The sequence below is a fragment of the Ammonicoccus luteus genome (assembly GCF_050880385.1).
In the GTDB taxonomy this organism is placed as follows: Bacteria; Actinomycetota; Actinomycetes; order Propionibacteriales; family Propionibacteriaceae; genus Enemella.
Window position 1 is genome coordinate 977,294 of the sequence record NZ_JBNZCI010000001.1, and the last position, 57,482, is coordinate 1,034,775.

Genomic DNA, 57,482 nt, shown 5'->3' on the forward strand with positions numbered 1-57,482 from the left:
GGCGCGCAGCAACTCGATCGTGGCCTCCGTGAGCACTTCCACGCCTTCAACCGGATCCTCGACCGTGCGGGCATTGATCACGTTCGTTGCGCGGGTCATGGCCCGGGCCAAGCGCACGGCGCCGCGGTCTGCATCCTCGGCCTCCGCGCGCGCAGCCGAACGTGCCGACACCCAACTGGCAGCGAACAGCACCACGCTCCAGAGAAAGAGCGTGCCGGCGCTCGCGACGGCGGCGGGGAGCAGGTGGCGCTCAGCCAGTTGACCACCCATAGCCGTGGTCCAGAACTGGAGCAGTCCCCGACCCTGCGCAGCCCCTGCTTCGAGCACTTGGCGGTAGCCCTCCAGAGCCGCCCCGAACGACCACCAGATCCGTGCGACCGGGAGCACCAGGAAGGCGACCGCCAGCACACCGAGGATTCGACTCAGCTGCCGGCGCCGCCGCGGTCGCAGGCGCATCGTCGTGTCCGCCGCGAAGGCCGCGACCAAGTCGACTTCCCGCCAGCCCGCGTGCTGGGCACCGCCGAGCCGAACAGCGGTGGCGAGGTCGGACAATTCCTGGCGCCGCAGGGCGAAGCGCGGATCGTTGGCGACGTCAAGGAGAAGCGCGACCGTTCGACGGCGCTCGTCATCGATCACGCCCCGCTCGCCTGTGGTCCAACTCCGATCGATCGCAGCGCTCGATGTCAAGACACTCCTCGGGTGAAGGGTGGGCACAAGGGGGAAGGGCCGGACTCGCGGCACCGGGGCCGCAGCCTAGGCCGTGTTGGATGTCCACCGGCTCGTGTCTTGCGGCCCAAGGCCACTGGCTCGCTTCTTGCGGCCCAAGGCCGCCGTGATCGGGTCGCGCCATCCTGCACCGCTCACGTTCTCTCGACGAGGAACGCAGGAATTGAACAATCGATCGCAAATCGACGCCACTTGAGCCCCGATTTCGGGATCGACTGTTCGATTTCCTCGCTTTGGCCCTTCATGCCGCGGCTGGCTCCGCAGATGGAGGCACGCCGTCCACATGGGCGCTGAGGTCAAGCATCGTGGTTCTGCTCACAGCAGGCCGCGTTCATAGGCGACGCGCACCGCCGCCGCCCGGTCGCTGACGCCGAGCTTCTCGAAAGCGCGGGCCAAGTGGGTCTTGACGGTCGCCTCACTGACGTTCATCCGATTCGCCACGCTGCGATTGGTGAGGCCATGGGCGATCAGGCGCAGCCCCTCAAGCTCACGGTCGCTGAGCTGCTCCTCGGCATGACGACCCGCGAGGATGGCGAGTGCCTCGGCGGTCAACACGGGTTTGCCCGAGGCGACGTCGTTGACGGCACGCACGAGCTCGGCCCGTCGGGAGTCCTTGAGCAGATAGCCGTCGGCGCCCGCCTCGAGGGCGGTGCGGATGTCGCGCTCGGAGTGATAGGTGGTGAGCACGAGGATCCGGGGTCGCGTGCGGCCGTCGGCGCGCAACGCGACGATGGCGGCGAGCCCGTCTCCACCCGCCATGCGCAAATCCATCAGCGCGACGTCAGGGTCCTGCCGCTCGATCACGACCAGCGCCTCGGGCCCGCTGGCCGCCTCGCCGACAACCGCGATGGTCGGCTCGCTGCCGAACATCCCGACGAGTCCGTCGCGCACGACAGGATGATCGTCGACGACGACAACCCGGATCGGCAGTGAAGGTGTTGTCATAGTGGGAAGGCTGCGCGGATCGTGCAGGATGATGCCGGCGACGAGCCCGCGCAGGCGCGGCGGCACGGCGTGGCGCACGACGACCGGCCCGCTCCGGTTCATCTGCGGTCTCCTTTCGGTGCCGATTTGTCCAAGACGTACCCTCCGACCTGCTCCTAGCGTCGCAAGCAGCGAAAGGAGCTCACCATGGGCAACCTGGTCATGATCGAATTCTCGACGGTCGACGGCGTGATGCAAGGCCTCGGGTCGCCGCAGGAGGACACGGAAGGCGGGTTCACCCACGGCGGCTGGGGCGCGCCGTTCGCCGCCAGCATTCACCAGGTGGTCGCACCTTCCGGCTTGGCCAACACCGCGGCCTATCTGTTCGGACGCAGGACGTTCGAGAAGATGGCCGCGTTCTGGCCCCACCAACCGGACCACGACCCAGTAGCCGCACACCTGAACGCCAGTCCCAAGCATGTTGCCTCGCGGACGATGACCGAGACCTCATGGCCCGGAAGCCACATCATTTCCGGCGATCTCACCGACGCCGTCCAGGACCTCAAGCACCAACACGAGGGGGACATCGCCGTGCTCGGCAGCGGCGTACTCGTCCGGCAACTCCTAGCCGACGGGCTCGTCGACGAAATCCGGCTCTTCCTCCACCCGCTCCTCCTCGGGACCGGCAAACGCCTGTTCGGTGACCTGCCGAGCCCCACGCGGCTCACGTTGACGTCGGTGGCCCAGACCGATCTCGGGACAGTGGCGCTCTCCTACGCAGTCGTGGACACCTGAATCCGTCCGCTGGCACATCGTCACGGCTTCTCACTCCCCCAGTGCGAATCGACCAGCTCAATCGAGGCGAACACGGCGCCCCCCGGTCGCTGCTGGATCGACGCGTTCGCGCGTTGCAGCAGCCGCAGAGCGGCTGCGTTCCCGGCCGTGGTCCACGCCACGAGTCGACTCGCGCCAGCAGCCTTCGCGCGTTCTGCGGCCAGCCGGAGCCCTGCCTGAACGCAGCGACGTGCGCGCATCCACCGACGGGCCACCGCAGTGCGCCGATCAGCGGTAGCAGTCCAGCGGATCGGTCGATTCGATCGCGCGGCAACCGGCAGATCGTGAAGGGAGCAGCAGTGAAACCCACGGAAGGGACGCTCTCACATGACCACGAAGAACCTCGGACTCGATCACGAGCCAGCCGGACCCACCCACGACCAGCGCGGCCACCGTGCCGCCATCGGCTGGTGGCCCAGCGCCCTCGGCCTGGTGGCCGGCCTGCTCGGTGGTGGAGGCAATGTCAGTGCCACGATCGCCAGCGTGATCGCGGTCCTGGCGCTCATCTATGTCGCCACCGCGGTCATCGGACGTCAGGTCGCCGCTTGGTGGGGCTTCCTGCTGTCCGTCCCGGTCGTGCTCTCGGGTCGCCTGACCGGCATCTCGGCGGCCCCGTTCGTGTTGATCGGCATCCTGGCCATGGCGCTCCTCCTCATCGGCTGGCCGCGCGGAACCTGGGCTCAGGCGTGCAACCGCGCACAGCTGTACGGCCTGATCGCCTTCGGCGCCATCTCCGTCGCGGGCGCACTCACCGACGGTGTCCTTGCCGCCGCCCTCGTCGCCGGCGGACTCATCGCGCATGCTTTCTGGGACGTCATCCATCTGATCGGCAACGCGGTCGTCGGTCGGCGGTACGCCGAGTTCTGCGCCATCTTCGATGCCGTCCTCGGTGTGGCCATTCTCTGGGGGCTTTTCTGAGCAGGGATTTCGGGTGGAGAACCTGAATCCCCAACCCACCTCGCAGCACGACCGCGACTCTCCGACGCGCATGCGTGTCGGAGAGTGGATCTCAGGATGCAGAGTGGGGCGCCGGCGCCTCGAGTCCCAGAACCCCTGCACGCCGGAGATCGTGGCGCTGACCGGGTCCGGTGTGGTCGTTGAGCCATCCGGCCGGCTGTCCATGCGGCTGCTGCGAGTTGACCAGTCGGCGGATGTACGCGGGCCGTCGACGACGCAGGCTCGACAGGAACACCTCGATTTAGGAGAGCAAGATGTTTCAGCACCCCTGGGAGCCCCTGCCCGACCACCGCGCCATCAGTGAACGAGCCGCACACGAGCATGCTTTGACTGTCGCCGTCCGCGACGAACGCCTCAATCGTCGCCGGGACGCGATCTCTCATCTGCGGGAATGGGTGCGCAGCGGGCTTCCCGGTTGCTTGTCAGCCGGTGCGCGAAGCGTTGCTCCGGGATGAGTTGACGACAGCGTCCCACGCCGCGCGGATCCCCACGCACCGCTGGACACGGCTCGACAGCCGCACATCCTGCGCGCCTCCCCTGGCCAAACTGCGCCGCTGCAAGCCACCGCACAAGACACCGAGAGGAACACCTATGACACCCAGCCATCGCCCCAACCCGACCTCCACACAGAGATACAGAGCGTCCTGGACGCCTGGGCGGCCGCCATCGTGGCCGACGATCCAGCTCGGATCGCCACCTTCGCGGACCCGAGCTGGGTGCTCGTCACCCCGGAGTCAGGCGCCGTTCCCCTGACGAGTTTCCAGGAGGCGGTCGCCTCCGGCGACCTCAGCCACGACACGATGGCATTCACCGTGCTCGACGCACGCCTGCACGGCGACGTTGTCACTGTCCGCGCGCACGGTACCAACAGCGGCACGTTCCGCGGCCAGCCGTTCCAAGCGGACGAATGGGTCACCGAGGTGTTCGTCCGGCACGAGGACAGGTGGCTATGCACTGTCTCGGCACTCACTCCTCGATCCAACGGCAGTGGGCAGCCGGTCTCGCCAGAGCTGTCCACCGAAGGGCCCGACCAAGGCCTCACGCCACACCTCTGCGTAAGCGACACCCGTGAAGCCATCGAATGGTACGCAACCGCCCTGGGCGCGCGGCTCACCCACGAGCCGATCATCATGCCGGACGGAAGGATCGGCCACGCCGAAATCACCTTCAACCTGAACAGCATCGTGATGCTCAGCGACGCCTTCCCCGAACTCAACGTGGACGCCCCCGCACCCGGGCGCGGCACCGCGGTCACACTCCACCTCCATGTCACCGACGTGGACGCCGCGACCGCCGCCGCAGCAGCAGCTGGTGCCGTCATCGACCGCGGCCCGGAAACGACCGACAGTGGCCGCATCACCGTCCTGCGCGACCCATTCGGACACGGATGGATGCTCCATGCCAGGCCGTCCCCGGTGTAGACCAGGCACTCCGACTGGCTCGGGCCGTTCTGTCGTCAGCGAGCGCGGTCGAAAATGCGTTGACGCCCGGCTGCTGCAGCTGCCTATTCTGGGGCCATGTTGGTTCTCGGCACTGCCTCGCTGCGCCTGCGCCGCCGCTGACGGCGGCGAGCAGCATCTTTGCCTGACGCGCCCGCCGCGTGGCCCCCCCCGGGCGGTGATTTTGTCGCGCCCGGCTCCGAACCGACAACGGAGCGACACCAGTGCCTACCTACGCGCACGGCCGACATGAGCTCGGTCAGAACTACCTCACCGATCGCACGATCATCGACACCATTCTGGGTTTGGTGCGAACTACCAATGGGCCCATCATCGAGATCGGCCCGGGCGCCGGAGCCCTGACTTCGGGCCTTGTCAAAATCAATCGGCCGCTGACGTTGGTCGAGATTGACTCAGGACTCGTCGGCCGACTACGGGACCACCTGCCCCGAGAGGTCGTGGTCGAACATGCCGATTTCCTCCGGTACCGGCTCCCAAACCGGCCGCACGTTCTCGTGGGCAACCTCCCGTTCCACCAGACGACCGCGATCCTTCGACGCATTCTCCACGCCCCGCACTGGACCGACGCTGTGCTTCTGGTGCAGTGGGAAGTCGCCCGACGCCGCGCCGGCGTTGGCGGTTCGTCCATGATGACCGCGCAGTGGTCACCGTGGGTCACGTTCGAGCTTCACGACCGAGTACCAGCCAGGGCCTTTACACCGCGGCCAGGGGTCGATGGAGGCATCCTCGCCATCCGGCGCAATCAAGCGCCCCGCCTGCCGGTGAACCAGCGCCGAAAGTTCCAGGGACTGGTCCACCGCGTCTATACAGGCCCTGGCCGAGGGCTGGCGCAGATTCTCCCCCGCACGACCAACATCGGCAGTCCGGCACAAGCCCGACGGTGGCTCGGCAGGTTCGGCCTCCAGCCGCACGACCTCCCTCGATCTCTCAGCAGCGATGCGTGGATCGACCTCTTTCGGACCACGGGCACGTCACCACCTCGGAAATAGCCAGGCTCGTCAACTGCCCCCATTTCTGGAGCTCGTTCAGCGAACCCACGACGGCGTCACCGTCGAGCGCAACGGCGTTGACAAGGATCATCATTCCCTCGGGCGTTATCAGCGAGCCCAAGTGCCTGAGCGGGTAATCACCGCCGCAGGAACCGGTGTCATCCCCCGAAGGTCAAGATCGGTTCTGCATGGCTGCGAGCTCTTCGGTCAACGTGTGGAAAGTGGAGACATCCACGGTGGCTCCTCGAGTTCGTTATCGACGGCCCCGGCATGCCGCCGAGGTCCTCATCTCAGCAGTGATAGGTGTTGAGGAGAACGCCGCCCGGGAGTTCTCGGGAGGAGACAAACTCAAGATCGTGCGGAAGCGCACCTCGCAGGAGAGGAATTCCGCTGCCGAGAAGGATCGGATTCACCTTGAGGTGGATTTCATCAATCTCGGCGACCAGTTGGGCCGCCAGGTCGGCGCCACCGCACAACCAGATATCCCGACCTGGTTGCTGCTTCAACGCGGTCACGAGTCCCACTGGATCGTCATGCACGATTGTCACGGCGGGGTCCTCCGGCAGATCCCTGCGATGGGTGACAACGTACTGATCCAGATGTGGATAGGCACTCGTCAGGCCCGCATCCAGCGCCGGCTGGTGCGTACGCATGCCCATAATCACCGCATCAAAACGCCGAGACGGGCCGTCGATGCCGAAGTGCGCACGAACATGCGACGGGCACGTCTCAGGGTATTCAGCGAAGAGGGCCCGGAGCGTCGCGAGGTCCTGGGGGAACGCCGATGTGTCTCCCGACGGGTCCGCGATGAATCCGTCGGCCGACACCGCGATGTAGTAGACGAGCGAACGCATGACGCCTCCTCAACCAAGACGATCGTAGTGGTTAACCACTCTACTCGTAGTGGTTCAGCTAGGCTAGAGGCCATGGCGTCGAATCCGGCCCGTCGGGCCTTGCTGCTGGACGCGGCCATTGAGTGCTTGGGGCGCAGCGGGGCGCGCGCTCTGACCTACCGCGGCGTTGACGATCAAGCCGGGCTGCCGCGCGGCACGGCCTCCAACTACTTCGCGACACGGGCGGATCTGGCGGTCGAAGCAGCCGGGCGCGTGTTCGAGCGCCTGACTCCCGATCCTGTCCGGTTGGAACGAATCGCGGCTGAGCATTCCGGCGCCGATGCCGTCGAGGAGTACGCGGCGTACGTGGTCGAACGGCTGCTTGCCGAGCCGGCCTGCGCTCTCGCCTTGATCGAGCTCCGACTCGAGGCCGCACGTGACCCCGCTGTGGCGGGCGTCGTAGGACCCTTCCTGCGCGCCGGCCTGGCCTCCGACCAAGCGTTCCACCGCACACAGGGTCTGCCCGGCGGAGATGTCATCGTCGTGCTCGAACACCAAGCCCTCCTCGGGCTGGTGCTGGACGCCCTCACCGTGCCGCTCGCCCCTGAGCAGGACCCCATCAGAGCCGCACGCATCCTCGCGCGCCATCTGCTCGGCACGGGCATGACCGCTCAGGCCACGTCAGACGCTCCTCGAGCGAACTGAGCGACCAGAGTCGCGAACCGTTCCGGCTGGTCCTCCCCGCGGACCCGACGGCAGCTCTACCACCGGCATGTTGACCTACAGCTCCGGCAGCCGCTCCCGAAGCAGACAGAACTCGTTGCCCTCCGGGTCTGCGAGGACGTGCCATGACTCCTCACCGGTCTGGCCCACGGACGCGGGCCGCGCGCCCAACCCCAGCAACCGCTCCAATTCCTCGTCCTGATCCCGATCCACCGGGTTGAGATCGAGATGCAGACGAAGCGGACCGGACCGGGAACCTCGATGCGCCGCCCCTCGCCAGCGGTCGCCGACGTCGAACTGGGGAAGCGATTCGCGCCGCGCCATCCTGCACCGGTCACGTTTCTCTCGATGAGAAGCACAAGACTTGAACAGTCGATCCCGAATCGGCGCCCCTTAAGCACCGATTTCGGGATCGACTGTTCGATTTCCTCGCTTTGGTTCCCTTCACTAGGGCTGGTGGGCGTGATCGACGATGGCCCATTCGGTGGCGGAGAAGGCGCTGTAGGCGAACGGGAATACCCCTCGGTTCTCCTTCTCGACGTGCTCGTCGAGGTCCGCCAGCAGCGCAACCAGCTCGTCCACCGGAGGAACTCCGTCGAACGCTGCCAGGCGCGCATGGAGATCGACGTGCTCAGCGGCCAACTCATCGGTGAGCTCGACGAATTCACCGAGCGCCGCCATCGCTGCGAAGATGCCGCGCTCCTCCACGTCGTTGTGGGCCTTCAGCAGCGTGGTGAACTCGGCCAGGTCGGCCTGCGCCCGCGCCAGGTCCCCCGAGCGCGTGGCCCGTGCCGCGCCATCGCCCAACTCGGCCAGCCGATCATGTTGGTCCATCAGTTCGCGGATATAGACGTTCTGGTCACACCCGCAGTACTCGCACACCCATCTGTTGTAACACCGCCGCGGTCTGCCTCCGGACCGGACCCCTACCCCGCGCCGCCGAGTTCGTCGCGGCGCCGCTCGAGATGGGCACGCTCGGGGTAGTTGCGGCAGAGCACGATCGCCTCGTCCAGCGCCGTCAGGCCCTCCTGCCGCCGGCCGGCCCGCACCAACAGCTCGGCTCGGACGGCCGACAGGCGGTGATTGCCCGGCAGCTCGATCCCGTCGAGGGCGGCGAGGCCGGATCGGGGCCCGTACGCCTCGGCGACCGCCACCGCCCGAGCCATCCGGGCCGCCGGACTGCCGTCGAGCGCGACAACCCCGTCATAGAGCGCGACGATCCGGTCCCACCTTGTCGCCTCGCCGCTGGCGGCGGTCGCGTGCTCCGCCGCGATGCGGGCCTGCAACAGATACGACGCCGCCTGCACCGGCAGGGGGCCGGAGAGGTGACGCAGCTCCAGCAGGGCGACCGCCTCGGCGATCTCGGCATTGTGCCATCGGGTCCGGTCCTGATCAGCGAGCAGCACGAGCCGCCCGGTCTCATCCAGGCGGGCGTCCCGGCGGGAGTGCTGCAGCAGTTCCAGCGCCAGGAGCGCCGTCAGGGTCGGGTCGTCCGGCCGGAGCCCGCGGACCGTGCGGGTCAGCCGCACGGCTTCACCGGCCAGCTCCACCCGCACCAGGTCCGGGCCACTGCCGGGGGCGTACCCGGCAGTGAACGCCAGATAGGCGATCTGCGCGACGGTGGCCAGCCGGTCCGGCAACACGTCCGCACTCGGCACGGCGAACGGAATGCCCGCGGTGACGATCTTCCTCTTCGCGCGCGTGATCCGGGCGGCCATCGTGGGCTCGGAGACCAGGAAGAGCCGGGCGATGTCCGGCGTACTCACGCCCAGCACCAGACGCAGAGCCAACGCGCTGGCGGCCTCGGGCGCGAGCGCCGGGTGGGTGCACATGAGGACCAGGCGCAGCAGATCGTCCTCGACCAGGTCACCGGGATCGGCCCGCTCCCCCGGCCCCGGCCCGCGACGCTCGAGATCGGTGGCGATCAGCGCATGCCGGCGATGCGCCATGGCCTCGGCCCGCAGTCGGTCCAGCACCCGCCGCCGCGCGGTGGTGAGCAGCCAGGCGGAGGGATTGTCGGGTACGCCGTCCTGCGGCCATCGGCGGGCCGCCGCCTCCACCGCATCACCGAGCGCGTCCTCGACGAGGTCCAGCCTGCGAAAGCGCGCGAGGAGGAGGGCGATCAGTCGGCCCCATTCCTCGCGCACCACCAGGGCGAGCGCCTGCCGCGCCATCACATCGGGTCGACCACCGGACTGACCTGGATGTCATAGCGGGGCAGGAACTCCAAGAGCTCCAGCACCACGTCCAGGTTGGGGGCCTCGAGGAGATAGAAGCCGCCGAGGCCCTCGACCGCCTCGGCATACGGGCCGTCGGTGACCGTGCGGGTCCCGCCGGCGTGACGAACGGTCGTCGAGGCATCCCCGTCCCCGAGCGCCTCCCCTGCCAGGATCTCCACACCGGCACGGGCTTGACAGGCCTCGTCGAACGCGCCGAACTTGGTCATGAGTTCGGCCTGTTCCTCCGGGGTCTGGTCGGCCCAGGGCTTCTCCGCGCCATCGGCCATCAACAGGATCACGTATTTCATGGGTTGTTCCTTCCTAGGGTGGGCCGCGAGCGCGACCTCATCCCCATGACGAGCGGTAGTGGGCGGAATCGACAAGCCCGTGAGAATTCTTTCCGTTCCCTCGGCGGCACCTGGTCCTCGGCTAGTTTGCGCGCTCCCCGAAGCCGCCCTCGCGGACGACGTCCTCGGCGTGCCGGTCCGGTCGCCAGCCGCGCCACACGGGGTGGCGCAGTCGGCCGGAGTCGGTCCATTCGCTGTATTCCACCTCCCCCACCAGCAGCGGCTCCACCCAGCGCGCGCCCTTCGAGTCCACGCGGGGTACGCCCGTCAGCGGCGGCTCGTTGCGTTCGATCGATTCGAGGACCTTGCGCGCATCGGTGAGCGCCTGTTCGGTGAAGCCGCTGCCGACCTTGCCGGCGTACGCCAGACCCTCGGCGTCGTTGACCGCCACGATCAGCGACCCGATCCCACGGGCCCGGCTCGTCTCGCTGGGGCTCCACCCGACGATGACGACGTCCTGCGTGTGGCGGTGCTTCACCTTGAGCCAGGTCTTCGCCCGTCGGCCGGGCTGATAGACACTGGTCGGGCGCTTCGCGATGACACCCTCGAGCCCGAGCTCACGGCTCGTGTCGAGGGCCAGATCGGCGTCGTCACCGAATGTGGTCGGCACATGAATATGCCGGCCGTCCTCGCTGAGAAGTTCTTCCAGCGCGGCGCGGCGTTCGACATACGGCTCCCGCACCAACGAACGCCCGTCCAGATGCAGCAGGTCGAACACCATGTAGTGCGCGGCCGAACTCCCGGACCCATGCGTCTGCAGGAGCTCGAAACTGGAGCGCCCTTGGGCGTCGGTGGCGACGATCTCCCCGTCGAGCACCACCGCATGGTCGCCCACCAACGGTCCCAGTTCGGCCAACTCGGGATAGGTCGCGGTCAGGTCGATGCCGCGGCGGCTGCGGAACGACGCCACGCCGTCGGCGACGGATGCGATCGCCCGATACCCGTCCCATTTCACCTCGAACCGCCACTCCCCATCCCGCAAGTCCTTCACTTCTGCCGGGGTCGCGAGCATGGGCTCGATCACGGGCACCTCGGTCACGGCCTCGGGTGCGGCGGGAGGCTGCGCTGCGTCGGTAGTGCGCGGAGTCTCCGGTTCGCCGGCCGGCGGCGTCTCTTCCACCTCTGTAACCGGGTGTGTCTCCATCAGGTGCATCAGCCAGTTCTTCTCCTCGCCCCCCATCCGGGTGTGGATCAGCGCGAACTTGCGCGGCACGCCCCCGAGTCCCCCGCCGGGCTGCCCGGTCAGGGTCGCGATCACTTCCTTGTCGTCGCGCCACTTCTCCAACTCATAGGTGCCGGAGTCCCAGATCCGAACCTTGCCGCCGCCGTATTCCCCCTTGGGAATCTCACCCTCGAAAGTTCCGTATTCCAGCGGGTGATCCTCGGTCTGCACCGCCAGGTGGTTCTTCGTCGGGTCGGTTGGCGGCCCCTTCGGGACGGCCCAGGAGACGAGCACGCCGTCGCGCTCGAGGCGGAAGTCATAGTGCAGCCGCCGCGCATGGTGCTCCTGGATCACGAACGAGTTGCCCTTCCCCACCACCGGCGCTGCAGCGGGCACGGGTTCGGGCGTACGCGCGGCATCGCGCATCGAGCGATAGGTCGCCAACCGGTCGGGCCGCGAACCGAGCAGCACGGCCAGCGGGTCCCCGACGTCCGCGAGCCGCTCGACGACCTGGTCGAGCTCCAGGTTCGGCAGATCGGGCCGCAACTCGTCCCAGGTGCGCGGCACGGCGACGGTCGGATGCAGCCGCCCCCGCAACGAATAGGGCGCGATCGTCGTCTTGCTCCCACTGTTCTGGCTCCAGTCGAGCAGCACTTTGCCCTCGCGCAGGTCCTTCTTCATGTTGCTCACGACCAGTTCCGGGTGCAGCGCCTCCAGTTGCACCGCCAGTTCCCGCGCCACCCCGGAGACCTCGTGCGAGGAGAGAGTGCCGTCGAGGCCGGCGTACAGATGCAAGCCCTTGCTCCCGCTCGTCACCGGGACCGAGGTGAGCCCCATGCCGTCGAGAACTTCGCGGATGAGGTGCGCCAATTCAACGCACTCCGCCATCCCGGCACCCGGCCCCGGATCGAGATCGAGCACGAGCCGGTCCGGATGCTGAGGGGCGTCGTCGGCATCGACCTTCCATTGGGGCACGTGGATCTCCAGCGAGGCCAGCTGGGCGAGCCACACCAACGTCGCGGGTTCGTCGATGAGCGGATAGGTGTTGGCGTCGGACTTGTGTTCGATCGTGAAGGTGCGCACCCACGGCGGCGTCGACCGCGAATCGAGGTTCTTGTTGAAGAAGGAGTGACCGGGTTCGTCCTCGGTGCCGACTCCGTTCACCCAGCGCTTGCGGGTGGCGGGACGGCCCTGCGCATGCGGGACGAACCATGGCGCGACCGCCGCGTAATAGGCGATGACATCGCCTTTGGTGGTGCCGGTCGCCGGATACATAACCTTGTCCAGGTTCGTCACCTTGATCGTCCGGTCCCCGATCTGGACCGCGGTACCCGTCGCCGGCATGGCTCCAGTGTGGCAGCAGGGACCCTGCGGACGAATGAGCACCACTGTCCCTATTTTTCTCGGAATAAGACTATTAATATGGCGGAATGATGCAGATCCGGCCCGTTCACTTCGCGGACCTCCCCGCGCTCGTCGAGCTCGAGCGGGCGGCGACCGTCGCTGCCGCTCCCCAGACGTACGCCTCAGCGGCCAGCTTTCCCACCGCCAAACATCTCAAGGCCACCGAATCCGAGTTCCGCGACCCATGGATCACGTTCACGCTGGCGGAGGACGACGAGGGCCTGTGCGGCTGGATCAAGTACACGGAAGACCAACTCCGCCACCTGGTCATCGCCGACCGGATGCGGGACACGGGCCTGCTCGACGAGCTCTACGGGGAAGGGCTGCGGCACTGGAAGACAGGCGCAGTCCCACGCGTGTGGCTTTGGCTGCTCGCTGAGGACTGGCAGCGGCGGGCGTACTTCGAGGGACTCGGCTGGCTCCCCACCCAACGCACGCGACGCTCGGCGCTCGAGCCGCATCCGCTGCTGGCCGAATATCTGCTCACACCGGCTTGACGTGTGGCCAGCGTCACCTGTGAAACTCACAGAACCAACCCACACAGGTGTTCGAATCGATAGAATGGAGGATCGAGCAAGGGAGCCTCCGATGACTACCGCAGGCAAGCGAATGGCCCACGACCACCACTTCATCGACGACAAGTTCAACGCGTTCGCGGTCGCCGCCCGAGGCGGGCGACTGAGCCGGTTCCAGCTGGAGGACGCGATCCGGCGACTGCGCCACCACTTCTGGGTGGAGGAGGAGTTCGTCTTCCCGCCGCTGGCCCACAGCAGCCCCGGACCAGTGGTGGCGATGCTCCGCGAACACGGCGTCATCTGGGATCACGTCGACGAGCTCGAAGCCATCCTCGAGATGGACGAACCTGACCTCGACATGGCACTCGCTGTGTTCGCCGCTCTCCGGCAGGAGTTGGACACGCACAACGAGACCGAGGACAGCGTCCTCTATCCGGTGGCCGACGACATGCTCGGCGACGACCTGTCCAAGCCGGTGCTCAATGCCCTGGCCACCGAGATGCCCGAGGGCTGGCGTTGCCAGATGGCGCAGGCCAAGGTCTGAGCCCGGATCACCAGGTCGGGCGCAGCGGGAAGCCGCCGCTGTCGCCTGCTTCGGTGCGCACCGCCAGCACGTGGTGGAGTTCGGTCTCATTGCGCTCGAACCCGACGCGCGAGCCGGCGAGATAGAGCCCCCACACGCGGGCGGTTCCTTCGCCGACCTCGGCCACGCACTCATCCCAGTGCTCGACGAGGTTGCGGCACCAGGCAGTGAGCGTCATCGCATAATGGGGACGCAGATTCTCGGCGTGCATGACCTCGAGCCCCACGTCCTGGGCCGCGGCAATGATGCGGCCGGAGCCGGTGAGTTCCCCGTCCGGAAAGACATAGCGATCGAGGAACGCCCCCACCGGGTGGTGTCGGTTGTGTGATCGAGTGATGCAGTGATTCAACAGTCGTCCGCCGGGGCGGAGTCGGTCGCGGAGATGAGTGAAGTACGCCGGATAATTCGCCACTCCGATGTGCTCGGTGAGCCCGATCGAGCTGACCGCGTCGAACCCCGTCTCGGTCGCCTCCCGATAGTCCCCGTGCCGCACCTCGGCCAGGTCGCCGAGCCCCTCGCGCTCGATCGCGGCCCGGGCCCACTCGGCCTGCTGCTTCGAGAGGGTGACGCCGAGCGCCTTGACCCCGTATTCCCGCGCCGCATGTCGCACCATCCCACCCCAGCCGCAGCCGACGTCCAGCAATCGCTGTCCCGGTTGGAGGTCGAGCTTGCGGGCGATCAGATCGTGCTTTTCGTGCTGGGCTTCCTCCAGTGAAGCGTCGGGAGTGGGATAGACCGCGCAGGTATAGGCCATCGACGGCCCCAGCACCAACTCATAGAAGCGGTTGGACACGTCGTAGTGATGGGAGATCGCCCCGGCGTCCCGCACCATCGAGTGGCGCAGGCCCTCGACCACCCGGCGCCAACGCGGCAGTCGTTCCTGCGGGGGCGGCGCCGGTGGTCGGAGGTTGAGCAGGTCGAGAGACCGGGTGAGGGTCAGCGCCTCGGCTGCGGTCGGCGTCCGGAACTGCAGCCGCCCCTGCAGACCGGTGAGCAACGCGTACGGATCACCCGGGTGCACTCCGTGCAGCGCCAGGTCGCCGGCGATATAGGCGCGGGCCATGCCGAGGTCGCCGGGAGCGGTCAGAATGTACGCCAACCCCCGGCGGTTGAGCAGTTCCAAGCCCAACTCCGAGTCGGCCGGCCCGACCGAGCTGCCGTCGTAGGCCGTGAACCGCACGGGCATGCCGTCCCGCAACAGCGAGGCGAGCGCCTCGGCGATCGTGAGCGTGCCGGGTTGGGAACTGCTGGGCGTCATCGTCGTCGCACCGCCTTGTCGTAGAGCGTGGTGAGCCGGTTGTCGGGGTCGTGTTTGGCCTTCACCGCGGCGAGGTGGGCGCCGTTGTAGAGGCGGTCGAAGGTGGCGCGGTCGAAGAAGGCCTCCGAATAGAGCGATTTGTGTCCGCCCAGCTCGAGCACCTTGGCCTCGATCGCCCGGTTCATCGGCGCGTCAGGCGCGTCGGGGCCCACCTGAACTGTTCCCCAGAAACCGAGATTCACCCAGATCCGGCCGGGCTCCATCGGATAGAGCGGCCAGCGCCCGCCGCTCGACGTGCCCTTGGCGACCACCGGGCAGATCCAGACCGGCCGCATGCCCGCGTGGCGGTCGAACCAGGTGAGGAATTCGGCGAGTCGCTCGAGTGGCACCTCGACGTCCTGGATCACTCTTTCGCGCGCTGGGCGTCCAGCCCTGCGGTCGAGGCGGTCCAGCACGCCGAATCTGCGGTCCAGACCGACCAAGCGATGATAGACGTCCGACCGCCGCCAGCGCTTCGGCCAGAGCCGGCGCACGACCGGATGCTGGGCGCCGAATGCGCGGGAACACCAGAACCAGTCCGTGTCCCAGCGCCACAGATAGTCGTGCAGCGTGAGCCAGTCGGTCGTGCGTTGTTGGAGCGATCGATAGAAGATTGCCTGCCCCGTGTAATCGCTCACCGGCCCGGGCTCTCCCGTCCAGGTCGCCAGCGTCAGATAGATCTCGTCGGGCGCGAACGCGACCCCGTCGATGGCATCGACTGCCGCTCCCCCGTGCGTGCCCGACCCGACCACGCTCCCCAGCACCTCGGTCAGCTCGTCATGGTCGGCCAGGCGGATATGCCGAAGCCGTGCGTACGCAGGCACCCGCTCCAAACCGATCTGCACACGGGTTGCGTAGCCGAGCGATCCGTAGGAGTTCGGAAAGGCGTCGAAGAGCTCGTCGCCGGGCCGGACGGTGAGCAGGTTCCCGGCGCCCGTGAGGACGTCCAGCTCCAGCACCGACTCGTGCGGGAAACCGTTGCGGAAGCTGGTGGATTCGATCCCGAGGCCGGTGACCGCCCCACCGAGAGTGATCGTGCGAAGTTGCGGGACGACCAAGGGGATCAGACCGTGGGGCAACGTCTCGGCGACGAGATCCTCATAGGTGCACATGCCCTGCACGTCCGCGGTGGCCGCGGCGGGATCGATCGCGATGACACCGTTGAGCCCGCTGACGTCGAGGCCCGCGACTGCGGTCCGCGCGCGGGGTCGGAACAGGTTCGATGTGGTCTTGGCGAGACGGACCTTGGCCCCGGACGGCACCGCGGCATAGGACGCAACCAGCCGGTCAACCGCTGCCCGGTGCTGTTCCCATCCGCGTGGAGCCATGGTTCACCGTAGCGGCCGAACCCGACAATGAAGGCACCCGGTCGACCGCTTCAGACGATCGGGAGGCGGCAGGACCTGCGTGATGGGACCCTGATCACATGAGAATGCCAGGGGTCGCGTTGCTGGCCGCGGCCGCGTTGTGTGCAGCGTGCACGAACACCAACCAGACGGCGCCACAGCCGGCTCCCGTCCCGGCCGCGAGCGCGTCCGCTGCGCCCTCCGTGTCTGCCACGCCACAAGCGACGATCGCTTTGCCGCCGCTCGAGCCCCCATCTGACGCCCCGGAACCGGCCGGCACGGAGGCGCCGGCGCCGGGCGGCACACAGGCACCGGACCCGCCTACCCAACCGCAACCGGCTCCGCCGCCCGGACAGCGGCTCGAGCTCGGACCCGGCCAGACGGCTCGTCTTACTTACTTCGACGTGACGTTCCAACGCTTCGCTCACGGCCAGGACGGAGTCAGTGCAGGTTGGCGCGTAGAAGTGTGCTATCGGCGCCCGCACCCGCAACAGAACGCGGACAACACCACGAGGGTGAGCTCGGACCCGTGGTCAGTGCTGGTGTATGACGCCGAGGGTGGCGGTGGCCGACCCACTTGGGTGGGGATCAACGAGTTCGAACGTGACAACGAGTGGAGCCCGCCCTATCCGACGAACCAGCTCCGTCTCGGGGCGTGCCAGACCGGCTGGCTCGGCGTACGACATGGGAACCCGGATTTCCAGTTCCAGGCGCTTCGTTACGCTCCCGCCGACTTCGGCGATGTCGTGACGTGGAGCCTGTGAAATTCCGGAATCGACTGACCCACCACGCTGCGGTGGCGCCGGGCCTTACGAGGAGACGACCGCGTAGCCGTAATGCGCATCGAACGGCGCCAACGACCTGGCGGCCTCTTCGCGGCGCTCGGGGTTGGACATCCATTCCGCTTCGATGATGCGATCGAGTTTGACTCGGAAATCGCGATATTTGGTCTGCAGCTCAGGAGTGGCGCGCGGGTAGAAGACGCGCTCATTCTCATTCGTCAGGCCGCGCATGAGTCCATCGAATTCCGGCAGTTCGCGGTAGATCTCCCTGTCCTCGGCGAACAGATCGATGAAGAGACGAATGAGAAGCATTCGGAATTGGTCGTCAAGATAGGGGCCGCTGCTCTTCTGGAACTCGCGGTAGGCGCCGATGACGAAGTTGAAATGGACGATGTTCTCGTGCGGGAAGACACGAATCTTCGCCGGGTCCGACAGCGCTTGGGCATGCAATGTGATGTCGAACGTGTGCTGTTCACCAAGGAGCTCACCGTCGTGGCCGAGGTGGAAGTGCCGCGGAAACGCGCGGAGCCAGTCCCGATTCGCGCACAGCTCCCAAGTGGCAGCGATGTGAATGTCGTTGTCGGCGAACCACGTGTCCCATACCGGGCTGATCCCCGAGACGTTGAGTCCGTTGTCGGCGGTCTCCCGGTAACGCGTGTCCAGGGCATCGCGCTCCATGTGGAAGAGGTCCGCGTCGTGGAGGATGACGTGGCTGCCCCTGCTCGCCTGGACTCCGGTCAGCAGTTGGACCCCGTAATTGTGAAACGCGTTGTTGAGCTTGGGCAGCACGACCCGCTCCGGCATCGGCAATGGCTGGATCGACAGCTCACCCGGCCATTTCGGCTTGAATCGTTCCACGACCGCAACCACCTCAGGTGTCATGCGGTCAGGAACAACGATCGTTTCCACACGGAAATCGTGGTTCTGAGCCAAACAGGTTTCCAGGGCGATCTCGAGAAACACGGGGAGATCTCCGGGCACGGGCATCAACAGCGAATATCCCGGCTCGCTCGGTTTCGCTTCGGGCCAAGAGCCGAAACGTGCTCTCCAATAGAATGCTCCGACAGACATAATCAAAACCCCCGCGAGCCTCCCACCCGGGGAGGCCAGGTCGCCCAGCAACGGCCCGCCACTGCAGGCCAACTCACTTTTGACGATATCAGTGGCATTCGGCGGCAGTCGCGGATCGTTCCATTGCAACGCACGACGTCCGATCATGCTGCCCGCGGCGCGGCGAGGGTCGTCCCTTGCGATGACCGTCTGCGAAACTCACCCCATGCACATCATGACCGTCTGTCTGGGCAACATCTGCCGATCCCCCGCCGCAGAGTCCGTTCTGGTGCGCAAGCTCGAGGAGGCCGGACTCACTGACGTCACCGTGAGCTCGGCGGGAACCGCGAATTACCACGTCGGCGAGCGTGCGTACGACCTGACGATCCTCGAGGGCGAGCACCGTGGCTATGTGTTCACGACAGTCGGCCAGCAGTTCGTGGCGGGGCATTTCGCGGAGGCCGACCTCATCCTCGCGATGGATGGCTCCAACGTCAGGAATATTCTCCGGCTTGCGAAGAATCCCGAGGACCGCGCGAAGGTCGTGCGGATGGGCGCGTTCGCGGCCGAAACGACGGGCGGGATCCTGGATGTTCCAGACCCTTGGGGTTATCCACGGCACGCCTTCGTCGAGATGTATGACCAACTCGAGGACGCCGTCGATGGCCTCATCCAAGCCATCAAGGACGGGACGGTCGACGAGATCGTGGCCCGACACGCCGAGGGCTGACACGGCCACCGGTCCAAGCAGTGCGGACAGCAGCACAGCGCGCGCTTCAATATGACTTCATCGCTTAAGCTTCCGGGATGCCCGCCTCCTCTGCTGCCTCCGACCAGTCGCCCGAACGCTCCATAGGCGACGGCGCCTCCGGTTGGCTGACGTGGGATTCGGGACTGCGGGTGGCCGGACTCGCGGCGGTCGTGCTCACGATGCTCTGGCTCGCGCTGAACGTGCGGCTGCCCGATCTCGAGGTCCTGCGGGAGACAATCGAGAGCTTCGGTTGGTGGAGTTGGCTCGTCTTCGTGGGTGCGTACGCAGCGATCGCGCTGACCCCCATCCCCATCACGCTCATGGCGTTGACCGCCGGCGTCCTCTTCGGCACGGTGACCGGCAGCCTGCTCTCGGTGCTCGGGTCGATGGTGGGCAGCTTCGGCGCCTATTGGATCGCGCGTGCGCTGGGCAAGGAAACGGTCTTCCGGCTGCTCGGGTCACGGCGGTACTCGCTTGAGAAGCACTTGAAATCCGCTGGCTTCGAGGCCATCTTCACGCTCCGCGTTCTCCCAGGGTTGCCCTATTGGCCGATCAACTATGCGGCCGGCGCACTCGGGGTGCGCACCCGCGTGTTCGCCACCGCCTCGGCGATCGCCTCGATTCCGGGCCAGGTCTCCCTGGTGTCCATCGGCGCCTTTCTGGCCGAGCCGGGCATTGTCCGAGGGGCTGCGGTAGTGGTCTCCTGGGCCGTGACCATCTCCCTGACGATCTGGGCTTGGCGCGCGTGGCGGGGCACGGCGAGCAAGCCGCTCCCGGGCGCCCGGAGCGAGGCCTAGCCTCCGCGTCGAGGAAGTTGACCGGCCACGGCTCGAGCTCATCGTTGGGTGGTCAACGCGGGACGCTCCCGCGTGCCGCCGACAGCCAGTGAACCCTGAAGATCGGTGCGCAGCGTCTGGTGCCCGGACTGCTCCAGCAGCCGCAGCGTCTTTGCCGCCGGATGGCCATAGTCGTTGTTCTCCCCCGCGCTGATCAACGCAACCCCCGGGCCGGCGGCACGAAAGAACCCCTCGTCCTGTCGGCCCGATCCATGGTGCGGGACCGTGAACACGTCGGCCCGCAGATCAGCTCCAGCGCGCAGGAGCGCACGCTGCCCGGTGGGCTCGACGTCTCCGGTGAGCAAGACGCGCAACCCCCGCACCTCGGCGATAGCCACGATGCTGGCGTCGTTCTCCGCGGCCGACTCCCCCTCGGTTGCAGCCACCACCCGCGGCACCGACACCGGCCCCAGCGTCCGCCACCGCACGTCCCCGACCTGCAACTGCTGCCCCGGCCACGTCGTGGCCACGGGCACCCCCAGCCCGGCCGCCTCTTTGCGCACGCCCTCCGCCGTCACCGCCGGCGACGCCAACGGCGACACCAGGACCAAACCCACCTGCCGCCGCCCGAACACCGCAGACCGACCGTCGATATGGTCCGCGTGATAGTGCGTCAGCACCAGCAGCGGAACCGACCGCACGCCCAGCTGATCCAGACAGCGCCCCATTGCCGCCGGGTCCGGGCCGGTGTCCACCACCACCGCCGCGCCCTCCCCCGCCCGCAGCACCGTCGCGCTCCCCTGGCCAACATCGCAGGCGACCACCAGCCAGGCGTCCGGCGGCCACCCCGGGACAAGTTGCGGACGCGCCACCATCGCGACCATCACGGCAGTCGCGACGAGCGAGGGCCATCGCGCGGCCAGCAGCCGCCCGCCCAGCAGGAAACCCGCCGCGCAGCCCATCGCGACAACCACCAGCCCAACCGTCGTCGTCGGCCACCGCCATGCTGCCCCGGGAAACGCCGCACCCGCCCGCGCGATCGAGATGATGCCCTGCGCACACCAACCGGCCAGCCAGCCGGTGAACTCCGCGGCTGCCGGCCACACCACCGACAGGCCGGCGGTCGCGAATCCCAGCACCGTGGCCGGCCCGACGAACGGCCCCGACAGCGCGTTGGTCACCAGCCCGACCACCGACACCTCGCCCGAGATCGCCGTCACCACCGGCTGGGTCGCCAGTTGCGCCGCCAACGGCACCGTCACCGCCTCGGCCACCGGCCGCGGCAACCACGTCATCCGGTCCCGCCACAGCGCCGACCACCCGATGATCCCCGCCGATGCCAGCACCGACAACGCGAACCCGACCGACCGCCCGAGCCAGGGATCGATCAACACCAGGACGATCACCGCCACACACAAGTGCCGAGCGCCCTTCCCCGGCTGGGCATGCCCGCCGAGCGCGGCCAACGCGACCAGACCCATCGCCGAGGCCCGCAGCACGCTCGGCTCCGTACGACACAACGCGATGAACACGACCACCCCACCCAGGCCCACCAGATGCAGCCACCGACCCCGCACACCCACCCACCGCGCCACCGTCAACAAGAACGCCAGGAGCAGTGTGAGGTTGGCGCCGGAAACAGCGGTGAGATGGGTGAGTCCGGTGGTTCGGAAGTCATCGGTGAGATCGGGTGTCTGCAGCGAGACATCCCCCACCACCAGGGCGGGGACGAGGGCGCGTTGGTCGACGGGCAGATCGGCGACCGCGGCACGCAACCCGCCCCGGACGGTTTCGACCGCCACCGCGGCCGGCCCCGCGGGGCGCACGACGACCGGTGGGGAGCGCAGCGACGCGAACGCGATAGACGGCCCGGAGTTCGTCGGGGACAATCGGGCCGATGCACGTGCTGTCGTGCCCGCGATCAGCTCCGCGAGCGCGGCGCCGTTGTCCCCACTGCTGGTGATGTGCGCCTGTTGCCGGCCGGCGTACGCAATGCCCCGCCCCTCGACCAGCACGACGTCGACCACAGCGGTCACCGTGCGCCCGCCGAATCGCGAATGCTCCCGCACCCGCGGATCCCCTTTCACGATGAAGTCGACGTCGACGATGGCACCCTCGGTGGTCAACTGCGCCAGGGGTGAGTCCGCATGCTGTTGATGACGCACCGTGGCCAGGCCGCCCACGACCACCAAGGTCAGGGCCACTCCGCCGATCAGCGCCGAGCGCCGGATCAGGGCGACCGAGAACCCCAGACCGCCCACGCAGAGGATGCCGACGGTGGCAGAAAGCGCACCACTCATCCCGGCCCACGCAGCTGCCCAGGCAGCGACTGCCAGCGGAACCAGCCGGAGATCGCGCCCCAGATCGACACCCATCACACGGTCACGTGCGGGGCGATCTCTGCGAAAGTCTTGGGCCCGATTCCGGGCACTTCCTGCAGTTCCTCGATGCGGGCGAATCTCCCGTGCTGCGTGCGCCAGGAAACGATTTTTTCGGCTGTGACCGGTCCGACACCCGGCAGTGCGTCCAACTGCGCGGCTGTCGCGGTGTTCAGATTGAGTTTCCCGTTGCCTGCCGCGCCGGAAGCACCGGGCCCGCCCGTTTCTCCGCCTTCGTCACCGCCGCGGACCTCACTGGCACGTTGAGGACCACCAATCACCAACTGTTGGCCGTCCACTAGCGGCTGCGCGAGGTTGAGGTCCCCAGGCTTGGCAGCCTGCGTGAGCCCCCCTGCTGCTTCGATCGCATCCGCTACCCGCGCCCCGAGCGGCAATCTGTGGACGCCGGGCTGTGCGACTTCACCGACCACGTGGATTCGCATCGGTTCGGGAGTCGGCGAGGGTTCGGGGGCTGGTGGTGCTCCGACCGGTTGTTCGGTCGGCGCGGGCGCAGAGACCGGGATGGGTGGATCGATCGGGATGCTTCGTGCGCGCGTCAGGGCGAACGCGGCGATCAGCACACCGATGGCCAGCACAATGCCGATCACGAGCAGATGCTGGCGGCTGAATCGACCGATTATCGACGCAGCGCCCGAACCGGACGGTGCGTCCGGGTGCCCGTGCTCGGGATTGCCTGCCACAGCCAGTGTGTCTGCGGCAGGACCCGCTGACGGCGCGCCGACCTCTTCCGACCAGTCCGCCTCTTCCGACCAGTCCGCACGCATGCCCAAAGTCGGTCGCGGACGGACCATCGTGCGCAGGGCAGCTTCATCAGCTGCCGGCTGGAGCTTGGAGTTCTCGACCAACCGGTCCAGTCGCTCCCGCACATAATCGGTCAGAACATCGTCATGTCGGTGTCGCCTCATGACCCATGCATGCGTGATCTGCCCACGATCGGTTCATCGCGACGGCGAACCTGTGGACGAAGCCCGCAGACCGCGAGGCGTTGTGGACAACGCGAGGTCAGCTCAGTCAGTCGGGCCTGTCGCCGTTGGATTCCTCAGGCGTGGACGGCTTCGTCAAGTGCAGACGACAACCACCGTTGACGAACGGCTCCAGCTCGACATCCTGGTCGCTGATCGCCCGCAGGAAACCCTGATGCATGGTGCACACCGCGTCCGGATTGTGGTGTGCCGCTGCCAGCACGGGACAGGTCTCCAGCAACAGTGAGTGCGGCGACTCCTGGACGGGCTCGAAGCCCATCCGTTGCAGGACCTCTATGAGCGGCTCCCCGGACTTCACGTCGGCGGCCCACCGTTCGCCGACCGCCAATGAGTCCGCTTCGAGGTTCCGCGAGGTCGCTTTGAGCTGCTCGACGAGGGCATCCACCAACGCCGCATATTCACGGGTGCTGCGCAGCGGCGAGCTTTCGGCCCGCACCGTATAGGCGATTGCCGGCCGCCCCCGCCCCTCCGGCGGAAGCGCCTCGCGGGAGACAAACCCCATGTCCACCAGTGCTTCGAGATGCTCCCGCACGGTGTTCGGATGCTGGCCGCTGCTCTGGGACACGGACTGCACTGTGACCGGCTGTCCGAGCTCAACCAGATAGGCCAAGACCGCCGCCCGCGCAGCGGACAGCCTCAGAGCAGGTTCAGCGACCGGTCGAGGGCCCATAGTTGCCACAACTCCGATCTTAACGCCACGTGACAATAAACACAGTGGACCCGTTCATAATTTCGCACGACCCGGCAGGTGCGCGGAGCGCGACTCCCACTGGGACTTCACGCCCTCACACGCCCCATCGTCTCGGTCTCAGACCGGGACGATGCTCACCAGCTTGGGCGCACGGACGATGACCTGTCGGATGGCCCGACCGTCGAGCGAGCGCTGCACGTTCGCATCGGCGAGCGCCAGTTCCTTGAGCTCGTCCTCGCCGATGTCGGGCGACACCGGAAGCTTGGCGCGCACCTTGCCCTTGACCTGGACCACGCAGGTGACGGACTCGTTGACCAGCAGCTTCTCATCCACCGTCGGCCACGTGGCGTTCGCGACCGACGGCCGGTGGCCGAGTTCCTCCCACATGTCCTCCGCGACATAGGGCGCGAACAGGCTCAGGCCCAGCGTCAACGCCTCGGCTGCCTCACGGACGGCCGGATCAGCCGCCCCGGCACCGGTGTCAATCGTCTTGCGGGTGGCGTTCACCAACTCCATCAGGCGGGCGACGGCGACGTTGAACCGCTGCGAATCCAGCAACTGATTCAACTCGTTCACCGTCTGGTGGGTCACCCGGCGCAGCGCCACATCACCGGCGGCAGGATCCACGCCGGGCTCGCTCGCCACGTCCTGTGCCACCCGCAGCGACCGCTGCAGGAACCGCACGGTCGCCGACGGAGACAGGTCGGCCCAGTCGATGTCCTCCTCGGGCGGTCCCGCGAAGACCACCGTGGTGCGGATCGCGTCGACGCCGAACTTGTCGATCTGCTCCCCGAGGTCCACGCCGTTGCCGAGCGACTTCGACATCGCCTTGCCCTGGTTGATGACCTGGCCCTGATTCAGCAGTTTCTCCATGGGCTCGATGAAGTCGACCATCCCCATGTCGTGCAGCACCTTCGTGAAGAAGCGCATATAGAGCAGGTGCAGGATCGCGTGCTCCACGCCCCCGACATACTGCGCCACCGGCATCCACCGACGCACGTCCTCGGGATCGAACGGACCGCCGTCGAAACCCGGGGAGCAATAACGGAAGAAATACCACGACGAATCCACGAACGTGTCCATGGTGTCGGTGTCCCGCTCGGCGTTGCCGCCACACTTCGGGCACGCGACCTCACGCCACGCGCGCGCCTCGGGGCCGGCCAACGGCGAGGTGCCCTTGGGCTGCAGGGCGGCGCCGCGCAGATCGGGCAGCTCCACCGGCAGCTGATCGTCGGGGACCGGGACCTCGCCACAGCTCGGGCAGTGGATGATCGGGATCGGGCACCCCCAGAACCGCTGCCGGCTGAGCAGCCAGTCGCGCAGGCGGAACGTGATCGCGCCGCGCCCTTCACCCTTCGACTCCAGGGATTCGATGATGCGGCTGACGCCCGACACCTTGTCGGCAAGCCCGTTGAGCTCGCCGGAGTTCACATAGGTGCCGTCGCCGGCCGTCGCGATAAAGGTCTGCGCCGGATCCGGCTCACCGGTGTCAACGACCATCCGCACGGGCAGCTCGAACGTTTTCGCGAAGTCCAGGTCGCGCTGGTCGTGCGCGGGCACCGCCATCACCGCACCGGTGCCATAGTCGGCGAGCACATAGTCGGCCGCCCACACCGGGATGCGCTCTCCGTTGACAGGGTTGATCGCGTGGACACCCAGGAACACACCCGTCTTGGGGCGTTCCGTGGACTGCCGCTCGATCTCGGTCGCCTTCTTGGTGTTCTCCAGATAGGCCTCGAACTCGGCCCGCTGCTCATCGCTGACGATCTCGTCGGCGAGCGCCGCCTCGGGGGCGACCACGAAGAAGGTCGCGCCGAAAAGCGTGTCCGGGCGAGTGGTGAAGACTGTCACCGGCTCGTCGCGGCCCTCGATGACGAAGTCGACATACGCACCCTCGGAGCGCCCGATCCAGTTGCGCTGCATGGCGAGCACCCGATCGGGCCAATGGCCCTCCAGGAGTTGCATGTCGTCGAGGAGACGGTCGGCATAGTCGGTGATCCGGAAGTACCACTGATTGAGTTGGCGCTTGGTCACCGTCGCGCTGCACCGCTCGCACAGCCCTTGGACGACCTGTTCGTTGGCGAGCACCGTCTGGCAGCTGGGGCACCAGTTGACGAAGGAGTTCTTCCGATAGGCCAAGCCGCGCTCATAGAACCGGTTGAACAGCCACTGGGTCCACTTGTAGTAGTCGGTGTCCGAGGTGTGCAGACGGGTCGACCAATCGAAGCTCAGGCCGTAGCGACGGAACGAGGTCGCCTGGGTCTCGATATTGGCGTACGTCCACTCAGCCGGATGCGCGTTCCGTTTGATAGCGGCATTCTCGGCAGGCAGACCGAACGAATCCCACCCGATCGGGTGCAGGACGTCATAACCCTTGAGCCGCCAATAGCGCGCGACAACATCGCCCATCACGAACGCCTCGGCATGCCCCATGTGCAGGTCACCCGAGGGATAGGGGAACATGTCGAGCACATAGCGGCGCTCCCTCGAACCGTCGTCGAGCGGCTTGAAGGTCTGGTCTTCCGCCCAGAACTTCTGCCAGCGTTCCTGCGACAGGGCGGGGTCATAGGACTTGCGGTCGCGTACCTGCTCGCTCACTCGTTCTCTCCTGATTCCACCGCTCCGGACATGAAAAAACCCCGGCACCCCATCGGGCGGTCGGGGTCTGCCACGCTCGCTCCCGGCTTGGTGCCGGCAGGCGAGGCGTGGCTAACGAAGCAGTTGGTGCGAATGCATACCCGCATTCTAACCCACCTCGGCCACCCGATATTTGCAGCGATCACCCGTTGATGAACGCCGCCAATTCCGTCCGGTTCGGCGGCTGGGGTCCCTGCCGGCCACACACGTACGCCCCAGCGCTCACCCCGTGGATCAGCGCCGTCTCCAACCTTCCTGTCTGCACGAACTCCGCCAGGAAAGCCGCCATGAACGTGTCGCCGGCCCCCACTGTGTCGACCACCTTGACGGCCCGGCCCGGGACGGTCGTCTCGGCCCCGCGCTCATCGACAGCGAAAGCTCCTTCCGGCCCGAGCGTCACCACTCCGGCGGAGAAGCCGAACCGTTCGCACCAGCGCGACATGACTTGGCGCGCGCTTCCTTCGGCACCGGACGCCGTGGCCAGGAAGTCGATGTCGTCGTCGGACGCCTTGACGATGCCGCGACATCCGCCGACGAGGTCGAGCCAGGGCTCGACCGCAGCCCAATAGGCGGTCGGCTCCGGCAGCACGCTCGGACGCACGTTGATGTCGAGCGACACCGGTCCGGCGTGCTGCCCCGCCCAGTCCAGGAGCACAGCGGCGCCGGGCTGGACGACTGTCGACAGGGAGGCGATGTGCAGCCATTGATCGTGGCTCAGGGCCGCGAGTTCCTCCCGACGCCAGCCGAAATTGGCCGTGCCCTCGAAGTGGAAGGCATAGGTTGCCTTCTGGTCCTCGTCGAGGCTCACCACCGCGAGCGAGGTCGGATCGCTCGTCCAGACTGCACGGTCGAGTCCGACGCCGTTGGCGCGCAGGTGCGCTCGGAGTTGGCGACCGAACTGATCATCCGACAACCGCCCGGCGAATTGGACCGCCTCCCCCAACCGGGCCAGTCCGACAGCGGTGTTCATCGGACCGCCGGCCGAGAGCGCGCCCCACGTGCTGCGGAACGTGTCCACCGATTCCTCCGGCACCAGATCTATCAGGGCCTCACCGCACACCACGAACTCCACGGCGACCACGTTAATCCCCCTGCGCGCTGGCGCTCAGGCAGCCCGCAGTTGTTCCCAGACCGACGGCGCCAATGCCCGTGCGTTGATCTGATCGAGGATCTGCAGCAGCGAATAGTCCGGATTGATCCGCTCGGCGCGTTCCATGCAGACCACCTGCAGGGCACCGTTGCCGGAGATCCAGGCGGCGAGGCCCAGAAGGCACAACGGTGCGGACTCGAACGGGGCGACCGTCTGGGAGACCACCCGATGCCACAGCGTGACATGAGCGGCCGCGTCATCGGGCCGGATCCGCCCGACCGCGATGTCCCGCACCGGCCCCTCATAGGCCAGCACCGCCAACTCGGCGCAATCTCGGTCGCTCAGCGGTTCCCGATCCAACAGGTGTCGCTCGACGAGCAGAGCCATCCGGTCCCGCCGTTCGCCCAGGTCGAGTTCGCTGAGCGCACGGAGTGCCTCCTCCATGAGGGCAGCGGCAGTGTCGCGTGCCTGCCGGGACTGCGGGCCGGCGACCGAACTCGCGAGGGCCTCCCTGCTTGGCAGTGCGGAGATCCCTGCCAGCACCGCCTGGGCAGCAACGGCCGACGTGCTGACGTCATAGGGCGTCCCGGCCTCGCAGTCGCAGTCCTCCCATTCCTCATGCTCACAGATGCAGGGCCACCAGTGCGTCCCGTCGGCCACCAGTGCGCTCTGGACCGCCACTGACTCGAGCTCCATCATCACGTCGACCAGCAGCACGCTTGCGCAGGCCGGGTCGCGGAAATAGCCGACCAGCACCAGCCCGTCGGCATCGTGCTCGGCGCACACCCGCTGCAGATAGGCGGCGATCGCTGAGCCGTCGGCCTCCTCCAGAAAATTGATGCCCAGGCGAGCCGTGACGATCAGCCGGTGCCCGCGCAGCAGCAGGAACACCAAAGAGTCGCTGGGGTGATATTTGAGCAGATAAGGAATCGCGCTGAGGAGGTCCTCGGGCTCACCGAGACGAAGAACGGGTGGCTCGGGTGTGGCGGAATCGATGTCGGTCATGGCCCACATATGCGCGCGGGCCGGATGATCGTGCCATCACCCGGCCCCGCTCTGTGGACAACTCACGTCGCCCGGTCCCTGTGGACAACTCGATCGTGCTCAGGCGGCCCGCTGGATCGGCACGATGCGCCCACCGGCCACATCGTGATAGATCGTCTCGAACCGGTCCAGGGTTGTGTCCAGGGCATGACCAGCAGCGATCGCGCGACTTTCCTGCCCCATCTCGGCGCGCAGCGCGGGGTCGCGCAACAAGGCCACGAGGTGCTGCGCGAGCTCGTCGACGTTGCCGGGCTCGAAGAGGAACCCGTTGCGTCCGGGCCGCACCAGGTGCGGCAGAGCCATTGCGTTGGCCGCGATCACCGGCTTGCCTGCCGCCATCGACTCCAGCGTGACGAGAGATTGCAGTTCCGCGACCCCTGGCATGACGAAGACATCGCACCGGCCATAGGCGGCCAGCAGGTCCTCCTCACTGATGAACCCGTGGAACACCGTCCGGTCAGCGATGCCGACCTGCTCGACGAGCGCCTTCCAGTCCTCCCGGTGAGCGCCGTCGCCCACGATCTCGAGCCGTGCCGGCAGGTCCGCCGGCAGTTGAGCAAACGCCCTGATGAGCTCGTCGACCCGCTTCTCCTGATCGAGCCGACCGACGAACAGGACGTTCGGGACCTCGCGGGCCGCGGCCCGGCTCGAGGCCCGTGCATACTGCGGCGCGTCGATCCCGCACGAGATCGCCAACCCGCCGGGCAGGCCGGCCGACGTCGCCAGCAGTTCGACCGCCCGCGGGGTCGGCGCGGTCACGACCTGCGCCTTGCCGAGCACACCGGCGCAGTCCCGCCACGCAGCCCGGGAGACCGCAAGTTGGACCCGCCGTGGCACCCGCACGTGGTCCACGAGGTTCTCGGGCATGAAGTGGTTGGTGGCCACGAGGGGGATCCCCCGCGCCCTGGCCCTGGTCGCGAGGAGGCGGGTGATCAGGAAGTGGCCCTGGATGTGAATGACGTCGGGGCGCACCTCGTCGAGGATGCGGTCGATGCGTCGGCCGATCTCCCAGGGCAGGCAGATCCGGAACTGCTCGACGAGCGGATAGCGATGGGAGGGAAGCCGGTGGACGATGATCCCGTCCTGCTCCTCGGTGAATGGGCGACCGGTGGTGGAGGGGGCTACTACGTGCATTTCGTGACCGCGACCGAGCATGCCGATCGCCAGCCTCTCGGTGAACCGGGCAGCGCCGTTGACATCGGGGGGGTAGGTGTCATGGCCGATGAGGATTTTCACCTCGGGATTCCTTCCTTGGGGTGCCCGGGGGTCGGGCCGATTTGTTGCTCGAACGCCTTGGCTGCGTCCGGGTGATATTTGGACAGCAGGGTCACACCCCAGGAGGCCAGCGCCCCCATCATGACCATGCCGACCGCCGACAGTGGATCGATGTTGCGGCCCTCGCCGAGCACCACGATGCCGAAGGCGACCGCGATCAGTGGGTCGATCACCGTCATGGAGCCGACGACGATCTCCGCCGGCCCCGAGGCGTACGCCTGCTGGATGAACCACGCACCCACCGCATAGCAGGCGAACAGCCCGGCCACGGTGAGCCAGAACATGAGCGGACTCTCCCGGCCCTGCCGGAACAACTCGATGCTGGTCTTCATCAGGGCGGTGGCAAGGCCATACAGAAACGCGCCCGCCGTCGCCCACGCAAGACAACGGAATCCGTGCGCGCCCTTCGCCCCGAGCACGACGAAGACCGCCGCGCCGACCCAGATCGTGACCGATGCAAAGAAGATCATGCGCAGGTCGATGACGGTCTCGGTCGCTGCCGTCCTCGAGGAGAACAGTGTGAACGCCACGATGCCCACCACAGCCATCGCGATGGCGAGCCACATGCCGCGCGTCGGCCTGGAGTGGTTCTTGCGGGCAGCCAGCAGGACGGCGAATGGCACGGCCAGGATCCCGACCGGCTGCACGACCGTGACCGGTGCCAGCGTGACCCCGATGAGGTGGAGTCCCGCACCGGCGAGAATCAGGACGGTGCCGAGCAACCAGATCGGCGTGCGCACCATCTGCAGCACGCGCTGAAAGGTGAGATGCCGGTCGCTGCCGGGGGTGAAGATCCGGTCGATGCCGCTGTGCTGCAACGTCGCGCCGAGCGCGAACCCCATCGACGCGAGCACGCCGAGCACGATGGCAAGGGGAATGTTCTGCATCAGGCGACCTGCTCCCCGGACCGGGTGTTCATGAGACAACTGTCGCACGCCGAGGGCACCCCAACCCACGTTTGAACTCTCGGGAGTTCCCCCGACATAACCCCTGTGATGAAGGTCACTGCCACCGGGGGGACACAGGTCTGCGACCGCGGTCGGGCGGCCCAAGAACGCGATCCGACCCCGGTCCCGACCCCCACCGACAGGTCGGCCCGCAGGACGAAGATCGCGGTCAGCGCGGGCTCACGGCCCAGCGACCGACCAAGAATGGGGCCATGCGCCCACTGCCACCACACCACCATCGACGGCCCGACCCGCAACGCCGTGTCGGGCCGCCTCCCACGGAGCGGATCGGGGACGCCGAGCGCAGTCGCACCTGCGAATTGCTCCAGAGCCATTTCGGCGCCGGCCGGCTCGAGATGGACGAGCTCGACGACCGCCTGGGAGCGGCGATGCGCGCGAAGACCCACGGTGACCTGCGGGCGACCCTCGCGGATCTTCCCCGCGTGGCGCCCCTGCCCGCGGCCGCCGACCGCATTCCGAGGTCACCGATCGGCGCGCTGCTCGACGTGTTCGGCACGATCAGCGTCGTGGCCGGCTTCAGCATCATCGGGCTGATGCTGCTCGGATCCCTGTTCCTCGGTTCCGGGGTCTTCATCTTCAGCCTGATCGGGGGCAGCCTCGCCGCTTACGTCAGCGGCGTGGCCGTCTGGCTCCTCATGCGCGATCGACGCTGGCTGCCGGGTCCGCCACAGCGATTGCCGTGACCTGGGCCAGCAGACGCGCCCGCAGGGGCTCGGCCGCCAGCGCCAGTTCGCGCTGCTCTGCGGCGTACTCCGCCCTCCCCGCGACCGTGTCCACCGCCACCGGACGCAATCCGAACGACGACACGTCATAGGGGCTCGCCCGCATGTCGAGGACCCGGATGCGCCGGGCGAGCTCGAAGCAGTCGGCGATGAGTTCCGACCCGACCATGGGGCTGAGTTTGTACGCCGACTTGTACAGATCCATCCCCACGTGCAGACACCCGGGCTGGTCGAGCTCGACCTGGTTGGCCCGGGTCGGGATGCAGTCGTTGAGGGGCTTCGCCGATGGCGTGAAGAAGCGGTACGCGTCGACGTGCGTACACCTCACCCCGACGGATCGGATCGTCTCGCTGACCTGTTCCGGGCCGACCCGGAGACCGAGCTGCGGATGCCGGGTCTCCTCGGCCCGGAGCCCGTCGACCATCGCCCACTCGTGCATGCCGAAACAGCCGAACGACGGCTTGCGCTCGCTGGTCGCGCGCAGGAGGGCGAGGACTTGGGTGGCGGTGCGGCCACGGGTCCGGAGGATGGTCGGGGTGTCGAGGAGTACGCCGGAGTCGGTGGCCCGATAGTCCTTCTCTTCCAACCAGTCGTCGGCGTCCAGGAGCGTGGTTCCGTGACCCGGGTGCCAGCGGCGGAGCTGGTAGGGGCGGTAGGTGTAGTACTCGAACAGGAAGTCCTCGACCGGATGCTTGATGCCCCGCGTGCTGCGCCAACGGTGTTCCGCCAGCAGCGCGTCCACCCGCTCGTGGTGCGCATCCCGGCGGGTCGTCCATTCCGCGCGAGCGAGGGTGGTCATGGATCAAAAACCCTAGTGGGAAGTGCGGGAGCGTAAGAGCGGCTTAAATGGAAGCCATGCCCGCCGAAGAGAATGCTGAATAAATTTGGTGGACGCGGATGGACTCAAACCGAACACCTGGCAGAGGTTCGAGCGGCTCGGTACCGCGTGGAAACAGGCGAAACTCGGTATCGACGATGAGTCGCAAGAAGCCGCCGAGGCCGAGACCGAGGCCGTGGCGAACCCTAGGAGACGAGCTAGAACCCCCCTGACGGAGAGCCAAGTAGACGCTATCCGAACTGCCCGTGCGAGTGGCGAGAGCGTGGTCTCTATCTGCCGACGGTTCGAGGTCCACCGGATGACGGTGTGGACGCACACGAAAGACTTGCTGTGATGGTTCCCCAGCATCAACCGCTCGACCCCCAAGGATCGCAGTCACCAACCTACGCCCGACTTGGGGTATGCCTGGACCGGCAGTCACCGTCTCAACGTGCTCACCGAACGCGAACACGGAGGGCTCCCGTCGCCGGAGTCAGAACCGCCAGCCGTTTTCACGCACGTAGTCGAAGAACTTCATCGTCTCAACGCCGTGCTCGTCCGCAATGTTCGGGATCTTCTGGTTCTTGTCCAGCGTGTTCGGCCCCTTGCGGTTCTCCTCCGTCACGATCCTGGACTTCTCCGCCTTGGCGTGGGCGATCACGAACGGATCTGCCTCGTTGAGCTGTCCCTGAACCCAGCCTGGGTGGGCAACGGCGATCTCAGCGACCGCCTCGAGTTCTCCGTCCGTGGCCGGGCACACGAACCCAGGGAGGTCCTTCGCCCACTTGTGCAGGTCGTCCCCGCCTCGGTAAACCTCCCGCAGGATCGCCTCGCAGATACAGCTGTCGCCAGCCTGAACCGACGACTCAATGTTTGACCACATGGCGGGGAAGATGTCACGTGGATACCGCTGCACCAGTCCTGGGAGAATGTTGGTGTCAAGGGTGCAGGTCACTCGGCACCACCCGTGCGGTAGTACTCTTCGAGCATCTACTCGACCATCGGGAGGCGAGCGTTCAACGAGTAGGTGGCATCCACGAGATCGACGCGGCGATCCTCTAGCGCGTGCGCGACAGCACCGATGTAAGTCGGCCCAAGGTCGCGATACCGCAGTCTCCACGGCGGCACGAAGCCCTCCTTCTGCTTCTGCGCATCGCGAACCCGCTGCCAGTTCTCGTCGCTCGCAGAGCGGACCATTTCCAGGTCGGCGTCGTCGATAACCTCCAATCGGGGGAGCCTCACCGCGGCGGCCAGCATGCTCACCTTGAAGTGCCGGGCGAGTTGCTCGGCGGCGAGCTCAGGATCGGCCCGGTCGTCCAGCCGGGCACGGACGGCGGGCTCGGGCATAAGGAAGCTCGCGGCGAAATTATTGGCGATCGCTTCCGCGTCGACGGACTCCCGCAGCGCACACAGACCACTCGTCCGGTTAATCAGGTGAGCGACCTCGTGGAATAGCGTGAACGTCCGGCCCATCGGACTGTCTGCGCCGTTGACCAGAATCATCGGGAGATCGTCGTGATGGACGGATAGCCCGCGGAAAGTGTTCAGAGAAATCTTCGTGGCTTGGAAGACCAGCACACCATTCTCCTCCAGCAGCCCTCGCCAAAAGTTGAAGACCTGGTTGTTCTGGGACTCGGGCGGAACGAACGTGTCGGTGAGACCGAAGAATCTCCGCAGCGCTGCGGCCCGCGCCGCCACGGTCTTCCAAGTGACTGCTCCCTCCGGGATCCGCCGCGCAGGGGATCCAGCCAAGTCGAGCATCGCGTCGCGGTGCTGCTCCGCCCGCCGCATCTCCCTCGCCAGATCAGCAGGGAGCTCCTCGTGGCCCCGGCCACGGAAATCAGCCGTCTCGGGAACATCGGGCTCAACCAGCGGCGGGGCAAAGAAGAATCCCAGTGGCCTGCCGAGCTTGGCCGCCATCAGCGTGAGCTGACGGAACGTCGGTAGGGCATCGCCGCCCTCGAACTCGGTAACCCGGCCCGGCTTGACGTTAAGCGCCTTGGCGAGTTCCTCGACAGTGACGTGGCTGACTTCGCGTGCCTACGTGAGGGCAACGGGACTAATGGGTGCTCTCGCCACTGATCAACCTCCCTTCCTGCTCGATCTGCGCCGCTGCATCAGTTTGTGCGGCCTCTGCTCGCCAGCGACGAGATCGTGTCAACTCTACGGAGGACGTCCGACAGTCCGCTGCACCGGCCATCGGTTGTCGTCCCTGAGTTCGAGCTTGAGGCCCAGTGCCTGTGCAACCTTCGCGATGGTCGCAGTCGTCACGTCGTTGTTCGCCTCGACGCGTGCGATGGTCGGGCGCGACAGACCCGACTTCTCCCCGAGCTGGGCCTGCGACCAACGCTGCTTCTTCCTGGCCTCGCGGATGACGTCGCCGAAGCCGCGCTGTTCCGCCCCACCCATGCTCATTCCCCTTCCGGGTCGGGGTCTGCGTCCGCGTCGGGTCGGTGCTGGGCATGGAGCGCATCGGCCGCGATGTCGGCGATCTGCCCGATGAACGCGGGATCCGTCATGTACGATTGGATCTCTTTCGACTCGTTCACCGTCTTGAGGACCGCGAGCCCGACAGCACCACTGAAGCCCTCGGACGCCTTGAGCTGGGCGACGGTGTTGTTCTTCGCCATCGCCACGGCCTCCTCGTTGGCGTCGAGAAAGCCCCAGAAGGTAGTGATGAAGCCCGAGACGCTCTCGGGACTGACATCGACCCCCTTGGCCTTGAACATCTCGTTGACCTTCTCGATGGCCTCGTCGAGCGGGCCGCGCTTCGGCACTGCGCTGCCGCCGTACTCGCCGTCGAAGATGGGGAGCCGGACACCGTCGCCGCTGCCTTCGTTGATCGAGTGGTCCTCCTCAATCACCGTCGGGACAAGCTTGACGCCGGAGAGCTGCACGCGCTCGAGGAAGCTGTCGTCGCGGTCATCACCATCGGAGTGGAGGTGCCGGCCGAGCAGCGCTGCGAGGATCGCACGGCGGTGCAGCTCAGGGTCCTGGTAGTCGACGATCTGGCTGAGGAACTGCCAAGCGTTGCGGTAGCCGAGCACGTCGGCACGGAAGGCCTCGAGTTCCTCCTTCCGCTTCTTGTCCTTCGATAGCACAGCCTGACGCCACTGGCCGTTCCAGCGGTTCTTGATAGGAGACAACGCCTTGGCGATCATCTCACCACCAAGAACTGATAGGAACGCATCGGCGACAGCGTCCATCTCCTCGTGCGTGTAAAGCCCGAACGTGTCGAGGCGCTCTCCCACCGTGATCAGCGCGTTCGGGTCGACGTCGCCGTCGACGTGCGCATCGAAGTAGTACAGCTTGAAGTCGGCCTGGACGCTCGCCGGGGTGTTGCGGAAGTCGACAACCATCGGCGCGGTCTTGCCCGGGTAGATGCGATTGAGCCGCGAGAGTGTCTGCGCCGTGGCGACGCCGGAGAGCTTCTTGTCGACGTACATAGCCATCAGCAGGGGCTCGTCGAAACCGGTCTGGAACGTGTTCGCGACTATGAGGACCCGGTAGACGCCCTCCTCGCGGAAGGCCCTGCCGACATCGCTCACGCCGTTCACGGACACCTCGGTGACGCTCTCGCCGCCCTCGTCGGTGAGCGAGCCGGAGAATGCTGCGAGGGTGTGCAGGTCGTAGCCCTTCTCGGCGATGTAGGCGTCCATCTTCCGCGACCAGCTCAGCGCCTCCATGCGCGAGCTGGTCACGACCAATGCGCACGCCTGGCCGCCGAGGAGCGGCTGAACGTTGCGCCGGAAGTGCTCGACCACGACCCGGACCTTCTGAGCGATCGCGGTCGGGTGGAGCCTCGCGTAGCGGACGATGCTCGAGACCGCCTCGCCGGTGTTGACCTGGATCTCGCTCTCGGACTCCTCGCCCTCCAAGGTGTTCTTCACCCGCAGGAACATGTCGTAGGTCGAGTAGTTGGTGAGGACGTCGAGGATGAAGCCCTCTTCGATCGCCTGGGCCATCGTGTAGGTGTCGAATGCCTCCCAGCGGTCCCCGACCTGGGTGCCGAACAGACGCAGGGTCTTCCCCTTCGGCGTAGCGGTCAGGGCCACGAAGGTGATGTTGGCCGACGCTGCGATGGCCGAGTCCTTGGCGGCGAGGAGGTCGTCGGCGCGTCTCTCCTCGTCGGGGTCGATCTCGACGTCTACGAGGAGTTCCTTGAGCTGCTTGGCTGCGGAGCCTGACTGCGAGGAGTGCGCCTCGTCGGCGATGACGGCCCAGCGCCGGCCCCGCAGCTCCTCGGTGTCCTCGATGAGCTTCATGACCTCGGGGAAGGCCTGAAGGGTGCAGGTGATGATGTGGTCACCGTCGACGAGTGCTTTCTTCAACTGTGGGGACTTCGCGCCGGATTTCTCGCCCACGGCCACGACGAGGCCCCTGCTCGACTGCACCAAGTTCATGTCGTCGCGGATGTTCTCGTCGAGCACCGTGCGGTCGGTGACGACGATGACCGAGTCGAACGTCGACTTCGAGTCGGCGCTCATGTGCCGGATCAGTCGGTGACTGAGCCACGCGATCGTCTTGGTCTTGCCGGAGCCGGCAGAGTGCCAGACCAGATAACGCTTGCCGGGCGGTTGGGAGTTGCCGACCGTCACCAGGACCTCGCGCTAGCAACGCGGGACATAGCCGAGCAACTCGGCCAATCATGGGTGCCCTTCTTCCTCGACCAGTATGGGATCGAGGACCTCGACCCGGCACGGACACGGTTCTACCGGCTCATGGACGAGTTCTTCTGAGGATCCGCTGCAGAAACAAGCCGATCCAGACGCGACTACTTTTACTTGCGCACGGGGCACCTTCCTCCGCGTGGGATCAGCGGCGTCGAGCGCCAGCGGACGGCGTCTGCGGCTGGGAACGAGTACAGAAGGTACTTGTAGCCGTCGCCGGCGCTCATCATCCGCGTCAAGACCGTCATGCGTAGCAGGTGAGCGAACATCGCGCGCTGCTTTGCCGTCACTGCGGACATGCTGTGTTTGGTCAGTATTGGTCGTGAGGTCGCGTAGGGCACGTGAAGGACGGTCGACGCGAGATGATAGAGGCATGTCCTCTCCCTCGATGCCACTGACCGGATTGCTTTCCGATAGCCCGGCGTGGGCGCGCGTCACCGACGGCGAGTCAGGCGCGATTGTGCTGCGTCACGTGTCCGGGGAACGGTTCGCCAAGGTCGTCTCCGTTGCTGATGCGCACACGTTAGAAGGCGAGCGCGATCGGATCGAGTGGCTGTCGACCACCGGAATCCCCGGCCCCAGCGTGCTCGACTGGCGCACCACCGAGCACGGCGCCTGCCTCATCACCACCGCGGTTGAGGGCGTCCCGGCTGACCGGCTCGACCCGGCCCATCTCGCGCAGGCATGGCCGTCGATCACCGACACCCTGGTCCGGCTGCACAGCATCCCCGCCAGCACGTGCCCGTACGGCAGAACGCTGGACGAGATGATCACGCTCGCCCGCGCGACCGTCGCCGAGAACCGGGTCCACCCCGAGTTCCTGCCCCAGCACCTCATCGAGACCCCGCCCGCGGTGATCCTCGAAAGCTTGGAACGCGACCTCCCTTCCCGCCAGGAACAAGAGGACGCCGACAGGGTCGTCTGCCACGGAGACTTCTGCCTCCCCAACATCCTTATTGACCCTGATACCTCGCTCGCGGCCGGGCTCATCGACCTCGGCCGACTCGGACAGGCAGATCCCTACGCCGACATCGCGCTCCTGTTGGCGAACGCTCGCGAGACCTGGCCCAACGAAGACACCGCCCAACGGGCGGAACACGACTTCGCCTCCCGGTACGGCATCGCCCTTGACCCCGACCGCCTGGACTTCTACCTTCGACTCGACCCGCTGACCTGGTAGACCATGCCCGGCGTACGCAGAATCCGCTGAAGGAAGCCGTCCGGCTCCAAAGGCAATAAGGAGATTGTCCGAAGCGCCAGGGTCACGGCCAACGAGTCGACCGCGGTTGCATCTTGATTCGCGCTGAGTTTCGTTCCGTCCTTTCCTTTTGGAGGATTTCGTTCCGTCCTTTCCTTTTGGAGGATGGAGTTATGCCAGGACCGTATCCGGATGAGTTCCGCCAGCGCGCGCTGCGGATGCTGAGCGAGGCTCGCCCTGATCACAAGACCGATCACGCCGCGATCGAGCACGTCGCCGCCAAGCTCGGCGTCAACCCCGAGACGCTTCGACTGTGGAAGAAGCGCCTCGACGTCGACGAGGGCCGGCAGCCGGGGACCTCGAGCGAGGCGCAGGCCGAGATCAAGCGGTTGAAGAAGCAGATCGCCGAGTTGGAGAAGGCGAACGAGATCTTGCGGTCTGCGAGCGTGTTTTTCGCGACCGAGCTCGGCCGCCCCTCGTCGAGATGATCGCGTTCATCGACAAGATGCGTGATCGTTTCGGGGTCGAGCTCGTGTGCCGTGTGATGCGGCAGGCCGAGGTGGGGTTCCTCACCGCCCGCGGATACCGGGTCGCGAAAGCGCGTCCGGCGTCAGCCCGGCAGCTGAGAGACGAGCTGCTGATTCCGGAGATCACCCGGCTGCATGCGGAGAACTATGGCGTCTACGGTGTCCGGAAGATGCACGCGCTGCTGCGCCAGCAGGGCTGGGCAATCGGTCGCGACCAGACCGGCCGGCTCATGCGACTCGCTGGGGTTCGCGGCGTGAAGCGATCGAAGAAGGTCTTCACCACGAAGTCCGACTCGGCGAACGAGAAGCCGAAGGATCTCGTGCAGCGACGGTTCACTGCGGACGCTCCCCGCAGGCTCTGGGTCGCAGACGTGACGTATGTCGCGACGTGGTCCGGGTTCGCCTATGTCGCATTCGTCACCGACGTGTTCTCTCGCCGCATCGTCGGGTGGAACGTCGCCTCGACGCTCAAAGCGGACATCCTCCCGCTCCAGGCACTGAACATGGCCGCATGGGCGGCGGACGGGAACCTCAACGGGCTCGTCCATCACGCTGACCACGGATCGAACTACCTCGCCGTGGTCTACACCGACCGGGTCGTCGAACTCGGCGCGACCCCCTCGACGGGAACGGTCGGCGACTCGTTCGATTGTCAGTCTGTTTCTGCCCGATCTCGCGAGGATGGGGTAGTCCTGGCCGGAGCGTTCTGACCCTTGCTTACGATTGGCCCGCAGGGTGCCTTGGCGTTGATCTGTCGAGCCTCCGGCCAGGCATGCAATCAAGCACTGCCGCCGGTCGGGCGTGACCTAATAGGAGCCTGGAGCATACTTTCGACAGCGTCCCCGTGACAGTCCTGTCCACCCGCCGGCGACAGCGTGAATCCACGATAACCGGCAAGGAGACACCACCGTGGACGAAGTTGAACAAGTCAGGTCAGGGCACGTCGTGATCGGCGTCGACACCCATAAGCACATCCACGTCGCCGCCGTGATGGACTCGATCGGAGGGATCCTCGCGTCCCTGACGATCTCGACCGACACGGCTGGGTTCCGGCAGCTGCTGGAGTGGGCGGCAACGTTCGGGAAGATCATCGCGTTCGGGATCGAAGGCACCGGCTCCTATGGAGCAGGACTGACTTCGTTCGTTCGCCGCCACGGGCACAAGGTGATCGAGGTCTCCCGTCCCGATCGTCGACTGCGCAGGTTGAGTGGGAAGTCCGACACCCTCGACGCGGAGAACGCCGCGAGGGCGGTGCTTGCTGGGTTCGCGACCGCGGTCCCGAAGAGCGCTGACGGGGTCGTGGAGATGATCCGGCAGCTGAAAGTCGCGCACGATACCGCGGTGAAAGACCGCACCGGCGCAATGGTCACCCTCAAAGCGATGCTCGTCCACGCCACCGAGGACCTCCGCCGTGAGACTGCGAAGAAGACTCAGAAGATGGTCGCGAGACACTGCGCCGCGCTCCGCCCCCGCGGCCTGGCGACTCCGGAGGACGCGAATCGTCATGCTCTCCGTTCGATCGCGAAACGCTGGATAGCTCTCAACGACGAGATCAAGGACCTCGAGGCGCAGATCGAGCAGCTCGTTCTGCAACGGGCCCCGCACCTGCTCGACGAGTTCGGAATCGGCGTCGACACCGCTGCGGAGATCCTCATCGTCGCCGGCGACAACCCCGAGCGCATCCGCAGCGAGGCCGCGTTCGCGAAGCTTGCCGGCATCAGCCCTGTCCCGACCGGCTCCGGGATGACGAGCGGGAAGCATCGCATCAATCACGGCGGGCACCGCCAGCTCAACGCGGCGATCTATCGGACCGTGATCGTCAGAATGAGATTCCATGAGCCCACGATCGCCTACGTCGCCCGACGAACCGCCGAAGGCAAGAGCAAACGCGACATCATCCGCTGCCTGAAACGCTATGTCATCCGCGAGGTCTATCACCTCATCAAGACCGACCCGCGAACCGGTGAAATCGCGAGCTGACAAATATCGGAGCGTCAACGCGATGGCTCCGGTACGTAGCCAAGAGTTCAGCGCGGAGCATGGTCAAGTAGGCAAGCGGTGTCTTGCCGTAGGCCGCTACGAAGACGCTACTGAGCCGAGATGGTGAAAGATGCACCTCGGCTGCAAGGTCGTCCAGTGTCCAACGCTGCGCGGGAGCCGACTTGAGTAGATGGACTGCCTGTCGAACTTCAACTCGGAGTGGTGCGAAGTGGCGATCCCTCGGGAGTGCGGGTCGGATATGCGCGCGTTGAGAAGGTGAGATGCGCACAGGCGAGGCCTTGATGAACGGGGCGATGACATAGGCGACCTGGAACCACAGCGCCTGCATCCGCAGATAGTTGCCCACGAAGTTGCCGGTAGTGCTGAGTGAGACCAGTTCTTCCAGCCACGGCATCAGCATCCCCGCCCCGGTCTTCGCCCAACCGGAGTATCTGCGCGGGCTCGGTGTAAATGGTTTCCGCGAACCCTTGCCCGTCAAGGCGATCTTCGAGGAACGCTGCGTACTGCCAGCGCACCTGATCTAGCATGTAGTCCGTATCGAGGTAGATCGTGGACACGGTGATTTGGCCCTCAGGCTCGCTCCCGCACCGGACGTTCGCGCCGAGCAGGATCACGTCACCGATCTTGACCGGCCGATGCCCGAACTCACTGAACAGGATCGCAGAGCCGTCGCGGACGACGATCACCTTTACACAGTCATACGCCATCGGCCCCACAGGTCGATGAACTGTCCGAGACCGGGCCACGATGGGCGCATACGGCCGTGGTTCCGGCTTGTCTAGACTCGTGCGCAACGGGCAGTCGGCGCGTAAGCCAGGTTGACCTGCCGCCATCGCTCATCGAGGACTTCCCGGAGAGACGTCGGTGGCGAGGACTCCATAGATCAGCGTGTCCGTCCACTCGCCCTTGCTCCACCAGTCTTGTCGCAAGTGCGCTTCACGCTGCATCCCGGCACGCTGCGCGAGTCGTGCAGACGCTTCGTTCCGAGCATCCATCTGCGCCGCGATCCGATGGAGATCGCCCTGGTCGAATCCCAGAGTGAGTACCGTTCGTACAGCTTCTGTCGCAAGCCCTCGACCGCCATAAGCGGGATCGATCACCCAGCCGATCTCGGCCACTCGGCGTTCGATATTGGTCAGCCATAGTTGTACGTCGCCGATGACCTCGCCCTTGTGTTCGATGACCAGTGCAAGAGCCGCACTCGTACTGTTCAGGCCGGTCTTCATCATCCGCGCACCGAGTTGACGCGCGGCTTCAGTCTCCGACCATGGTTCATCGAGTAGATAACGGGCTACGTCGGGGCGGCTGTAGATGTGCTGCAATGCCGGCGCGTCGGCGTGCTGGTGAAGCCGCAGCCGCAGCCGCTCGGTCTGCAAGGGGAACAGCGTGATCGGTTCCAGGTCGAGGAGGTAGTGCATCAACGCGACCTCCTGGCCCGAGGGGGCAACATCGCGGGTCGTTTCTCCTTGGACGAAGCCCGTCCGTTCGAGCACCCGCTGAGATGCCTGGTTCTCGGGAACGGTGCGAGCCGTGAGCCGGGTGAAGCCGCTGCGTCGGGCGAACTCGACAGCGACCGCGAGGGCACCGACTGCCACCCCCTTGCCCCGATGGTCGGGATGCACCCAGAAGCCAACCTCCACGGAGCCCTTCGACGCGCCGAACAGCACCAGACTGCCCGAAAAAGCATCCGTGGCAGGGTCGGCAATGGTTAGCACCGCGAGGTCTCCGCGCTCCAAGCCCTCGCCAATCGCGCCCTTGATCAACGCGATCACTGACGCCTCCGTGTACTCGGGCTCCGGCAGGTGAGCGTACCGGCGTACCGTCGGGTCGGCCGCGCCGGAGGCATACGCACTCGCGTCGCTAGGACGCATGGAGCGAAGCACCGCGCGGTCGCTGCGAAGCGGGAGAAGCCTGGCATCCAACATGCTTACAAAGCTAACATAGTTCGGATAGAATGAGGGCATGAGCTACTGGGAGCACCCCAAGCCCGTCCGCAGGGCTCGCTCCGTGGACGTGCGTGACATCGCTCGTGTTGCGGTTGACTTGCTGGACGAAGGTGGACTGCGGGCCCTCACGATCCGCGCCGTTGCGCATCGGCTGGAGGTCGCCCCTGCAAGCCTGTACTCAAGGGTGACGTCGGTAGACGACCTGTTCGACCTCGCGCTCGACGATGCCCTCGGGCACGACGCACGGCTACAGGAAGCCACCGAGCACGCAGAGTTGCACACCCTGATGCTTGTCTACTACCACCACCTTGTCCAGCATCCCTGGGCGTGCCAGGTCATCGCCATGCGAGCCCCCAGAGGGCCGAACTATCTGCGTCTCTCCGAACGCATGTGCACCCTGCTCGCTGAGCGGGGCTCGACCGACCCGCTCGGTGATGCGTACGCGCTGTCGAACTTTGTCATCGGGAGCGCGACTACGACGCCGATGGCGAGTCATGAGCGCCACGCTGCCGTTGACAGCGACGTTGCCCCCTTCTATGCATCACTCCACGCATCCCACGGGGTGGACGCTGAAGCCATCCTCAGTGCGGGTCTCGACGCGCTGCTGTGTCGATAGCCGCCCTGCCGCACGCGCCAGAGCATCGTTTCGTTCTGTCGGCGCTTCGGCCTCCATCGGATGACAGTGTGGACGCACACTAAAGATCTGCGAGGCCTCGGTCAGCGATAGCCGTGCACGGGCCCAGGCAGGCTTGACTCTCCAGCCCACTGCTGGCCGCACGAAGAGACTGCGTAGCGCCGGAGACGAGCGAGGGAGGGAGCGCCCAAGCTCTCCTAGGGCAGTTGTCACGCGCGAAGATCCGTGCTCCAGCGCTGAGTGTCAGTGGTCGGTGATGAGATACTTGCAGTGGGCCAGTCTGTGGAGCCACACGTGCGACCCGGCTGGCAACGCTTGCTGGGTCTCTTGCGGTGGCTGCGCAGATGACCGATGTGCCATGTACGAACTGCCAGAGGACTTAGGATGTCAAAACCTGACGCGACTGCCACTCACGACCGTAGCGAACTACTCGCGGAGCTGAGCAACGTTGCCGGTCGGGATCTAACCTTCGAAGACGTCGTTGAGATCGTAGCGGAGAAGACCCAGCGCGGAGTGAACCTCGCGTTCACGGGCAAGCAGCGGGCTCGCCAGATCGCGCGACTGGTACGACCGCGAGTGCAGCGAACCAACTCTGGGCTCTCCGTCGGCAGCGCTGAGGAACAGGCGAAGAACCTTCTCATCGAGGGAGACAACCTGCAGGCGCTCGCCTCGCTCTACCGCTGGCGTGGCGGCGTCGATGTCATCGTGGCCGACCCGCCGTATAACACCGGGAACGACTTCCGTTACAACGATCGATGGGACGAGAACCCGAACGATCCGGGTATCGGAACCTGGGTGCCCAGCGACGATCCTGCGCGGCACACCAAATGGATGAAATTCATGTACCCGCGACTTCAGATGATGCATTCCATGCTCAAGTCGAGCGGAGTGCTTGCAATCTGCATCGATGATCGCGAATTATTTCACCTGGGCCAGATGCTGGATGAGATCTTTGGCGAGCGGAATCGGATTGCAATCATCAACTGGCAGAAAACCGCTGCCGCAAGAGCGGACAAGAGCCATGTGACAACGACAACCGAGTACGTACTGGTGTACGCGCGAGATGTCGAACGCACCACAACTGAATCGCTAGACCGCATGGAGTCCGACAATCGCCGTTACGGAAACCCGGACAACGACCCCGGCGGACTCTGGCGTGAAGGCAACCTTACAGCTCGAACCTGGTCTGAGAAGGGGGACTTTGCAATCCAGTCGCCCTTCACCGGAGAACTTCACTATCCCGCGGGCGAGGGGGCCTGGCGTCACCCAAAGCGAAACATCAAGCGTTGGCTTGAGGAGTGGGGATCGCCTTACGAAGAACGCGACTTGTACGACGGTCACGTAAAGGGGCTCGTCCTTAAGGGCGGATTCTCTAGCGAGATTGCCGAGCGCGCCAAAGCTCGATTGGCCCTCCCGGAGTGGCCCTTCATCTGGTTTGGTCGGGATGGAGAGGGACGACCTCGCACCAAGACATACCTAGAAAGAATCAAGAAGGGCAAAGTCGCCGTCACCTACTGGGCTGACGATGAACTTGAGATACCGGCGGAAATCGGTTCGATTTCTTGGAACTACAAGGAGTCCGGACGAAGCAGCGATGGCGCAACCGAGCTGACCGCCATCGTCGGTCGCGGCCACGGGTTTACAACCGTGAAGCCTTTGAAACTTATAATGAAAATAATCCAGTTGTGGTGCCCCGCAGACGGAATCGTTCTTGATCCGTTCGCGGGCTCAGGTACCACTGGGCATGCCGTGCTTGCGCTCAATGAAACTACGGGCAGCGACCGGCGCTTCCTCTTGATCGAACAGGGCCGTCCGGAGCGTGGCGACTCCTACGCCAAGACATTGACAGCTGAGCGACTCAAACGAGCAATCACAGGTAACTGGGATAACGGAAAGGGCGAGTCTCTTTCGGGCGGCTTCGCCTTCAAAGCACTCACGAAGCAAGTTGATGCAAACATCGTGCTCCGCATGGAGCGCGATGAGATGGTCGACACGGTTATCGCATCACACCACGACTCGAGCCGCCGTCGCGGAGGATCGCTCATCACCTACAACGATCTCTCCTACAAGTACCTTGTCGGGCGGAACTCCGAGGGTCATGGATTTTACCTCGTCTGGGATGGCCCCGATGGCAACACTGACCTAACGGAGGAGGTTTACGAGGCCTGCGTGGCAGAAGGCAAACGTGCCAAGCTCGAGCCCGTCTATCACGTGTATGCCCGGTACAACCTCTTTGGAACCGAGGACGTTCGTTTCTATCGGATCCCTGACCAGATCCTGATTGACTTTGGGCTAGACATGCGCACCGAGGCGTACACGGATGGGGGCGACGAATGATCGAACTATTCGCTTTCCAACGGGAAGCGTCATCACAGATCGCTGACCGGTTCATTCAGTACCAGGGCGACGAGGTTCCCAAGGGAACGAAGAAGCGACCTGAGTGGGTGCCGTTCTTCCAGTCACTCGCGGCTCTCACGGGAGCTGGAAAGACCGTCATCCTTGCGGATGCGGTCGCGCAAATGAGTGCAGTAACGGACGTCGCACCGGTCATACTGTGGCTATCTCGTGGTCGTGTGGTTGTAGCCCAGACCTACGAGAACCTGCAAGCTGGTGGCAAGTATCACCACATTTTGGGGAACGTGAATGTTCGGCTCCTCAGTGAGTACTCGGCGCACGAGGTCGAGACAGCGGACACAGCTTCGCTCTTCTTCGCCACCGTCGGGACGTTCAACCGTAAGGACATGGAGCAGGGCGCACTTACGATCTACAAGTCCGATATCGACGGAACAGGCACGTCGACCTGGGATGCGCTCCGTGAACGTCGGGACGTTCACGGGGAGCGCCGCCCACTCTTCATCGTTTACGACGAGGCGCACAACCTGTCCGAGCAGCAGACGGAGTTGCTTCTGAAGCTGCAGCCCGAAGCGTTCCTGCTTGCGAGTGCCACTATGCAGCTGCCGCCGCTCATGGCTGCGGAGATCGACCGCTTACGCGCGGCTGGTTACTCGGAAGACTGGCTCGTCACGAAGGTTCGCTCCTCCGCTGTCGTCAAGGAGGGGCTCGTCAAGAACTCGCTCAATCTCGCGGGCTACAAGACCCCGATGGAGGAGGCGGTCTCCGCCCTTCTTGCGGACATGGCTGAAGCGCAGCAGGACGCGGTCGACTACGGTATCGACGTCAACCCCAAGGCCATCTACGTCTGCAAGACGAACGTCGTCGCCGACGATGCGTTCCGCAAGGATGATCCAGCGAGGCCATTCGGACAGCGCCAGGCGCCTCCCATCCAGATCTGGCGCTACCTCGTCGAGCAGCAGGGCATCGACCCCAGCTCCGTCGCCGTGTACGCCAACCTCGAAACGCTCAAAGACTATCCGCTGCCTGAGGAGTTCGTGCTTTTCAAGGGTGCAGACAATGATTATGAGGCGTTCACGCAAGGCGACTTCCGCCACATCATCTTCAATCTCACGCTCCAGGAGGGCTGGGACGACCCTGAGGCGTACTTCGCCTACATCGACAAGTCGATGGAGTCGAACATCCAGATCACACAGGTGATCGGACGAGTGCTGCGCCAGCCGCGTGCCACGCACTATCCCTCCGAACGCCTAAACACCGCGCACTTCTACGTCCGCGTCGACCGCAACGAAGTGTTCAACGACGTCCTCACTGACGTCGAGAACCGGCTCGGCAGTGACCTGCCAGACGTCAAGCTGGTGGCCAGCTCGTCACAGACGACGCGGTCGAAGTCCCTGAAGCCCAAGCTCAAGCGTGAGATCCCCGGCACAGCGCGCGATCCTCAAGAGGCAGTAGCGCCCGTCACCAAGCTTCTGAATCAGATGCTCGACTACTCGGCGGGCGGCATCAACACTTCCGGGAGTGGTAGCCGCCGTGTCGCCATTCAGACAATCGGAGGTGGAGCGGCCACCGGTTCGGAATGGGAAGATTACGAAGAGCCCAGCAAGGTTTCGGCACGGTGGGTTTTCCACCGCGAGATTCTCCGCCTGTTCCCCAAAGCGCTTGATGTCGCCAGTACAGCAGACGCACGCTTTGACGCCCAGGTGGGTGTCGGCAGCCCTGCGTTTGTGCAGATTCGAGACTTGGCAGGCAAGGTTGTTCACGAGTACATCGAGAATGTCACGCTCGTTCAGCGGAAACCAAACCCGTATGTAGTCGGGCCAATCCTAGTGCGCGAAAACGAAATCGAGCGTTTCGACAACGCCCTCCATGCGGGCTATGAAGGGCTCAACGGGCTGGAACGCACATTTGCTCGTGCGCTCGACAAGACGGGCAAGACTTGGATGCGTAACCAGTCCAGGAGCGGCTACGGCATCCCTCTTATCTCCGTGGGCGATACTGAGAACTTCTACCCCGATTTCGTTGTGTGGACTGACTCAAAAGTGGTGTGCATCGACACGAAGGGGCCGCAGATTCTCCGTGAGGATGCCGGTCGTAAACTGCTGAGCATCCGACCGCGCACCGACGTTCCTGCCCTCGTGATTCGGTTCGTGACGGCTGGCGAGTACAACGCGCAGTTCGAGAAGCTCAACCACGATGGCTACTCACTCTGGGGCCTCAAGGACGACGGAAAACCCCGAATTCAGCACTTCGATACCTTGGACGACTTGCTCCAGACACTCGTTGGCACCGGCGCTGCTTCGTCAAGTCACTGAGCGGCGACGGCTCGACCCCTCAGCGGTCGCGTCTCCCAGCATCACGGGATCTGGTCACGTCCTCTGTGCGCGACTGCGCTTGCGAGTATTGAACCGTGAGGGTCACAGGCGGTGGGCTTGATCAATTCGCGGGGTGAACCTATGTGATGCGGCGTCCTTGCGGGGCTCGCTAACCAACTGTGCCCGGCGTAAGCTGGCCAGCGCGGTCTGCGCCACTCGAAGTTCCGCTGCTTGCTCTGCCGAGATAACTGACTTGGACGCCCCCAGCGGAGCGGAGCCTGTGACCCCGTATCGGTAGCGGTACAGCGCGATGGTGGCTGCGTGGGCCTCCCATCGCTCTCGTGCATCGGTTCGTGAACTCGGCTGCCCGAGCCGTGTCACCCATGCGGCTCCCGCGTCTTGGGCGTCGTGCAAGAGTCCGCGAGCGGCGGTCTCGATGAGCGTCTGCCGTTCGGTGAGCGCGGTCTGCATGTCGTCGGCGATCGGCTCGGCAGGCGTTGAGATGAGTCCGGCAACTCCAGCCCTGCCCCGTCTGCGGGGTTGGAGCTTCTGAGTGGCTTGGTCGAGCATGTCGGCGAGCTGCGCTGCAGGGTCAGCCTGGCTCACGCCGGGCGTAAGTCTCGGTGCGAGTGCGGTGAGCGCAACGGCTGCGCGGTGCCCGGCGGCTTCGTGACGTGCGAGTGCGCTCTCCAACTGCTCGTAGTAGTGGCTGGTGAACACGTCATCGGCCACGTTCTCGAGGAACGGCGCAACGTCAAGTAGCGCCGCCAAGCGGTGAGCCTGCGCTTCGCGGGCGAGCACGTCGTACTCGGCGAGCAGCGTGGACAGCGAGGCGTGCCGGTCTACCTCGAGCGTCAGCGTCTCGGTCGCGGAGAGGTCAGCGTCGCTGCGGGCGAGCACCTTGGCGAGCCGGTCTGTCAGGGTCAGCACCTCGGGCTGGTCGATATGCGGCTCGACCTCGTGCGGGTCAGGCACGATCACGTAGGCGTGGTTGCGGTGCTTGCCGCGCGTCATCGCCACGTAGAACAACTCCCGCGACGAGACTTTGGGGTCAACGAGCGCGTGCGCGGTATCAACGCTGGCACCTTGGACGCGGTGAACAGTGGAGGCGTAGCCGAGTTCGACTTCCTCGCGCACGTACTTCGCAGGCAACACGAGAGCCTTACCGTAGGGCTTGTCGCTGTGCCCCAGCCGCCGTACCGCAAGCGAGCCGTCGTCGTAGCGGTGCGTAACTTGCCAGCGATCACCATTCTTGACCCACGCCCTGCCCGTGGACAGGCGGCGGTCGTTGAGCCGGGTGACGACAAGATCGCCGACGCCTGCGGTGGTGCCGTCGTGCAGACGCAGACCGTCAGCCTCAACGCGCCCGGCCTCGACCAGATCGGCGCGGGCGCGCTCGTTGAGCTGGGCGACCATCTCGCCGGTACCCGCGATCATCAGCGTACGCAGGCCCGCGTCGCGGTCGCTGCGCCACGCCTCGTAGATCACATCGAGCATCGTCTCGGCCTCACCATCGAGGAGCCTGTCCCGCTCCTGGTACTCGTCGAGCGCGTCCGTGCGTCCGTGCCGCAGGCCCAGGCTGGCTGTCTTCTCCCACTCGTTGGCGAAGCGGCGCACATCGGTGAGCTCGGGAACCTGATCGCGGTGGCGAACGAGCATCCCGAACGCCCCGCCCGTCTCGACAGCACTCAGCTGCGCCCAATCGCCGATGAGGACGACCTTGGCTCCGACCTCAGCGGCGTGCTCGGTGATGCGATCGAGCGCGAGCGTTCCGGCCAGGGAGGACTCGTCCACGAGCACGAGCTGCCCGGCTTCGATATTCCAGCGCCCGTGGTGGTGTTCGTAGAGGAACTTCGCGGTGCTCTCCGCCCGCACTCCGAGCGAGTCGCCCAGCACTTCGGCAGCAGCCGCCGACGGTGCAAGACCGATCACCGAGTCGCGCCCGTGCGCGGCTGTCCATGCACGATGGAGCGCACGGAGCGCGGTGGTCTTCCCGGAACCGGCGGGGCCGACGAGCAGGTCGAGCGTCAGCCCAGAACGGGCGATGCGGGTTATGGCGACGGCCTGGTCGGGGTCGAGCCGGACGCCCCTGATCTTGCGGGAGGTGTGCCGCGCGACGAGCCGCGCCGTCAGTGCTGGCCCGCCGGTGCGCTGGCTGTGCGCGAGTAGGCGCTGCTCGGCGTCGAGGATGTCTTGGCTGGAGTACGCGATCTGATCGACCGGCTGGAACCTATTGCCCTCGTCCTCGACGTAGTGAGCGGGCACGGCGCGGTCGTACTCCGGGGTGAGCCGCAACGATTCGGCTTCGGCGTACGCGACGATCTGATCGAGCACCCGGAGACGGTCGTCGGTGGTGGCGAACCGGAGGCCCATGATCTGCCGCATCGTCTCGGCGTGCAGGTTGAAGCGCCCCCAGGTTGCGCGCCGGTTCGCCATGCTCATCAACACCACGGCGGTGAGATCCTCGATCTGCTCCAACCCGAGGTCGTCCGCGCGCAGCCGGGCATCGGTCGCACCCCGGTCGAGCAGGTGCTGCGCCCAGGTGGGTGCGTCCTCGCCGAGCACGACCTCGGCACGCGCACGCCAGTCGGTGGTGAGGTCGGCCAGCGAGTGCAGTTCTTTCTCTGGTCGCGTCTCCAAGGTCGCCTGCTGCCGCAGCTTCGCAATCGTCGCCGCCGTGGGTTGCCTGCCGTGCTCGCCGACGTACTGCTCGATGAGCCGGTTCTTGACCTGCTCGATACCCTCTCCGTCGCTGCCTCCGGTGGTGCGTCGGGAGAACTCCACGATCAACCCCGCTGGTACGCCCTCGATCTCCCAGCCGGTGTTGCGGTCTTTGCCCCGGTCGACGGGCACCCATCTCACGCCGAGCAGCCGTGCGGTGTGATCGGCGAGAAAGGCGTTGTACGACTCCGAGAGAGCGACAGCGGCCTTGTGCAGTCGACGAGAGTCGAGGGTGCGCCACCGCCCATCTACACCCTGCACCTTGTTCGACACCACGACGTGTGTGTGTAGTTGCGGGTCGGTGGCTCTGCTGTCGTAGTGGTCGAACGCAGTGGCGATCACCCCGACAATCGGCATCTGCGCCACACCGGCCCGACCGACCCGGGTCACCGCAACCCGATCCTGCAGCAACGCGATCGTGTCGCGCATCGCGGCGTGATGCGCCTGCGCAATCAGGGCTTGCGTGCCCGCGTCGGCCACGCCCCAGATCGCGCTGACCGACTTCGGCGGTGAGAACGTCAGATCGAACCCCGCAACGGCAGTGCGCGGCTTCTTCGCAACCTCTTCCTCACGGATGCGCTGCACCGCCTCTGCACGTGCATCGCCACGCAAGTCGGGGTCGAGTCGTGCAATGCGGGCCGCAATCCGCTCACGTGGGGGTTGCAACGAGGGGAACCTCTTGCCGAGCTTCTCCCCGGTGACCGGATGGATGCCGTCACCGAGTAGTCGGGCCAGATGTTCCTCGGTCACCATGTCGCCCTCGACCAACCCCGGTGTGCGCCCGTCGTCAAGGCTCATCAAGCCGGTGCCCACCCAGATGCCGGGAGGATTCCCGGTCTCGGTGTAGTACCGAGTCAGCGGGCTGCTCATCTCCCGGTTGCCGTCACCAATGACGACCGACTTCAGCAGGTACTCGTACCCCTTGCCGGACGACATGACCCGGATGCTCATCACCACGATGGCTCCTCCCCGAGACCGTCACGGGTGGGGCGGTCTCGGGGGTCAGGTGCGCGCGTAGCGCGGCGCGCACTCTTAGTGCCAGACGTGTGGAGGGATCAGAGTAGGTCGCAACGCAAGGGGTACGGACACCATCGGGTAGGATTGGAGCCATGTCAGGTGCTTCTGCTGCGGCCGCTGCCGCTGTGACGAAGACGCTCCGCTAGCGGCGGAACGTCTCCTCACTTTATCTAGTTCACGTTCCGTCGCTTGATCGTCGGTTCGGCGCGACATGTTTGGTCGCCCGATTCTTCATTCGAGCAACGGAGTTTTCTGTGTCTTTCAGCACCTCTTCATCGCGGCCTGCGCAAGTATCGGTAGCGCGTTCTTGGGCAGTCCTCGTGTGTCTGTCCATCCTGCAATTCCTCATCGCCGTCGACGTCACCGTGGTCAACGTGGCGCTGCCATCCATAGGCAACGATCTCGGCGTTGATCCGCGCGGCCTTACTTGGGTCGTCGTCGGGTACACCATCACAGGCGGTGGTTTGTTGATGCTTGGCGGACGCCTGGGGGACGTCTTCGGCCGACGCCGCCTTCTCCTCATCGGTACCGCGATCTTCGGAGCAGCCTCACTGATGGCGGGCCTCGCGGAAACATTTCCGCTACTCGTCGGGGCGAGGCTGTTCCAGGGTGTGGGCGAAGCCCTAGCCCTGCCCGCTGCGATGGCGACCATCGTCCTGTTGTTTCCCGAAGGGCGGGCGCGCACCCGCGCCTTGAGCGTGTGGGCTGCGGTTGCAAGCTGCGGTCTTGTACTGGGGTTCGTGCTCTCGGGAATCATCACCGAGTACCTCGGGTGGCGATGGATCTTCCTCATCGCCGTCCCATTCATTCTGTTTGTGTTGATTGCTACTGTCGCGCTGCTACCTCGAGACCGAACACGGGAACGCACACCGTTGGACATCCTCGGATCGATTCTGCTGACAAGCGCACCGCTGCTGTTCGCTTTCGGAGTGGTGGAGGCCGGGGACAGCACTGGGGATGTGCCATGGTCATCAATTGCTGCCCTGGTGGGAGCGGTAGCCGCCGCTGTATTGTTCGTCAAGGTGGAACGCCGAGCCGCAAACCCGCTGGTTCCGCTGATCTTCTTCCGCAATCGGACACGAGTGCGCGCAAATCTTGCGACTGCATTGTTGAGCGCGGCGCTCTCAACGTCCTTCCTGCTGTTCACGTTCTATCTACAGGATGAACTCGGTCTCTCTCCGCTGGAGGCCGGGTTGCTGCTCCTACCGCTTGCGGTGGCGCTCATCGTCGCTGTAACCGTCGTGCCCCGCCTCTTGGGGCGATGGGGAGCGCGTTCTTGCATCGTCGTGGGACTGAGTTCCGCAGGGGCAGGCATGATCGTGATCGCGGCAGCCGCACAGCTCGAAGCCCCCGCTTGGCTGCTAACCCCAGCGATGCTCTTCATCGCCGCAGGTATGGGGTTCGGCCTCGTTGGGTTGCAGTACGCGGCCGTTACCGAAGTCACCGACGATGATGCCGGAGTCGCATCCGGCGTACAGCGAGCCGCAGACCAGCTCGGTGGATCTGCAGGTGTCACGGTCTATGTGGGCCTGGGTTTTGCGTCGGTCCTGCACGGGGTATCACCGTACGTGCTGAGTAGCGGCCTAGCGATCATTGGTCTCTGCCTTGCAGCCGTTATTGTCCAACGAATCGTCATCCGTGGCGAAGGAACATCAGATGAGGACATAAGCGTGCGGTCGTAACCCGATCCAGAGATGCCCGATGAGGTGCTCCGTGGCGATGCCCGGTGACTCGTCAGTCAGGCCCGACCGGTGGTCGCGGGGCGCGCCCTTTGTTGCGCGCACCGCGACCATTCGCCGACCTCTTGGCCCTGTGGCGTATGACTGCGTCAAGGTGATCGTAGTGCGTGACGGTTCTGCGTTCTTGTTCAGCGAGTTTGGACAGCAGATGGTGAAACCAGGTGATGTGATCTTGCTTGGTGCGAACATCTTGGCAGGATCGGAGCCAGAGGGTCATATCACGGTCACTACGATCTATCTCGACACCGACTACATGCTCGACCAGGTGCGCTGGCAGTACGCCGCGTACCTCGAAGATCGACTCGACGCGCAAGAGTTTGCCGAAGCGATCTATACCGAACCTACGCAGATCCTCCGGTTGGGTGAGGGTCGAGCCGGGTTGCTGATGCCGTGGCTGGACGAATTGGTCGCGCTCAGCGTCGAAGGGGACTTCGTGCGCCACTACCTGCGCATCCAAGCATTGTGGTTCCAGATCGCCTACGTTATCGCCCCGTTCATCAAGGTCTCGCCAGTGCGCATCTCACCTTCTCAACGCGCGCACGTCCGACCTACACTCCCGAGGGATCGCCGCTTCGCCCCTCTTCGGCCAGATGTGCGTCGAGCCGTCGCTCTACTCAGGGACAACCCAGCTCGACGCTGGACGCTGGACGACCTTGCGGCAGAGGTACATCTATCCCCGTCGCGGTTGAGCAACGTTTTCGTGGAGGCGTACGGAAAGACGCCTCTGGCGTTCTTGACAATGATCCGTGCCGAGCAACTGGCAGAATATCTGCGGGAGACAGACCTTACGGTTACCGCCGCGATGCAACGCGTCGGCTGGAACTCCCGCAGTCACGCCTCTCGACTCTTCCGTGAGTACGTGGGGCTGACGCCTGGAGAGTACCGTCGGCTCCGCTCCCGAGCCGCCTGACGATATGAGCCGGATCTAACAACGCTGAGCCGGTTCTTCTAGACCATCAGGCTCTTGCTCCAACTCAGCCTGAATCGCTGGTAGTCCAGTACAGACTCGTCGGGTTCCTCGAGAAGCCTGATGGTCACTGTCTCGTCTCCTTGTCCATCTCGTCCTCCTGACCCTCCCGACGTACCTCACGGTCGTACGGCTACTCGCTGATGAGTGGCCTCGGACGGAAGGAGGTCAGACGATGGCTGAGGTACACGACACTGATGCGGCGCTGGATGTGATTGCGCGCCGAGGCTCGGCGGTCGCTGTGATCTTCTCCAGGCTGGGCGAAGGCGTGCCGCTACCTCTCGCCGCGCACGAGCTGGCACAGCTCGGTGTGCCGGTGTTCCCGTGCGCGCCGGGAGGGAAACGCCCGATAACCACCCGCGGCTTGCACGAGGCGACCGCCGACGCCGCTCAGGTCGTGTCGTGGTGGCGGCAGCGACCGGCTGCGAACCTTGCCATCCCGACCGGTGCGGCCTCGGGGCTGGTCGTCGTCGACATCGACGTGCACAAGGTCGATGGGTACACCGCGTTTAGAAACGCGGCGCACTCCGGGCTGCTGCCGGAACCGCTGGCAGTGGTGACGACGCCGACCGGCGGCAGGCACCTGTACTACCCCGCGGATGATGAGCGTGAGCAGCGGTCGTGGCAGGTAGGTCGGTCGGGTATCGACTTTCGGGGCGATGGCGGCTACATCATCGTGCCGCCCTCGCAGCGCATGGTCGACGGCCGTCGGATGCAGTACCGGGTCGAGAGCGTGGCCGCTGGCCCGGTCGCGCGCCTTGACGCGCAGCGGCTGCGCCACTTCCTCGATCCGCGCCCGAAGTACACCACTATGGCCGCACCGCCGGGTGGCTGGCCGCTGGATGTTGCCCGGCTTGCCTCACACGTCGCGAACCGGCCCGAGGGCGAACGCAACCTCGGACTGTTCAAAGCCGCATGCCGCATGGCCGAACACGGTCACTCACACAGCGAAGCACTCGATGCGCTCGGCCTGGCCGCGAGCCAGTCCGGGCTGGGCGAGCACGAGATCACCCGGACGGTCGGTTCGGCGTATCGCCACGTCAGCACCTACGGGCCGCGTCGTCGCGCCCCGGTACGCCAGACGGCTATTGCTCGTGACGAGTTGTCGGTTGCTGCCGCGGCGAGTGGTCGGGGGCTGTGATGAGCACACGACGTCCGGCCTGGGGTTGGGCGGTGGTGACTGCTGCTACTGGCACGGTCTTGATCGGTATCGGGGCGTTCTGGCTCTCGTTCATGGCGCTGGCCGACCTCGCGGCCCGGTCGGGTATCGCTTCGGGGCAGGCGTGGATCTGGCCGCTGCTGGTCGACGGGCTGATCGTGGTCTCGACGATCGCGGTCGTCGCGCTCGATGGTCGCCGGGGTGCCTGGTATCCGTGGGCGCTGCTGATCTGCGGGGCGCTCGTGTCTGTGGCCGCGAACGCGCTGCACGCGGTCGTTGCTGCCGACGCCAGCGTGCCCTCCATGCTCGCCGCGACGGTCGCGGCGGTGCCGCCACTGGTACTGCTCGCCAGCACGCACCTCACCGTCGTCCTCACACGCTCGGCCACCGTCCCGCGAAGCAGCACGGCTCAGATACTCGGCGAGCTACCAGCCGTAGCCGAGGCAGACCCAGCACCCGAGTCCAAACCCGACGCCAAGCCGGAGGCCGAGCTGGTGCTTGGTCGGCGTGAGCGCGCCATGCAGCTTCGGGAGGCCGGCTGGTCGAACAAGGCAATCGCCGACGAGTTGCAAGTGCATCCCTCGACCGTGGGCCGTTGGTTCACCCCGCCAGTCGGAGAACCGGAAACCACCACAGGAATGGAGACAACACCATGAGTATCGACCCGCGAAAGCAGGCACGAGCGTACGAGGAGGTGCGCGTCGAGGATGTGCCCAAACCGTACATGCCGGAAGACCACCGCGAAGTGCGGCAGGTGCCCGAGGCGTTCGCCGCTGCCGACGCCACCAAACGCAAGGACAGCAAGGTCGAAACCGCCGCGACTGACGAGCTCACGGATGCAGCTGAGGCGGCGACGGTCGAGCGGAAGTTCGAGGATCACCGGGCGCGCGGTGTCGAGTGGGTGCGGCCCACCGATCTGATCGCCCGTAATACTGCGTCATTGGCCGGGCGGGGCATCGACATGGAGGTCGAGATGTTGCGCAAGGCCCGCGCGCCATTGGCGGACGGGCTGAGGAACCTCGGCGACCGAGCTAGACAGCTGTCCCCGCTGTCGGCGTTCGGGCGCAGTACCCGGCACCACGCTCCGACGCGCAGTGCGATCGGGAAGTCGTGAAGCGGTGATCAGCGATGACTCGACAACGAACGCCCGACCACCCCCAACGCAGATGCCCGCTGTGTGCACCTCGCTATCAGGAGGTGCCATCATGACAACCAGCACGACCTTCCGCGAACCGGAAGACTTCACTCGCAGCGAGGGCTTGCGTTCCCTGCTGAACCGGCTGCACGAGAGCGGCCCCGGCGCGTGGCAATCCGATCCGGTTGCCGCGGACCTGATGGCCTACGCCGCCGAAAAGTACGGGGCGCTGGCCCGCAAGCACGGCCTCGACCCCTGGGAGGCAGCTTCAGCCGCATTCGACGTGATGCGCACGAAAGCCGCGCGTACCGCGAATGACCCCTGGGGCGTGGTGACCCACGCGGTGCGCATCACCTGCATCGCTGAGGAACGTGGTCAAGGCCTGCTGTGTTCGGTGCATCAAGCCCGACGCCCACACATCTCCGCGTTCCACGACGCCGAGCGGCTGTCAGATCGGGAGAACCCGCTGACGGACTATCACTCCGCATTCCACGTCACCGACCCCGACCCAACCGCCTCCGACGAACCGGTCAGTGCCACGGTGTGCTGCTCTGCAGGATCGGCGGTGGAGGACGCGATCGCGTTGTTCACGCTGCTGGGCTGGTCCCCGCACATCGCACGCGCCGGGGTCGAGCACGTCTGCCAGGCTCTGGCCGGTGCGGGGAGCCGCCAGAGCGCCTATGAAACGCTGCGTCGTGACAAGCACGCCCGCGCCCTGCTGGACGTGAACGGCACCGCTTGGACGGCGCTGCTGAAAGCCCTGCTCGGGCACCCCAGCCCGGCCTACGCCGCGACCG

53 protein-coding genes and 1 pseudogene (2 of these 54 running past the window's edge) are annotated in these 57,482 nt (G+C 65.8%); 24 read left to right on the forward strand and 30 right to left on the reverse strand.

Features of this window, described 5'->3' with window-relative positions; genetic code table 11:
* On the reverse strand, positions 1-687 hold the 5' portion of the coding sequence (locus tag ACQ260_RS04545; RefSeq protein ID WP_432558199.1) for a hypothetical protein. 213 nt of this gene lie to the left of the window's left edge; only the first 687 of its 900 coding nucleotides appear in the window; it begins with the start codon at positions 685-687; its stop codon lies off the left edge, out of view.
* Positions 688-1,041: 354 nt separating this feature from the next.
* Positions 1,042-1,773, reverse strand: coding sequence for a response regulator (locus ACQ260_RS04550; RefSeq protein WP_432558200.1), 732 nt, complete (start codon positions 1,771-1,773; stop codon positions 1,042-1,044).
* An 84-nt stretch (positions 1,774-1,857) separates the two neighbouring features.
* On the opposite strand from ACQ260_RS04550, the gene ACQ260_RS04555 reads away from it, so the two are divergent.
* A complete protein-coding gene (locus tag ACQ260_RS04555; protein WP_432558201.1) occupies positions 1,858-2,445 on the forward strand; it encodes a dihydrofolate reductase family protein in 588 nt (195 codons plus the stop codon).
* A gap of 20 nt (positions 2,446-2,465) precedes the next feature.
* On the opposite strand, the gene ACQ260_RS04560 is transcribed toward ACQ260_RS04555, so the two are convergent.
* The gene (locus ACQ260_RS04560; protein WP_432558202.1) at positions 2,466-2,684 is read right to left on the reverse strand and encodes a hypothetical protein; all 219 of its coding nucleotides are present in this window, start codon (positions 2,682-2,684) and stop codon (positions 2,466-2,468) included.
* A gap of 127 nt (positions 2,685-2,811) precedes the next feature.
* Here ACQ260_RS04560 and ACQ260_RS04565 point away from each other — a divergent pair, with 127 nt between their 5' ends.
* The 3 genes from ACQ260_RS04565 to erm all read left to right on the forward strand — a co-directional run bounded on the left by ACQ260_RS04565 (position 2,812) and on the right by erm (position 5,890).
* On the forward strand, positions 2,812-3,402 hold the full coding sequence (locus ACQ260_RS04565) for a hypothetical protein (protein ID WP_432558203.1): 591 nt from the start codon (positions 2,812-2,814) through the stop codon (positions 3,400-3,402).
* 683 nt (positions 3,403-4,085) lie between these two features.
* A complete protein-coding gene (locus tag ACQ260_RS04570) occupies positions 4,086-4,862 on the forward strand; it encodes a DUF4440 domain-containing protein (protein WP_432558372.1) in 777 nt (258 codons plus the stop codon).
* A gap of 242 nt (positions 4,863-5,104) precedes the next feature.
* Positions 5,105-5,890 carry a 23S ribosomal RNA methyltransferase Erm gene (erm, locus tag ACQ260_RS04575; RefSeq protein WP_432558204.1) on the forward strand — a complete coding sequence of 262 codons (786 nt, stop codon included), beginning with the start codon at positions 5,105-5,107 and terminating at the stop codon, positions 5,888-5,890.
* A 290-nt stretch (positions 5,891-6,180) separates the two neighbouring features.
* Here erm and ACQ260_RS04580 read toward each other — a convergent pair whose 3' ends face one another.
* Positions 6,181-6,744 carry a dihydrofolate reductase family protein gene (locus tag ACQ260_RS04580; protein WP_432558205.1) on the reverse strand — a complete coding sequence of 188 codons (564 nt, stop codon included), beginning with the start codon at positions 6,742-6,744 and terminating at the stop codon, positions 6,181-6,183.
* Between the two features lie 72 nt (positions 6,745-6,816).
* On the opposite strand from ACQ260_RS04580, the gene ACQ260_RS04585 reads away from it, so the two are divergent.
* A complete protein-coding gene (locus tag ACQ260_RS04585) occupies positions 6,817-7,428 on the forward strand; it encodes a TetR/AcrR family transcriptional regulator (protein WP_432558206.1) in 612 nt (203 codons plus the stop codon).
* A 75-nt stretch (positions 7,429-7,503) separates the two neighbouring features.
* Here ACQ260_RS04585 and ACQ260_RS04590 read toward each other — a convergent pair whose 3' ends face one another.
* From ACQ260_RS04590 to ACQ260_RS04610, 5 genes are all read right to left on the reverse strand, one after another.
* Positions 7,504-7,770 carry a VOC family protein gene (locus ACQ260_RS04590; RefSeq protein ID WP_432558207.1) on the reverse strand — a complete coding sequence of 89 codons (267 nt, stop codon included), beginning with the start codon at positions 7,768-7,770 and terminating at the stop codon, positions 7,504-7,506.
* 123 nt (positions 7,771-7,893) lie between these two features.
* The gene (locus ACQ260_RS04595) at positions 7,894-8,280 is read right to left on the reverse strand and encodes a hemerythrin domain-containing protein (RefSeq protein ID WP_432558208.1); all 387 of its coding nucleotides are present in this window, start codon (positions 8,278-8,280) and stop codon (positions 7,894-7,896) included.
* Positions 8,281-8,372: 92 nt separating this feature from the next.
* Positions 8,373-9,620: an RNA polymerase sigma factor gene (locus ACQ260_RS04600; RefSeq protein WP_432558209.1), complete on the reverse strand. Its 1,248-nt coding sequence runs from the start codon at positions 9,618-9,620 to the stop codon at positions 8,373-8,375.
* Positions 9,620-9,973: a YciI family protein gene (locus tag ACQ260_RS04605; protein ID WP_432558210.1), complete on the reverse strand. Its 354-nt coding sequence runs from the start codon at positions 9,971-9,973 to the stop codon at positions 9,620-9,622. The genes ACQ260_RS04600 and ACQ260_RS04605 overlap by 1 nt, the downstream gene beginning before the upstream one ends.
* 121 nt (positions 9,974-10,094) lie before the next feature.
* Positions 10,095-12,518 carry an ATP-dependent DNA ligase gene (locus ACQ260_RS04610; protein WP_432558211.1) on the reverse strand — a complete coding sequence of 808 codons (2,424 nt, stop codon included), beginning with the start codon at positions 12,516-12,518 and terminating at the stop codon, positions 10,095-10,097.
* An 86-nt stretch (positions 12,519-12,604) separates the two neighbouring features.
* Between ACQ260_RS04610 and ACQ260_RS04615 the strand changes: the two genes are divergently transcribed.
* Positions 12,605-13,075, forward strand: coding sequence for a GNAT family N-acetyltransferase (locus ACQ260_RS04615; RefSeq protein WP_432558212.1), 471 nt, complete (start codon positions 12,605-12,607; stop codon positions 13,073-13,075).
* Between the two features lie 91 nt (positions 13,076-13,166).
* Positions 13,167-13,637: a hemerythrin domain-containing protein gene (locus ACQ260_RS04620; RefSeq protein ID WP_432558213.1), complete on the forward strand. Its 471-nt coding sequence runs from the start codon at positions 13,167-13,169 to the stop codon at positions 13,635-13,637.
* Positions 13,638-13,644: 7 nt separating this feature from the next.
* Here the strand turns inward: ACQ260_RS04620 and ACQ260_RS04625 are convergent, their stop codons facing one another.
* The 3 genes from ACQ260_RS04625 to ACQ260_RS04635 form a co-directional block, all read right to left on the reverse strand.
* Complete coding sequence (locus ACQ260_RS04625; RefSeq protein ID WP_432558214.1) at positions 13,645-14,934, reverse strand: class I SAM-dependent methyltransferase; 1,290 nt, start codon at positions 14,932-14,934, stop codon at positions 13,645-13,647.
* Complete coding sequence (locus ACQ260_RS04630) at positions 14,931-16,301, reverse strand: FAD-binding oxidoreductase (RefSeq protein ID WP_432558215.1); 1,371 nt, start codon at positions 16,299-16,301, stop codon at positions 14,931-14,933. The genes ACQ260_RS04625 and ACQ260_RS04630 overlap by 4 nt, the downstream gene beginning before the upstream one ends.
* A gap of 94 nt (positions 16,302-16,395) precedes the next feature.
* Positions 16,396-16,533 carry a hypothetical protein gene (locus tag ACQ260_RS04635; RefSeq protein ID WP_432558216.1) on the reverse strand — a complete coding sequence of 46 codons (138 nt, stop codon included), beginning with the start codon at positions 16,531-16,533 and terminating at the stop codon, positions 16,396-16,398.
* A gap of 190 nt (positions 16,534-16,723) precedes the next feature.
* On the opposite strand from ACQ260_RS04635, the gene ACQ260_RS04640 reads away from it, so the two are divergent.
* The gene (locus tag ACQ260_RS04640) at positions 16,724-17,083 is read left to right on the forward strand and encodes a hypothetical protein (protein ID WP_432558217.1); all 360 of its coding nucleotides are present in this window, start codon (positions 16,724-16,726) and stop codon (positions 17,081-17,083) included.
* A 45-nt stretch (positions 17,084-17,128) separates the two neighbouring features.
* On the opposite strand, the gene ACQ260_RS04645 is transcribed toward ACQ260_RS04640, so the two are convergent.
* Positions 17,129-18,064 (reverse strand): hypothetical protein, encoded by a 936-nt coding sequence (locus ACQ260_RS04645; protein WP_432558218.1) that lies wholly within the window; start codon positions 18,062-18,064, stop codon positions 17,129-17,131.
* 313 nt (positions 18,065-18,377) lie between these two features.
* Here ACQ260_RS04645 and ACQ260_RS04650 point away from each other — a divergent pair, with 313 nt between their 5' ends.
* Together ACQ260_RS04650 and ACQ260_RS04655 are read left to right on the forward strand one after the other, a co-directional pair.
* On the forward strand, positions 18,378-18,881 hold the full coding sequence (locus ACQ260_RS04650; RefSeq protein WP_432558219.1) for a low molecular weight protein-tyrosine-phosphatase: 504 nt from the start codon (positions 18,378-18,380) through the stop codon (positions 18,879-18,881).
* Between the two features lie 77 nt (positions 18,882-18,958).
* Entirely contained in the window at positions 18,959-19,699 is a 741-nt protein-coding gene (locus ACQ260_RS04655; protein ID WP_432558220.1) for a TVP38/TMEM64 family protein, read from the forward strand.
* 38 nt (positions 19,700-19,737) lie between these two features.
* On the opposite strand, the gene ACQ260_RS04660 is transcribed toward ACQ260_RS04655, so the two are convergent.
* From ACQ260_RS04660 to ACQ260_RS04695, 8 genes are all read right to left on the reverse strand, one after another.
* The gene (locus ACQ260_RS04660) at positions 19,738-22,053 is read right to left on the reverse strand and encodes a ComEC/Rec2 family competence protein (protein WP_432558221.1); all 2,316 of its coding nucleotides are present in this window, start codon (positions 22,051-22,053) and stop codon (positions 19,738-19,740) included.
* Positions 22,053-22,982, reverse strand: a complete 930-nt coding sequence (locus ACQ260_RS04665; RefSeq protein WP_432558222.1) for a ComEA family DNA-binding protein — start codon at positions 22,980-22,982, stop codon at positions 22,053-22,055. Before ACQ260_RS04665 ends, ACQ260_RS04660 begins: the two co-directional genes overlap by 1 nt.
* Positions 22,983-23,088: 106 nt before the next feature.
* Entirely contained in the window at positions 23,089-23,730 is a 642-nt protein-coding gene (locus ACQ260_RS04670; RefSeq protein ID WP_432558373.1) for a helix-turn-helix transcriptional regulator, read from the reverse strand.
* A 138-nt stretch (positions 23,731-23,868) separates the two neighbouring features.
* Positions 23,869-26,349 carry a leucine--tRNA ligase gene (gene leuS / locus ACQ260_RS04675; RefSeq protein WP_432558223.1) on the reverse strand — a complete coding sequence of 827 codons (2,481 nt, stop codon included), beginning with the start codon at positions 26,347-26,349 and terminating at the stop codon, positions 23,869-23,871.
* A 181-nt stretch (positions 26,350-26,530) separates the two neighbouring features.
* On the reverse strand, positions 26,531-27,460 hold the full coding sequence (locus ACQ260_RS04680; protein ID WP_432558224.1) for a PfkB family carbohydrate kinase: 930 nt from the start codon (positions 27,458-27,460) through the stop codon (positions 26,531-26,533).
* A 33-nt stretch (positions 27,461-27,493) separates the two neighbouring features.
* Positions 27,494-28,483 carry a DUF4192 domain-containing protein gene (locus tag ACQ260_RS04685; protein ID WP_432558225.1) on the reverse strand — a complete coding sequence of 330 codons (990 nt, stop codon included), beginning with the start codon at positions 28,481-28,483 and terminating at the stop codon, positions 27,494-27,496.
* A 99-nt stretch (positions 28,484-28,582) separates the two neighbouring features.
* Positions 28,583-29,758 carry a glycosyltransferase gene (locus tag ACQ260_RS04690; protein ID WP_432558226.1) on the reverse strand — a complete coding sequence of 392 codons (1,176 nt, stop codon included), beginning with the start codon at positions 29,756-29,758 and terminating at the stop codon, positions 28,583-28,585.
* Complete coding sequence (locus ACQ260_RS04695; RefSeq protein WP_432558227.1) at positions 29,755-30,684, reverse strand: DMT family protein; 930 nt, start codon at positions 30,682-30,684, stop codon at positions 29,755-29,757. Before ACQ260_RS04695 ends, ACQ260_RS04690 begins: the two co-directional genes overlap by 4 nt.
* A gap of 272 nt (positions 30,685-30,956) precedes the next feature.
* Here ACQ260_RS04695 and ACQ260_RS04700 point away from each other — a divergent pair, with 272 nt between their 5' ends.
* Positions 30,957-31,448, forward strand: coding sequence for a DUF1707 SHOCT-like domain-containing protein (locus ACQ260_RS04700; protein WP_432558228.1), 492 nt, complete (start codon positions 30,957-30,959; stop codon positions 31,446-31,448).
* Here the strand turns inward: ACQ260_RS04700 and ACQ260_RS04705 are convergent.
* The 5 genes from ACQ260_RS04705 to ACQ260_RS04725 form a co-directional block, all read right to left on the reverse strand.
* Entirely contained in the window at positions 31,399-32,286 is an 888-nt protein-coding gene (locus ACQ260_RS04705; RefSeq protein WP_432558229.1) for a 3-methyladenine DNA glycosylase, read from the reverse strand. The genes ACQ260_RS04700 and ACQ260_RS04705 overlap by 50 nt on opposite strands.
* A gap of 511 nt (positions 32,287-32,797) precedes the next feature.
* Positions 32,798-33,259, reverse strand: coding sequence for a DUF4411 family protein (locus tag ACQ260_RS04710; protein ID WP_432558230.1), 462 nt, complete (start codon positions 33,257-33,259; stop codon positions 32,798-32,800).
* 35 nt (positions 33,260-33,294) lie between these two features.
* Positions 33,295-34,224 (reverse strand): ImmA/IrrE family metallo-endopeptidase, encoded by a 930-nt coding sequence (locus ACQ260_RS04715; protein ID WP_432558231.1) that lies wholly within the window; start codon positions 34,222-34,224, stop codon positions 33,295-33,297.
* A gap of 243 nt (positions 34,225-34,467) precedes the next feature.
* Positions 34,468-34,713, reverse strand: a complete 246-nt coding sequence (locus ACQ260_RS04720; protein ID WP_432558232.1) for a helix-turn-helix domain-containing protein — start codon at positions 34,711-34,713, stop codon at positions 34,468-34,470.
* 2 nt (positions 34,714-34,715) lie between these two features.
* The gene (locus ACQ260_RS04725; RefSeq protein WP_432558233.1) at positions 34,716-36,902 is read right to left on the reverse strand and encodes a type I restriction enzyme subunit R domain-containing protein; all 2,187 of its coding nucleotides are present in this window, start codon (positions 36,900-36,902) and stop codon (positions 34,716-34,718) included.
* Positions 36,903-37,347: 445 nt separating this feature from the next.
* Between ACQ260_RS04725 and ACQ260_RS04730 the strand changes: the two genes are divergently transcribed.
* The 4 genes and pseudogenes from ACQ260_RS04730 to ACQ260_RS04745 all read left to right on the forward strand — a co-directional run bounded on the left by ACQ260_RS04730 (position 37,348) and on the right by ACQ260_RS04745 (position 40,679).
* Positions 37,348-38,154, forward strand: coding sequence for an APH(3'') family aminoglycoside O-phosphotransferase (locus tag ACQ260_RS04730; RefSeq protein ID WP_432558234.1), 807 nt, complete (start codon positions 37,348-37,350; stop codon positions 38,152-38,154).
* 191 nt (positions 38,155-38,345) lie between these two features.
* Positions 38,346-38,567, forward strand: a pseudogene (locus tag ACQ260_RS04735) (transposase); the annotation flags it as partial.
* Positions 38,486-39,409: an IS3 family transposase gene (locus tag ACQ260_RS04740; RefSeq protein ID WP_432558235.1), complete on the forward strand. Its 924-nt coding sequence runs from the start codon at positions 38,486-38,488 to the stop codon at positions 39,407-39,409. The pseudogene ACQ260_RS04735 and the gene ACQ260_RS04740, both read left to right, overlap by 82 nt.
* 199 nt (positions 39,410-39,608) lie before the next feature.
* The gene (locus tag ACQ260_RS04745; protein ID WP_432558236.1) at positions 39,609-40,679 is read left to right on the forward strand and encodes an IS110 family RNA-guided transposase; all 1,071 of its coding nucleotides are present in this window, start codon (positions 39,609-39,611) and stop codon (positions 40,677-40,679) included.
* On the opposite strand, the gene ACQ260_RS04750 is transcribed toward ACQ260_RS04745, so the two are convergent.
* The 3 genes from ACQ260_RS04750 to ACQ260_RS04760 form a co-directional block, all read right to left on the reverse strand.
* Positions 40,642-40,968, reverse strand: coding sequence for an AraC family transcriptional regulator (locus tag ACQ260_RS04750; protein ID WP_432558374.1), 327 nt, complete (start codon positions 40,966-40,968; stop codon positions 40,642-40,644). The genes ACQ260_RS04745 and ACQ260_RS04750 overlap by 38 nt on opposite strands.
* The gene (locus ACQ260_RS04755; protein ID WP_432558377.1) at positions 40,889-41,386 is read right to left on the reverse strand and encodes a hypothetical protein; all 498 of its coding nucleotides are present in this window, start codon (positions 41,384-41,386) and stop codon (positions 40,889-40,891) included. The genes ACQ260_RS04750 and ACQ260_RS04755 overlap by 80 nt, the downstream gene beginning before the upstream one ends.
* 150 nt (positions 41,387-41,536) lie before the next feature.
* Positions 41,537-42,664, reverse strand: a complete 1,128-nt coding sequence (locus tag ACQ260_RS04760) for a GNAT family N-acetyltransferase (RefSeq protein ID WP_432558237.1) — start codon at positions 42,662-42,664, stop codon at positions 41,537-41,539.
* On the opposite strand from ACQ260_RS04760, the gene ACQ260_RS04765 reads away from it, so the two are divergent.
* The 3 genes from ACQ260_RS04765 (at position 42,663) to ACQ260_RS04775 (ending at position 47,947) form a co-directional block, all read left to right on the forward strand.
* Positions 42,663-43,262 carry a TetR/AcrR family transcriptional regulator gene (locus ACQ260_RS04765; RefSeq protein WP_432558238.1) on the forward strand — a complete coding sequence of 200 codons (600 nt, stop codon included), beginning with the start codon at positions 42,663-42,665 and terminating at the stop codon, positions 43,260-43,262. The two genes, ACQ260_RS04760 and ACQ260_RS04765, sit on opposite strands and share 2 nt — an antisense overlap.
* A gap of 402 nt (positions 43,263-43,664) precedes the next feature.
* A complete protein-coding gene (locus ACQ260_RS04770) occupies positions 43,665-45,617 on the forward strand; it encodes a site-specific DNA-methyltransferase (RefSeq protein WP_432558239.1) in 1,953 nt (650 codons plus the stop codon).
* On the forward strand, positions 45,614-47,947 hold the full coding sequence (locus tag ACQ260_RS04775; RefSeq protein ID WP_432558240.1) for a DEAD/DEAH box helicase: 2,334 nt from the start codon (positions 45,614-45,616) through the stop codon (positions 47,945-47,947). Before ACQ260_RS04770 ends, ACQ260_RS04775 begins: the two co-directional genes overlap by 4 nt.
* Positions 47,948-48,049: 102 nt before the next feature.
* On the opposite strand, the gene mobF is transcribed toward ACQ260_RS04775, so the two are convergent.
* On the reverse strand, positions 48,050-51,619 hold the full coding sequence (gene mobF / locus ACQ260_RS04780; protein WP_432558375.1) for a MobF family relaxase: 3,570 nt from the start codon (positions 51,617-51,619) through the stop codon (positions 48,050-48,052).
* Positions 51,620-52,005: 386 nt separating this feature from the next.
* On the opposite strand from mobF, the gene ACQ260_RS04785 reads away from it, so the two are divergent.
* The 6 genes from ACQ260_RS04785 to ACQ260_RS04810 all read left to right on the forward strand — a co-directional run.
* Positions 52,006-53,367, forward strand: coding sequence for an MFS transporter (locus ACQ260_RS04785; protein ID WP_432558241.1), 1,362 nt, complete (start codon positions 52,006-52,008; stop codon positions 53,365-53,367).
* Between the two features lie 160 nt (positions 53,368-53,527).
* A complete protein-coding gene (locus tag ACQ260_RS04790; protein WP_432558242.1) occupies positions 53,528-54,334 on the forward strand; it encodes a helix-turn-helix domain-containing protein in 807 nt (268 codons plus the stop codon).
* A gap of 232 nt (positions 54,335-54,566) precedes the next feature.
* Entirely contained in the window at positions 54,567-55,532 is a 966-nt protein-coding gene (locus tag ACQ260_RS04795; RefSeq protein ID WP_432558243.1) for a bifunctional DNA primase/polymerase, read from the forward strand.
* A gap of 32 nt (positions 55,533-55,564) precedes the next feature.
* Positions 55,565-56,206 carry a DUF2637 domain-containing protein gene (locus ACQ260_RS04800; RefSeq protein ID WP_432558244.1) on the forward strand — a complete coding sequence of 214 codons (642 nt, stop codon included), beginning with the start codon at positions 55,565-55,567 and terminating at the stop codon, positions 56,204-56,206.
* Positions 56,203-56,664, forward strand: coding sequence for a hypothetical protein (locus ACQ260_RS04805; RefSeq protein ID WP_432558245.1), 462 nt, complete (start codon positions 56,203-56,205; stop codon positions 56,662-56,664). Before ACQ260_RS04800 ends, ACQ260_RS04805 begins: the two co-directional genes overlap by 4 nt.
* 91 nt (positions 56,665-56,755) lie before the next feature.
* Positions 56,756-57,482: the 5' portion of a hypothetical protein gene (locus tag ACQ260_RS04810; RefSeq protein ID WP_432558246.1), read on the forward strand. Its footprint extends 122 nt past the window's final position; the window shows 727 of its 849 coding nt (coding positions 1-727); its start codon is at positions 56,756-56,758; the stop codon falls past the right edge of the window.

Coding starts and splice junctions, on each gene's coding strand:
- ACQ260_RS04550 (WP_432558200.1), bottom strand. CDS start 1,773: ATGAACCGGAGCGGGCCGGTCGTCGTGCGCCACGCCGTGCCGCCGCGC.
- ACQ260_RS04555 (WP_432558201.1), top strand. CDS start 1,858: ATGGGCAACCTGGTCATGATCGAATTCTCGACGGTCGACGGCGTGATG.
- ACQ260_RS04560 (WP_432558202.1), bottom strand. CDS start 2,684: ATGCGCGCACGTCGCTGCGTTCAGGCAGGGCTCCGGCTGGCCGCAGAA.
- ACQ260_RS04565 (WP_432558203.1), top strand. CDS start 2,812: ATGACCACGAAGAACCTCGGACTCGATCACGAGCCAGCCGGACCCACC.
- ACQ260_RS04580 (WP_432558205.1), bottom strand. CDS start 6,744: ATGCGTTCGCTCGTCTACTACATCGCGGTGTCGGCCGACGGATTCATC.
- ACQ260_RS04585 (WP_432558206.1), top strand. CDS start 6,817: ATGGCGTCGAATCCGGCCCGTCGGGCCTTGCTGCTGGACGCGGCCATT.
- ACQ260_RS04590 (WP_432558207.1), bottom strand. CDS start 7,770: ATGGCGCGGCGCGAATCGCTTCCCCAGTTCGACGTCGGCGACCGCTGG.
- ACQ260_RS04595 (WP_432558208.1), bottom strand. CDS start 8,280: ATGGACCAACATGATCGGCTGGCCGAGTTGGGCGATGGCGCGGCACGG.
- ACQ260_RS04600 (WP_432558209.1), bottom strand. CDS start 9,620: ATGGCGCGGCAGGCGCTCGCCCTGGTGGTGCGCGAGGAATGGGGCCGA.
- ACQ260_RS04605 (WP_432558210.1), bottom strand. CDS start 9,973: ATGAAATACGTGATCCTGTTGATGGCCGATGGCGCGGAGAAGCCCTGG.
- ACQ260_RS04610 (WP_432558211.1), bottom strand. CDS start 12,518: ATGCCGGCGACGGGTACCGCGGTCCAGATCGGGGACCGGACGATCAAG.
- ACQ260_RS04615 (WP_432558212.1), top strand. CDS start 12,605: ATGATGCAGATCCGGCCCGTTCACTTCGCGGACCTCCCCGCGCTCGTC.
- ACQ260_RS04620 (WP_432558213.1), top strand. CDS start 13,167: ATGACTACCGCAGGCAAGCGAATGGCCCACGACCACCACTTCATCGAC.
- ACQ260_RS04625 (WP_432558214.1), bottom strand. CDS start 14,934: ATGACGCCCAGCAGTTCCCAACCCGGCACGCTCACGATCGCCGAGGCG.
- ACQ260_RS04630 (WP_432558215.1), bottom strand. CDS start 16,301: ATGGCTCCACGCGGATGGGAACAGCACCGGGCAGCGGTTGACCGGCTG.
- ACQ260_RS04650 (WP_432558219.1), top strand. CDS start 18,378: ATGCACATCATGACCGTCTGTCTGGGCAACATCTGCCGATCCCCCGCC.
- ACQ260_RS04655 (WP_432558220.1), top strand. CDS start 18,959: ATGCCCGCCTCCTCTGCTGCCTCCGACCAGTCGCCCGAACGCTCCATA.
- ACQ260_RS04660 (WP_432558221.1), bottom strand. CDS start 22,053: ATGGGTGTCGATCTGGGGCGCGATCTCCGGCTGGTTCCGCTGGCAGTC.
- ACQ260_RS04665 (WP_432558222.1), bottom strand. CDS start 22,982: ATGAGGCGACACCGACATGACGATGTTCTGACCGATTATGTGCGGGAG.
- ACQ260_RS04670 (WP_432558373.1), bottom strand. CDS start 23,730: ATGGGCCCTCGACCGGTCGCTGAACCTGCTCTGAGGCTGTCCGCTGCG.
- ACQ260_RS04685 (WP_432558225.1), bottom strand. CDS start 28,483: ATGACCGACATCGATTCCGCCACACCCGAGCCACCCGTTCTTCGTCTC.
- ACQ260_RS04695 (WP_432558227.1), bottom strand. CDS start 30,684: ATGCAGAACATTCCCCTTGCCATCGTGCTCGGCGTGCTCGCGTCGATG.
- ACQ260_RS04700 (WP_432558228.1), top strand. CDS start 30,957: ATGCGCCCACTGCCACCACACCACCATCGACGGCCCGACCCGCAACGC.
- ACQ260_RS04705 (WP_432558229.1), bottom strand. CDS start 32,286: ATGACCACCCTCGCTCGCGCGGAATGGACGACCCGCCGGGATGCGCAC.
- ACQ260_RS04715 (WP_432558231.1), bottom strand. CDS start 34,224: ATGGCGGCCAAGCTCGGCAGGCCACTGGGATTCTTCTTTGCCCCGCCG.
- ACQ260_RS04720 (WP_432558232.1), bottom strand. CDS start 34,713: ATGGGTGGGGCGGAACAGCGCGGCTTCGGCGACGTCATCCGCGAGGCC.
- ACQ260_RS04730 (WP_432558234.1), top strand. CDS start 37,348: ATGTCCTCTCCCTCGATGCCACTGACCGGATTGCTTTCCGATAGCCCG.
- ACQ260_RS04765 (WP_432558238.1), top strand. CDS start 42,663: ATGAGCTACTGGGAGCACCCCAAGCCCGTCCGCAGGGCTCGCTCCGTG.
- ACQ260_RS04760 (WP_432558237.1), bottom strand. CDS start 42,664: ATGCCCTCATTCTATCCGAACTATGTTAGCTTTGTAAGCATGTTGGAT.
- ACQ260_RS04770 (WP_432558239.1), top strand. CDS start 43,665: ATGTCAAAACCTGACGCGACTGCCACTCACGACCGTAGCGAACTACTC.
- ACQ260_RS04775 (WP_432558240.1), top strand. CDS start 45,614: ATGATCGAACTATTCGCTTTCCAACGGGAAGCGTCATCACAGATCGCT.
- mobF (WP_432558375.1), bottom strand. CDS start 51,619: ATGAGCATCCGGGTCATGTCGTCCGGCAAGGGGTACGAGTACCTGCTG.
- ACQ260_RS04795 (WP_432558243.1), top strand. CDS start 54,567: ATGGCTGAGGTACACGACACTGATGCGGCGCTGGATGTGATTGCGCGC.
- ACQ260_RS04805 (WP_432558245.1), top strand. CDS start 56,203: ATGAGTATCGACCCGCGAAAGCAGGCACGAGCGTACGAGGAGGTGCGC.